The organism is Actinomadura meyerae, from assembly GCF_900188445.1.
GTDB lineage: Bacteria > Actinomycetota > Actinomycetes > Streptosporangiales > Streptosporangiaceae > Spirillospora > Spirillospora meyerae.
Map to the genome: position 1 here is coordinate 167675 of NZ_FZOR01000008.1, position 57671 is coordinate 225345.

Below are 57671 nucleotides of genomic sequence, written 5' to 3' on the forward strand. Positions count from 1 at the left end.
CGTAGCGGGCGCGGCCGGACGCGACCGCCTCGTCCAGCGCCGAGAGCGTCTCCTCCAGCGGCGTCGCCGGGTCGTAGACGTGCAGCTGCCACAGGTCGACGTGGTCGAGGTCGAGCCGGTCCAGGGAGGCGTCCAGAGCGCCGAGGAGGTGCCGGCGGGACCCGTCGTAGCGGCCGTTCGGCCGGATCGCCGCCTTCGTGGAGACCACCAGGGCGTCCCGGTCGACGGTCTCGCGCAGCAGGTGGCCGAGGATCCGCTCGGCGACGCCGCCGGTGTAGACGTCGGCGGTGTCGACCAGCGTGCCCCCGGCGTCCACGAACGCGGCGAGCTGCGCCGCGGCCTCGTCCGGGTCGGTGTCCTGCCCCCAGGTCATGGTGCCGAGGCCCAGCCGGGACACCAGCAGCCCGCTCCTCCCGAGGTGACGCTCCTTCATAGGCGGTCAATCTAGCGGTCCGCGCCCGGCGCGCGGAAAGCGAGCGGCGGGCCGCGTGGATCTTCGTCCGGGGCGAAGATCCTGGTGAGCTCTATTGCCGGGGGCCGCCGCCGGGCTAAAGTGCGCAGCCATGGCGCCACCCCCGTTCTCCATGTACTCGCCGAAGTCGCCGGACGGCGACGGCGGCCCGGACGTGGCGCCGGTGTTCGGCGCGGGGCCGGGCGACGACCCCGGCTACCTCGCCTCGCTGCGCGCCGGGACCGAGCTCGGCCGGCTGCGGGCGATGATGCTGGTGCTGCTCGCCGCGCCCGTCCTCATCCTGGCGATCATGCCGCTGATCGTGCAGGACGGGCACGGGGACGCCCCGCCGTGGCTGTACGCGCCGCTCGCCGCCGCCGCGCTGGTGGCCCTCGCCGCGGGTCCGCTCGCGCCGCGCCCGATCCCGCCGGGCGCCGCGCCCCCCGACCCGGCCGCGGCGGCCCGCGCGGCGCTGATGATGTTCCGGCAGGCGATCCTGCTGCGGTTCGCGCTGGCCGAGGGCGTCATCCTGATCGGCCTGCCGCTGGCGATGGTGGGGCACAGCGAGGCGGTCTTCCTCGCCGGGTTCGCCGTCGGATACCCGCTGCTGGTGTGGCTTGCGCTGCCCACGCGCGGCGGTGTGGAGCGGATGCGCCGCCGGCTGGAGGCGGGCGGCGCCGAGTCGCACCTGTGGGCGGTGCTGCTGGCCGCCCCGCCGCGGCCCGGCGACGCGTCCTAGCCGCACCGCTCAGCCGGTCGTGACGGTCAGGTCCGGGTCGGTGACGATCGCGCTCGCGGGCACCGACGCCGCCCGGACGATCCGCGGCGTCCGCGAGGACTGGTGGTCGCGGATGCGGATCCGCTTCCCGCCCGCCACGTACACCTCGGGCGTCCCGGCCGGGGTCGAGCCGGTCTGCGAGCCGTCGCCGTCGGAGAACACGCAGCCGTCGAACAGCACGTCGCCGCCCCCGGTGATCGTGACGATCCCGCGGTGCTTGGACGGGTCCCGCAGGGCGCCGGGCTTGGCCATGCCGTTGAAGAAGAACAGGTCGCGCAGCCGGATGAACTTGCCGCCGGTGATGACGAGCTGCGAGCCGTAGGTGGGGTTCCCGGCCTGGGCCTCCAGGCGCGCGCCGGACACGACCAGGCCGCGGCCGCCGTCGATCCGCATGGGCGTCACGTGGTGCTTGCCGGTCACGTACACCGGCCCGACGCCGGACTTGCTGAGGTGCGGCAGCCACAGGTGGTAGCGCTCACCGGCCGGGTGGTTGGGGGAGTCGAGCAGCATCCCGTCGGGCCAGTAGTTGTTGTCGCTGCCCCACAGCTTGAACTCGGTGTCGTAGCAGTTGTTGACGTCCCAGTAGCCGGAGAACGTCACGGCGGTGTGCGCGCCCCAGATGACGTGCTTGAACAGGCTGAAGCCGAGGTTGTGCAGGTGGCTCGCCCACAGCACCGTCTGGGTGTTGGTCTTGTCCACGAAGAAGCTGGACTCGGCGTTGCCCTCGAAGGACAGGTCGCGGATCGAGATGCCCTTCAGCTGGGAGCCGGACATGTCCAGCCATCCCGACCCCGGCGTGCTGATCTTGACCTTGCCGTTGTAGCGGAACTCGCTGCCGCTGGCGGGCGGCCCGGCGAGGGCGAACCCGTTGTACATCTTCCGGGTCCGCGCGAACGAGTACTGGCGGTGCTGGGCGAGCAGGATCACGGGCTTGTGGGTTTGCGCGCCCGCGTACGACAGCGCGCGGGTGAGGCGCTCGTCGTCGGTGGCGCCCGCGAAGTCCTCCAGCGGGACGGGACCGGCCACGGTGGGTGGCTCCTCTCCTCGGCGAAGTCGTGCCAGGTCAGGAGCATGATGCCCACGGGGCGCCCGCCCGGGTGGCGAAGCCACGGCAAACCAGCGGTTCGGCCAGGGAGTTGTCCACCGAACATGCACCAGGAGGTGCGTGTTCGGGGGTGACCGGAGGTCGCGCCCGAGATCAAGTCGGCGACGGGAACGTTGGCGCCTCTGCCGATTGGGCTACCCCGTCCTTACGGCCGGGAGCGGGACTCGAACCCGCACTGGACCCCATCCTCAGTGGAAGTAACCGTTGCCTGCGCACCGGGCGCGGACACCAGCAGACCATCTCCGCGTGCCCGCGCTCAACCGGATTTCGCCGATCACCCGCCGCCGGGCCGGCCGGGCGGCCTACAGCCAGCCGCTCTTGCGCAGGCGCCGGAACAGCAGCACGCACGCGCCGGGCTGACCTCACGAAACGGTTCCCCAGGACTTCCCGGCCGATCCCGGATAGTTCCCGTGCCCCTGTGCCCTCGATGTGCCCGGCCGGGAAACGTTCGGGAACACTGGGGGATCGTGGACATCGAGCACCTCGACAACGACGCCGCCCGGGACCGGCTCGGGGAGATCGAAGCGTTGTACGCCGAGGTATTTCCGGACTATGACCTCGGCGACTACCGGACCCGCATGGACCGGCTGCTCTCCTCATCCGGCTTCGAGGCCGTGACGGCGCACCGGGACGGCGCACTGGCCGGATTCGCCTACGGGGCGCCGCTGACCGGCTCGTCGTGGTGGGACGGCCTCGAACCCGCTCCCCCCGCCGGGTTCACCGCAGAGACCGGGCGGCGCACGTTCGCCGTCATCGACCTCGCCGTACGGTCCTCATATCGCCGCCAAGGACTCGCGCGCCGCCTGATGGACGCACTGCTCACCGGACGCCCCGAGGAACGCGCCACGCTCGCCACAGCGCCGCACGAGCACGACGTCCAGGCGATGTACCGGAGATGGGGGTGGCGGCACGCCGGACGGACCCCCGGCGGCGAGGGCGAGACCGAACCCTGGTTCGACCTCTACGTGATCGCTCTCGGCCCGGAGGACCCCGCGGCGAGCAACTCCCGGTAGGCGGCGACGACGGGCTCGGCACGCTGGCGGGGCGGGACCGCGTCGGCGACCGTGCGGGCCAGGCTCGTCACCATCACCGTCCGATGCTCGGCGGGCTGGGCCTCGTAGACGGCGTGTGCGTGCCGCACACCCTCGGTCGTGTCGCCGGCGCGCACATGCCCGGCGGCGCGCAGCAGGCCGAGCTGGGCGCGGACCCGGGGATCGTCGGCGGGTAGGACCTCCACCCCTCGGGCGACGGCGGCGTCGAGCCGACCGCGGTCGCCGGTGTGCGCGTGCACCCACGCCTCGGTGTAGCGCAGCCGGTCCTCCGCCCAGCCGTCAACCGACCGCACCTCCCCGGTCACCGAGGCCGGGAGCCGCCGGAAGATCTCACCGCACGCCTGCAACTCGACCGTGGCCGCGTCGTGCGCCCCCTCCAGCGCGAGCAGCTGCGCGCGGACGGTGCGGACGTGCAACAACCCGCGGGACGCCGCACCGGACGGGCTTCCGGAACCGGCGCCGGCCGCCTGGTCGGCCTTGCGCAGCAGGACCGCTGGGGGCCGGCCCTCGTACAGGCCGTGCACGAGCTGCTCGCCGCGGATCCACAAGGCCAGGTCGAGGTCGCGGGAGGCGTCGGCGGCGTGCTGCGCGGTGATCCACCATTCGCGCGCCAGGCGGGGCTGCTGAAGGTTGCACAGCGTCTTGGCCATGAGCGCGGCCAGCCCGCCGGTCACCCGGCACCATGACGGGCGCAGCTCCCCGGAGTGGCGGCCGGTGATCCGCTGGACTGTCACCAGGTCCGCGGCCAGATCGCGCAACAGCATGTGCGGGGGGACAAGCAGGTAGGTGTAGCCGTACTCGGCGACCGTCTCCTCCCAATCGTCGAGGTGGGACGACTCGTCCCGGCCGATCGCACGGTCGACTCCGTCGCGGATGTGCTCGATGGCCTCGACGGCTGGGGACGATGCGGCTCCGAGTGCGGCCAGGGCCTGCAGGAGGCGGCGTCGCTGCATATCGTCGTCCTCGTCCAGATCCCCGGCATGTGCCCTTCTGGAATCAACGCTACCGGCGTGACCAGGGACTTCTGCTGTTGTCCGGACCAGGGCCACCAGGCGGCCATCGCCGCCGAGGATCTCGTCCAGGCACGCCGCCGTCTCCTGTGAGGGGCGCTTGCGGCCGTGGCAGAGCTTGGAGATGTGCCCGGGATCGCAGGGCACCTGTCTGGCCAGGGCTCGGACGCCCATTCCGCGCTCGGTCATGAGCTGGCGGAGTAACTCGCCGAACGTCGTCGTGCTGGGGGGCATCGCTTCCCACCGTTTCGCCCCGGTGTGGACCGCTAGAGGGTGTTGGCCAGGCCGGGTGGCCAACGGACAACGCCTTCCACGCTAGCGCCCGCTGCGGTCAGGTGGGGGCGTAAGCGTGTCGCAGGACACAAGAACGGCCCTGGCCGGCGGGCGAACGCCGGTGGTCCCGGGGCCTGACCGGAAGCGAGTCCGGCTATGAGAACGCTACAAGACACGGTGGTCGACATGGCACCGATCAGCGGCCCGCTGCCCATCCCAAGGGGATCGTGCACTGGCCCGGTGAGCGCGGCCGTGAAGGTCGGCGAATACGACCTCACCGACTACGGCGGCCTCTGGTTTCTGACCAGGGACGGCCGCCTCATCTCCACGCTCATCGACATGAGCGGCGGGACGTGGCGGGCCCGGACGCCCGAGGGGCGCGCCCGGACCATCGAGGTCCCCGCAGGCGTCGAGCACCCGCCCCGGTACGTCGCCGAGCAGAGCACCTAGACCGGGGCGGCGCCGCCGGTAGAGGACCGCCCCAAGACTCCCGCCCGCGCCGCCCCCTCCAGACACCGCCGCCCGGGCCGAAGGCGCGCACCCGGGCAACGGGTTCCATCACGCGGCGCGCTGTGGAGGACAACATGACCATCACCTTGGAGCGGGCGGCCACGGCTGCCACGGACCCGCGCGAGCTGATCCCCGCCTGGGCATTCGACTTGCTCGCGGACGACTTCCGCAAGAAGCACCACACCTCGCACGCCTACACCGACCGCGTGGTCGGGCAGATGCTGGTCTTCCTGAAGGCCGCCGGGCAGATCCGGCGGGAGGCTCGCCGTGACCCCAGCGCGTACGTCAGGATCGTCCCCACCAGGCCGGTCGATGAGGCGTGGCACGAGGCGCTCCAGCGTACCGAGGTGTACCTTCCGATGAGTCTGGCGTTCGCGGACTCGATGATCCACCACCGGCCCGTGATGGACGACGACATCCGCTCCGGCGCCGCCCTGGCCCGCACCATCCCGTACCTGAAGGCCACCGGCCTGTACGTCGACTCCGAGTTCTGGGACGACGAGTCCGGGTCCTCCTGCTGCCCGCCGGAGTGCAACGACATGGGCGGCAAGGCCGCGATGGGCAGCTGGGACGGGCTGGTGCCGGACGGGCCGCTCACCCTCCAGTTCTGACAAGGGGACTCATGCGTAGCGAATGGACCGACCTGCCGCCCGAGGTGCTCGGTGCGATCAAGGCGCACACCGGCCCGATCCGCGAGGTGGAGCCCGCGCCGGCGGGTAATCACGCCGATATCGCCTCCAGCGTGCACGCCGCGGGCGGGCGGCTGTTCGTCAAGGCCGCCCGCAAGGTCTTTCCGGACAAGGACGGCGCGGAGGTCCGGTCGCTGCGCAATGAGGCCCGGATCAACCCGCACGTGACCGAGTTCGCTCCCCGGCTCCACTGGATGGTGGACGCCGAGGGGTGGGTCGTCCTCGGGTTCGAGCACGTGGACGGCCGGCACGCCGACTTCGCGCCAGGGTCGCCCGACCTGGAGGTCCTCGCCAAGACGGTGACCGCGCTGCAGGCCACTCCGTGCCCCGACGTCGTGCGGATGAGGGTCGAGCGTCGCTGGGAGACGGTCACCGAGGACGTCTCGCCGATGGCCGGGACGGCACTGCTGCACACCGACGTCAACGCTGAGAACCTGCTCATCACCCGCGATGGCCGGGCGGTCCTCGTCGACTGGGCGTTCGCCTCACGTGGTGCCTCGTGGGTCGAGTTGGGTCTGCTACTGCCGTGGCTGCTCAAGGCAGGGCATACCCCGGCGGAGGCGGCGGACTGGGTGGCGGGCTTCCCGTCCTGGAGTGAAGCCGACCCGGCCGATATCGACCTGTTCTCGGCCGTGTTCGCCGAGCGGTGGCGTCGCCACGCCGAGCGCAACCCGGCCGAGTGGGTCCTGCTGCACGCGGACCTCACCCGCCGGTGGGCGGAGTTCCGCGCAGGAGGGTGATGAGTCCACCTTTTGAGTCTGGTCTTCGCCCCGACGTTGCCGACCGCGGACGTCGCGCGGTGGACGACTTCATGGAGGCGGCCGCCCGCCCGAGTGCCCCGAAGGTGCCCTCGGAGGCGGAGGCGTGATCGCCCGCGGCCGTTCCCGGGCGGGCCGGCTACAGCCAGCCGCTCTTGCGCAGGCGCCGGAACAGCAGCACGCACGCGACCGCCATGATCGCGATGACCAGCGGGTATCCGAAGGTCCAGTGCAGTTCGGGCATGTGGTCGAAGTTCATCCCGTAGATCCCGGCGATCGCGGTCGGCACCGCGATGATCGCCGCCCACGCGGAGATCTTGCGCATGTCCTCGTTCTGCTGCTTGCCGAGCAGCGCCAGATGGGCGTTCAGCACGCTGTTGAGCAGCTCGTTGTGCGCGTCGACCTGCCCGTCCACCCGCAGCAGGTGGTCCAGGACGTCGCGGAAGTACTCGCGGGTCGAGGCGCACTCGGAGACGCGGCCCTTGACGATCTCCTGCATCACCGGGACGAGCGGGTCCTCGGCGCCGCGGAACTCCAGCACCTCCCGCTTGAGGGAGTAGATGTCGGCGGTGACGTCGCGGGCGCCGGGGTCGAACACGGCCCGCTCCAGCCCGATGATGTCGACCTCCACCTCGTGGGCCACGAGCCCGTACCGGTCGACGACCTCGTCGCACACCGCGTACAGGACGGCCGCCGCGCCGTGGGCGATCAGCTCCGGGTCCTCCTCCAGCCGCTTGCGGACGGGCCCGAGCGGGTTCCCGGCGCCGTGCCGGACGGTGACGACGAAGTCGCGGCCGAGGAAGACCATGATCTCGCCGACCTCGATGTCGGAGGTCTCGTCGAGGTAGGACAGCGTCTTCAGCACCACGAACAGGGTGTCGCCGTAGCGCTCGAGCTTGGGCCGCTGGTGCGCCGACACCGCGTCCTCGGCGGCCAGCGGGTGCAGGTCCAGCTCGTCGCGGACCAGCTCGAACTCCTCCTCGTCGGGTTCGAACAGGCCGATCCACAGGAAGCACTCGCCGTCCTCGCGGGCGAGGTCGAACGCGTCGCTGATGTCGCCCTCGATGTCCCGGCGCCCGCCGGCCGTGTAGATGGCCTTGTCCACGATCACGCCACGCATTCTCGCGCATCCGCGCCGCATGCCGGTCGAATGCCGCGCATCTTCTAGAGTGGCCGCTGTGACGACCCTTCTCCTGGTACGGCATGGCCTGACCGCGATGACCGGTCCGGTGCTCGCCGGCTGGACGCCCGGGGTGGGCCTCGACGAGCGCGGCCGCGCCCAGGCCGCCGCGCTGGCCGCCCGGCTCGCGTCCCTCCCGATCGCCGCCGTCGTGTCCAGCCCGCTGCAGCGGTGCGCCGAGACGGCGCGGGCGCTGGCCGCCGGGCACGCCCCGCCCATCGAGAAGGTCGAGACCGACGACCGGTTCGGCGAGGTCCGCTACGGCGACTGGACGGGCCGCCCCCTCAAGGAGCTCGCCGAGGAGCCGCTGTGGCGGGTCGTGCAGGCCCACCCGAGCGCCGCCCGGTTCCCCGGCGAGGACGGCGAGTCCCTGGCCGCCGCGCAGCACCGCGCCGTCACCGCCGTCCGCGACTGGAACGAGCGCGTCGCCGCCGAGCACGGTCCCGGCGCCCTGTACGCGGTGTGCAGCCACGGCGACATCATCAAGGCGGTCGTCGCCGACGCGCTCGGCCTGCACCTGGACCAGTTCCAGCGCATCCAGGCCGACCCGGCGTCCCTCACCGTGATCCGCTACACCGAGACGCGCCCGTTCGTCGTCCGGGTCAACGACACCGGCGGCGACGTCGCCGCGCTGGTTCCGGAACCGGCGGCGGAAGGTTCCGGGAAAGACGGACTCGGGCCGGGGGACGCACCCGTCGGCGGCGGCGCGTAGGGTCGGTGTCATGCCCGTCATCTCCTACGACCCTCCGGAGCGCTTCGTCGCCGGCGCCGTCGGGCGCCCCGGCGACCGCGCCTTCTACCTGCAGGCCCGCTCCGGCCGCCGGGTCACCAGCGTCGGGCTGGAGAAGTTCCAGGTGACGCTGCTGGCCGAGCGCCTGGAGGAGCTGCTGGACGAGGTGCTGCGGCGCAGCGGCGGCGACGCGCCGGTGCCGGCCGTCACCCCGGCCGAGCTCCGCGACGACGGCCCCCTCGACCAGCCGGTGGAGGAGGAGTTCCGGGTCGGCACGATGGCCCTCGCCTGGGACCCCGAGGACGAGCAGGTCGTGATCGAGGCGCAGGAGGTCACCGAGTCCGAGGAGGAGCCCGAGGTCGGCGAGGACGACCCGGCGATCGCGGTGCTGCGGGTGCGGATCAGCGCCGCGCAGGCCCGCGCGTTCGCCGAGCGCGCGCTGCAGGTCGTCGCCGCCGGGCGGCCCCCGTGCCCGCTGTGCGGCCTGCCGCTGGACGGCGAGGGCCACGTGTGCCCGCGCCAGAACGGCTACATGGGCTGAGATGGGCCCCTCATCGTGCTGGATCATGGACGACGCGGCCGGGAGAATGAACGCATGACGCAGTCCTCCCGGGACCGGGCGCCCGCCGGCCGCGCCGAGCGCGGCGCCGGCGGGGACGTGCCCGCGCGCCCGGTCTCCCCGCGCGACACCGGCGCCGCCGAGCGGCTGCTGTCGGCCGGGCGCCTCGGCGTGGAGGGCCGCCTCGTCCAGGCGTCCAACGCCACCCTGTACTGCTCCATCGAGGACGGCGGCACCGCGGCCAACTGCGTCTACAAGCCCGTCGCGGGGGAGCGCCCGCTGTGGGACTTCCCCGACGGCACCCTCGCCGAGCGGGAGGTCGCCGCCTACGAGGTGTCCAAGGTCATGGGGTGGGGCACCGTGCCGCCGACCGTGCACCGCGACGGCCCCTACGGCCCCGGCATGGTGCAGCTGTGGGTCGAGCCCGACCCCGACGTCGACCTGGTCGCGCTGTCGCGCTCCGACGACGAGGCGATCCGCCGCATGGCGGTGTTCGACGCCGTCGTCAACAACGCCGACCGCAAGATCGGGCACCTGCTGCCGCCGGGCGACGGCCACGTCTACGGCTGCGACCACGGCGTGTGCTTCTCCACCGAGTACAAGCTCCGCACCGTGCTGTGGCAGTGGCGCGGCAAGCCGCTGACCCCCGAGGCGCTGGAGGCCCTCGGCCGGGTCGAGGCGGGCCTGCGCGGCGGCGCCCTCGGCGACCGCCTCCGCGAGCTGCTCACCGCCGAGGAGGTCGACGCCACCCGGCGCCGCGTCGAGCTGATGCTCAAGCACCGCATCCACCCCTACCCGCCCGAGGACTGGCCCGCCATCCCCTGGCCGCCGCTCTAGCCTCCGGCCGCCGCTGCGGCCCCCCGCCCGCCGGGCGAAACCGGCGGGATGCTCCAATTGAGGCATGTGTACGGCGATCATCAGCGTCGATCCGTCGTCCCCGGTGCCCGTCCTCGTGGTCGGGGTGCGGGACGAGTTCGTCGCGCGGGAGTGGACCGGTCCGGGACGCCACTGGCCGGACCGGCCGCGGCTGGTCGGCGGGCGCGACCTGCGCGCGGGCGGGACGTGGCTGGCGGTCGACCCGGAGGCGCCGCGGGTCGCGGTCGTGCTGAACGGCCGCGGCCGGATGGCGCCCGAGTCCGCCCGGGCCTCGCGCGGGGAGCTGCCGCTGCGGGTCGCGGCCGACGGCAAGCTCGGCGACCCCGGCCTCACCGCCTACGACCCGTTCCACCTCGTCGGCGCGGAGCCGGACCGGGTGCGGCTGTGGAGCTGGGACGGGGAGTCCCTCACCGAGCGCGGCCTCGGCCCCGGCCTGCACATGATCGTCAACAGCGGGCTGGAGGGCGAGGGGCAGCTGGAGGGGGAGACCGAGGACGCCTACATGGCGGCGCGGCTCGCCCACTTCCGCCCCCGGCTGGCCGCGGCCGCGCGGCCCGAGCCCGGCCCGGACGGCCCCGTCGAGCGGGCCTGGGGCGCCTGGCTGCCGCTGCTGAACGGCGACGGGCTGCCGCGCGCCGACCACCGGGCCCTGCTGCCGCTGCTCGACCTCGGCGAGGGGCGCGTGTGGGGGACCACCTCGGTCAGCCTCACCGCGCTCGGCGCGAGTGGCGTCCGCTACGACTTCTCCGCCGCCCCCGGCGACGGTGAGGCCTGGACGCGGGTCCTGTAGAACCGGGCGCCGCCTCCCGCCTCCCGTCGCCGTGCGGGCGCGTCCCGGGCCGGGCTGTGTGAACGCCTGCGGACGCGTGACACTGGGTGCTAAATTGACTACTTAATGCGATCTTCGTCGGGGGTGGCACGGGGAAGGGCGCGCGGCGCCCGCGGCCGGGTCACGCACTCATGACCGGCTACGCCGACCTCGGCACCAGGAGGCCGCCGCCCGGCACCGCCGCGGCGCCCCCCGCGCCGGAGCCGGTGCGCGGGCGCAGCCCGTCCCGGCTCGCCTGGGACCGGTTCCGCCGCGACCGCGCCGCCCTCGCCGCCCTCGCCGTGCTGCTGGCCGTCATGGCGTTCGCGGCGCTGGCGCCGCTGTGGGCGCACCTGACCGGCCACCCCTGCGACGCGACGTTCCCCGGCACCGGCCTGGACGCGGGCGGGCGGCCGCGCGGCCCCGGCGCCCGCTTCCCGCTCGGCGCCGACCAGCTCGGCCGCGACGTCCTCGTCCGCGCCGCCTACGGCGCGCGGGTCTCGCTGGCCGCCGGGATCGGCGCGGCGGTGCTCGCCTCCGCCGCCGGCACCCTCGCCGGCGTCCTCGCCGGGTTCGCCGGCGGCGCGCTGGACGCGCTGCTGGCCCGGCTGATGGACATGATCCTCGCCCTGCCCTACCTGCTCGTCGCGATCATGCTGGCGAGCACCTTCCAGATCTCCTCGCCCGGCGCGAGCCTCGCCATGACGGTCCTGGTCATCGCGTTCTTCTCGTTCGCCGCCTACGGCCGCACCATCCGCGGGCAGGTGCTGTCGCTGAAGGAGCGGCAGTTCATCGAGGCGGCCCGCGCGCTCGGCGCCTCCAGCGCCCGGATCATGGCCGGCGACGTGCTGCCGAACCTGGCCGCGCAGATCACCGTGCTGACCTCGCTGCTGCTCCCGTCGGCGATCGTGTCGGAGGCGACGCTGTCGTTCCTCGGGGTCGGGGTGCGGCCGCCGATGCCGAGCTGGGGGTCGATGCTCGCCGAGGGCGGCGAGGTGTTCCGCACCGCCTGGTGGCTGCTCGCCGTCCCCGGCGGCCTGCTGCTGGCGACCACGCTGGCGTTCACGCTGCTCGGCGACGGCGTCCGCAACGCCCTCGACCCGCGCGGCGACCGCGCCGCCGCCGGGAGGTGACGCGCCCGTGCCCCGGTTCGCCGTCCGCCGCCTGCTGTACGCGGCCGTGGTGCTGTGGCTGGTGTCGACGCTGACGTTCGTGATGCTGCACGTCTCGCCCGTCCCGGTGGAGCGCGTCATCGGCGGCCCCCGCGCGACCGCCGAGACGCTCGCGCAGATCCGCGCCAACCTCGGCCTCGACCGGCCCCTCCTCGTCCAGTACTGGGAGTTCCTCGCGCGGCTGCCGCGCGGCGACCTCGGCGACTCCTACGTCAACGGCATGCCGGTCACCGCGCTGATCGGCGAGCGCCTCCCGACGACGCTGTGCCTGGTGGCGGGCGCGGCGGTGCTGTGGTTCGCCGGCGGCGTCGCCACCGGCGTGTCCGGCGCCGCGCGGGCCCGCGGCCCGTGGGACCGGGCCGTCACCGTGTTCGTCGTGGCGGGCCTGTCCACCCCGCCCTTCGTCATGGCGCTGGCGCTGCTGTACCTGTGCACGGCGGGGCTCGGCGCGGCCGGCGTCCACGTGTTCGAGGCCGGCCCGCCGCTGCAGGAGCACTTCCTGCGCCGGATGGTGCTGCCGTGGTTCGCGCTGGCGTTCCTGATGATGGCCGCCTACTCGCGCCTCACCCGCGGCGCGATGCTGGACGTCCTCGGCGAGGACTACGTCCGCACGGCGCGCGCCAAGGGCCTGCCGGAGGGCCGCGTCGTCCGGCGGCACGCGCTGCGGGCGGCGCTTACCCCGGTCGCCACCCAGCTCGGTATCGACCTCGGCGCCCTGACCGGCTCCACGATCGTCATCGAGAAGGTGTTCGGGCTGCAGGGCGTGGGGCAGCTGGTCTACCAGTCCATCGCGGCCGGCGACACCCCGGTGATCATCGGGGTGACGCTGCTGGTGACGTTCGCGGTGACCGTCGCGAACCTCGTGGTGGACGTCGGGTACGCGTTCCTCGACCCGCGGGTCCGCCTCGCCTGACGGCGCTTGCGGGCGCCGGGGGACACTTCACATGATCTCGGAGTAAGGGCGCTAGCTGGGCATGGATAAGCTTTCGGTATGCGATCGTGGCCCGCCTCCGAAGTCCCCAGCCTGCCCGCCGCGGGCCTGCCCGCCGCCGACCGTCCGCTGAGCCTCCACGACACCGGCACGGGCGCGGCGCGCCCCACCGTGCCCGGCGACACGGCCCGGATGTACGTGTGCGGCATCACCCCCTACGACGCCACGCACCTCGGCCACGCCAACACCTACCTGGCCTTCGACCTCGTGAACCGCGTGTGGCGCGACCTCGGCCACCGCGTCCACTACGTGCAGAACAGCACCGACGTCGACGACCCGCTCCTGGAACGTGCCCAGCAGACCGGCGAGGACTGGCGCGCCCTCGCCGACCGGGAGATCCAGCTGTTCCGCGAGGACATGACCGCGCTGCGGATCCTGCCGCCCGACCAGTACATCGGCGCGGTCGAGGCGATCCCCCTCGTGGTGGAGATGATCGAGAAGCTGCGGGGCCGCGACGCCGCCTACGAGGTCGACGGCGACGTCTACTTCCCGGTCGCCGCCGACCCGTCCTTCGGCGAGGTCAGCCGGCTGGAGCGCGCCGCCATGGCGGAGCTGTTCGCCGAGCGCGGCGGCGACCCGGACCGCCCCGGCAAGCGCGACCCCCTCGACCCCCTGCTGTGGATGGCGCGCCGCCCCGGCGAGCCCGGCTGGGCGTCGCCGTTCGGCGAGGGCCGCCCCGGCTGGCACGTGGAGTGCTCGGCGATCTCCGTGGAGTACCTCGGCATGGCCTTCGACGTCGAGGGCGGCGGCTCGGACCTGGCGTTCCCGCACCACGAGATGAGCGCCGCGCACGCCCAGGTCGCCACCGGCGAGCGCCCCCACGCCCGCGCCTACGTCCACGCCGGCATGGTCGGCCTGGACGGCGAGAAGATGTCGAAGTCGCGCGGCAACCTCGTGTTCGTGTCGAAGCTGCGGGAGTCCGGCGCCGACCCGATGGCGATCCGGCTGGCGCTGCTGGCCCACCACTACCGGGCCGACTGGGAGTGGACCGGCGCCGCGCTGGAGGAGGCCGCCGCCCGCCTCGGCCGGTGGCGCGCGGCCGCCGCCCGCCCGTCCGGCCCGCCCGCCGCGCCGCTCGCGGCCACCGTGCGCGGCCACCTGGCCGACGACCTGGACGCGCCCGCCGCGCTCGCCGCGATCGACGCCTGGGCCGCCGCCGACGGCACCGACGAGCAGGCCCCGGCCCAGGTCAGGGCGATCACCGACGCCCTGCTCGGCGTCGCCCTGTGATGCCCCGGGCGGCTCACCGCGGCACGTAGCACTCCCAGTCGCCGGGGTCGGCGGCGTCGCCGCGCAGCCGCGCCTCGGCGTCCGGGCGGTACTGCGACGCGCACACCGCCGTCATCGAGATCTTGGTGTCGACGCCGATGTCGCCGCCGCGCGGGACGCAGTACCACTCGTGGACGCGGAACTCGGCGTCGCGCTCGCGGGCGCCGCAGTAGCGGGCGGGGGAGGGGCTGCCGAGGACGACGGGCGCGGGCGGCGGGGCGCTGGACGTCGGCGGCCGCTCGCCGCCCCCGCCCTGGCCCGGCCGCGTGCCCTGCCCCGGACCGGGCCGGGCCGGTGCGGTGGCGGGCGTCGATCCGCCGGGCCGCGGCCGCGTCGGCCCGGACGCCGCCGGGCCGTGCGAGGACCGGCTCGCCGTCGGCGCGGTCGCCGTCACGTGTCCCCGGCCGGTGGAGCCCGCGGCGCCGGGCCCGCCGCCCGGCCGGTCCAGCAGCGCGTACCCGCCGGCTCCGGCGGCGGCCGCGACGACGGCGGCCGCCGCGCCCGCGACCGCCCCGTAGCCCAGCCGCCGCCTCCGCGAGCGCTTCCCGCGCCGCCCGCCGGAACCGCCGCCGTCGGGCTCGGTGGCCGCGGGCGGCAGCGTGTCGCCCCCGTCCCCGCCCTCCGGCGCGGGCATGGCGGGCGGGTCGCCCGCGCCGTCCGCGGCCGCCCGCGCGGCGGCGGCCGCCGCGGCGGTGACGTCGAAGGCGTCGTCGTGGCCGACGAGCCGCAGCAGCAACTGCGCCGCCGTCGGCCGCAGCGCCGGGTCCTTCGCCAGCGCCGCCGCGACCAGCGCCCCGAGCTCGCCGTCCAGGCCGCCGAGGTCGGGCTCGTGGTGCAGGACCCGGTACATGACCGCGGGGATCGAGTCGGACCCGAACGGCGGCCGCCCGGTCGCGGCGAACGTCATCGTCGCGCCCCAGCCGAACACGTCCGCCGCGGCGCCGACGCCCCCGCCCCCGCCGGACACCTGCTCGGGCGCCATGTACGCGGGGGTGCCGACGGCGCGGCTGCTGACCGCGCTGGCCGCGTCCAGCATCCGCGACAGCCCGAAGTCGATCACGCGGGGGCCGTCCGGGCCGAGCAGCACGTTGTGCGGCTTGAGGTCGCGGTGCACGACGCCCGCGCGGTGGATGGCCGTCAGCGCGCTCGCGGTGCTGACGGCGAGCCGGTCCAGCGCCCCGCCGGCCAGCGGCCCGTCCCGTGCCACGGCGCGGTTGAGCGGCTCCCCGGGGACGTACTCGCTGACCAGGTACGGGGTGTCCCCGGCGACCTCGGCGTCCAGGAGCTGGGCGGTGCAGAACCGGGCGACCTGCTTGGCGGCCTCCGCTTCGCGGACGAACCGGGCCCGCGCGGTGGCGTCGTCGTCGAACTGGACCTGCAGGAGCTTGACCGCCACGTGGTCCCCGCCGGGGCCCTCCCCGAGGTACACCGTGCCCTGCGCGCCGGACCCGAGCCGCCCGAGGAGCTCGTAGCGGCCGAGGCGGGTCGGGTCGTGCGGACGCAGCGGCTGGGCCTCCGGCAAAACCTGCGCTCCCTCCGGTCCGGTCGGTGATGGCCGCCCATCACAGCAGGCCCGCCAGCTTATAGAGGACGAGCGAGCCGGCGACGGCCACGTTCAAGCTGCTGCCATGTCCCACCATAGGGATCTCCACGGCCAGGTCGAGCAGGCCGACCGCCTCCGCGGGGATGCCGGTCTGCTCGTGGCCGAGCACGGCGACCGTCCGGACGCGGGCGGCGGGAAGGTCGGCGAGCCGGACCGCCTCGTCCGCCAGCTCGACCCCGACGACCCGGGACCCGGCCTCGCGCTGCCGCTCCAGCCAGCGCGCCGGATCGTTCACCCAGTGGACGCACGCGGGCCGCCGCAGCGTGTTGCCGCGGGCGAGGGCCTCCGGCACCCAGGAGAACCGGGGGACGGCCAGGCACGCGCCGACCGCGTCGCAGGTGCGCAGCAGCGTCCCGAGGTTGGCGCCGTGCAGCGGCCACAGCGGCGCGGCGATGAGATGGTCCCAGCAGGGGTGGGCGCGGCGGCGGCGCTGGCGGCGCAGCTCGCGCGGGGCGCGGACCCGGATCGCCGGGCCGGCGGCGCGGCCGCTCACGGGCGCGGGGCGGGACCGCCCTCCGGGTAGCAGAAGGTCATGACCGGAGAAATCATGATCGGCGCACTTGGCGGCGTGCGCGGGCCATCGCCGACGACGGGTTCGCGATCAAGTCTAACCCGCCGCCCGCCGCCCGCCGCCCGCCGTCGCGCCCGAGTGCCGTTCGCTTCCCGCCGCGGCGTGCCGCCGCCCGCTAGCCGGGACCGCGGCCCGGGTCGCGGCGGCGCAGGTAGCGCTCGAACTCGCGGGCGATCGCGTCGCCGCTCGCCTCCGGCAGCTCGGTGGCGTCCTTCTGCTCCTCCAGCGTCCGGACGTACTCGGCGACCTCGGAGTCCTCCTCGGCGAGCTCGTTGACGCCGTGCTCCCAGGCGCGCGCCTCCTCGGGCAGCTCGCCCAGCGGGACGGTGACGTCCAGCAGGTCCTCGACGCGGCGCAGCAGCGCGAGCGTGGCCTTCGGCGACGGCGGCTGCGCGACGTAGTGGGGGACCGCCGCCCACAGCGACACGGTGTCGAGGTCGGCCTTGGCGCAGGCGTCCTGCAGCACCCCGAGGATGCCGGTCGGCCCCTCGTAGCGGGCCGGCTCCAGGTGCAGGCTGCCGACCAGCCCGGCCTCCGACGCGGCCCCGGTCACCGGGACCGGGCGGGTGTGCGGCGCGTCGGCCAGCAGCGCGCCCAGCAGGACGACGTTGCGGATCCGCAGCTCGAGCATCAGCCCGACCAGCTCGCGGCAGAACGACCGCCACCGCATGTTCGGCTCGATGCCGTGCAGCAGGACGACGTCCTTGCCGTTCGGCAGCCGCGCCCACGACACCCTGGTGGTCGGCCAGGTGATCCCGCGGGTCTCCCCGTCGGTCATCTCCACGATCGGGCGGGTGACCTGGAAGTCGTAGTAGTCGTCGGGATCGAGCTCGGCGATGGGCACCGCTTCCCAGGTCGACTCCAGATGCGCGATCACCCCGCTGGCGGCCTCACCGGCGTCGTTCCACCCCTCAAAGGCGGCCACGAGCACCGGATCGACGAGTTCCGGCACGCTTTCGAGCTCGACCACGCGCTGCCTCCTTCCGACGCCCAGGTACAGCGTCACCGACGGGGGCCGTCATTCCCGGGGTCGGGGGCCCCGCTCATGATCGGTGGCTGTCAGCCTACGTCCTGACAGTGACCTACCCCACCCCCCGAGGGCCAGACCCCCGCCGTGTACGCCCGCGGCGGAACTCCCGGGCGCCGCCCGGGACGGCGGCGCGGGCGCGCGGCGGGGGCCGGCGGAGGGGTCACTTGCCGTCGGTGGTGTGCACGATCAGCACGTCGCAGGGCGCCCGGTGCGACAGGTTCGCCGGGACGGACCCGAGGATCCGCCCGGCCAGGCTGTTCAGCCCCCGGTTCCCGATCACGACCAGCTCGGCGCCGCGCTCCTTGGCGAGCTTGGAGATCACGTCGACGGCGTCGCCCTCCACCGCGACCTGGTCGATGTCGCGCGCCCCGGCCGCGACGGCGCGCTCGCGCGCCGCCCGCAGCGCGTCGTCGGCGGGCGTCGAGCCCTGCACCTTGTACGCCAGGTCCCCGAGCCGGTCGGCGGCGCTGGCGCGCTCCCGCTCGGGCATGGGGCTGTAGGCGGAGGCCAGCAGCAGGGTGGCGCCGGTGGCGGCGGCCAGCTGCGCGGCACGGTCCACCGCGCGGAACGAGGAGTCCGAGCCGTCGGTGCCGACGAGGATGATGCGGTACGCGCTCATGCCGTTCCTTACCCGTTGGTAGTCACTGCAGGCACGGTATCGGGCCGGTGACCCATCCGTCACCGTCTCTTTGCACACCTCGTCCAAGAGCGGCCGCCGGGGCGCCCGGCGGGCACCCGAGATCACGCCGTTATGGTGGGGTTATATGAGAACCCCCGAATCGCATCCCCCGCATCCGGGGGCGGCGCGCGCGAGCGCCGGAGCCCGTGGCGGCCTGCAGGCCGTGATGTTCGACATGGACGGCCTCCTCATCGACTCCGAGCGCGTCTGGCTCGAGGTCGAGACGGAGGTCATGGCGTGGCTCGGCGGCGAGTGGAGCCCCGCCCACCAGGAGCGGCTCGTCGGCGGCTCCATCGCCATCGCCGTCGACTACATGCTGGAGCTCACCGGCGCCTCCGCCGACCCCGAAGAGATCGCCCGGCGGATGCTGGACGGCATGGCCGAGCGCCTCACCGCCTGCGTCCCGATGATGCCGGGCGCCAAGGAGCTGCTCGCCGCGGTCCGCGCGGCGGGCGTCCCGGCGGCCCTGGTGTCCTCCAGCCACCGGCGGCTGATCGAGCCGGTCCTGGACGCGATCGGCCGCGAGCACTTCGCGCTGAGCGTCGCCGGAGACGAGGTCGCCCGCACCAAGCCCGACCCCGAGCCGTACCTGACCGCCGCCGCGCGCCTGGGCGCCGACCCCGCCCGCTGCGTCGTCCTGGAGGACTCCCCGAACGGGGTCGCGGCGGGGGAGGCGGCGGGCTGCGCCGTGGTCGCGGTCCCGGGCGTCCTGCCGATCCCGCCCGCACCGGCTCGCACCGTGGTCGCCTCGCTGCGCGAGGTCGACGTGGACCTCCTGCGCGCCCTGGCGGCCTGACGGCCGTCGCCCGCCTGGTACCCGGCCTGATACTGCGCCCGATACCCGGGTGCTGCCTCCGGGGGAGGTGGTGGGCGGGGGTGTGCTCCGGCCCGAGGAGGAGGCGGGTCCGCCCCGGAACCGTCCGCCGGGAGGAGCGGTTCCGCCGTCCCGCGTGTGACGATGGAAGAGAGGACCACCGTTCGGAAGAGGGGCCGGCATGAGCGACGCAGCCATTTTCGCGATCAGCCTCGGGGTGACGCTGGTCGGTCTGGTGATCAGCTGGGGCGCGTACCGCCGCCGCGGCGCGGGCACCGGCCTGCGCGGCGCGGCGCTGTCCCTGGTGCCGCTGGCGGCGGCGACGACGGGGGTGACGGAGTTCTTCGTCGACCTGGCGTTCAGCCCGGTGAAGTGGGCGGGCGTCGGGGTGGCGGGCCTGGCCGTCCTGCTCTACCTGACCTCGGGCGCGATGCTGAGCCGCCGCGCGGGCGGCGAGGACGCGGGCGGCGCCGGGGCGGGTCGCTCCGCCGGGGACGGCGGGCGCAAGGCCGCCGGGCGCACCAAGTCCAAGGGAGCCGTGGAGGGGCCCGCGCAGGGCGGCGGCGGCGACCCGGAGATGGCGGAGATCGAGCGCATCCTGCGCGACCGCGGCATCTCCTGACCCGGCCGATCTCCCGACCCGCATGATCTCCTGACCCTGCCGGGCCGGCCCCGGCGGCCGGGCGCGCGACGCGCCCGGCGTACCGGCGGGCCGGGGCGCCCGAGCCGCACCTCCGTGCGGCCGGGAGGCGCCCCGGCCCGCCGGTTTCCTGTGTCCCGTGTTGCTCCAGTGGGCTGACCTGCGGAGAATCGGTCTCAGATCGGACTCGGTACGGTAAAGCTTGGCGGTCTAGACCGCTGTCGAGTTGCCTGTCCGGGTGGAGTTGAACGTACTATTCGGGCGATTTGTCCGGAGTGGCGTGCGGACGCGTGTGCCCCAGATGACGACGAGATCACAAGTCAGATACGGGTACTGGCGAAGCCCGCTTCACGGATGGACAGTCGTGCCCGAAGGACTACGTTTCCCTTCAGCAAACGCGGCGTAACGGGCACGGGGGCAGCGGATGATCTCCGCGGCGTCCGGCCGGACGCCGGCGGCATGGCCGAACCAGTGGCCGAACGGTAGGAGGTATGGAGCGTGGCCGCACCCATTGAGGTGACCGGGTCCGACACCGAGGCGCAGCCGGAATCGGTCCTCGTCGGTGTCGACAGCAAGAAGATCCAGGGACGCTCCCTCGGTCAGATCGCCTGGATGAGGCTCAAGCGCGACAAGGTCGCGCTGACCGGCGCCGTCGTGGTCATCCTGCTGATCCTGGTCGCGATCTTCGGCCCGTACTTCGTCCAGAACCCCCTGGCCTACCACCAGAACCTGATCGACCCGACCTACAACCGGCCGAAGACCGGCTTCTGGCACTCGGGCATCAGCGGCGACCACTGGCTCGGCGTCGAGCCCGGCACCGGCCGCGACATGCTGGCGCGCATCGTGCACGGCGCCCGGATCTCGCTGCTGGTCTCCTTCCTCGCCACGTTGCTGTCGGTGCTCATCGGCACGGTCATGGGCATCATCGCCGGCTACTTCGGCGGCTGGGTCGACTACCTCATCAGCCGCGCCATGGACGCCTTCCTGGCCTTCCCACTGCTGCTGTTCGCGATCGCGCTGGTCGGCGTCATGTCCGACGGGGCCTTCGGGCTGACGGGCAACGGACTGCGCGTCTCGGTGCTGATCGTGGTCATCGGGTTCTTCAACTGGCCCTACATCGGCCGCATCATCCGGGGGCAGACCCTGTCGCTGCGCGAGCGCGAGTTCGTGGACGCCGCCCGCAGCATGGGCGCCCGGAACTCGTACGTGCTCTTCAAGGAAATCCTGCCGAACCTGGTCGCGCCGATCCTGGTCTACTCGACCCTGCTGATCCCGACCAACATCCTGTTCGAGGCGGCGCTGTCGTTCCTCGGCGTCGGCGTCATCCCGCCGACCCCGTCGTGGGGCGGAATGCTCACCCTGGCGGTGCCGATCTACTCCTCGGACCCGATGTACATGATCATCCCCGGTATGGCGATCTTCATTACCGTCCTCGCCTTCAACCTGTTCGGTGACGGGCTGCGGGACGCTCTCGACCCTCGGGCCAAGTGACCCGGGTCCAACGGACCCGTCTATCTGAAGGGGTGCGCCTGCACATGAACAAAATGAGACCAATCGCGGTCTTCGCGGCCGGGGTGGTCGCGGCCGCGGGGCTCGCCGCCTGCGGCGGCGGCGACTCGGGCGGCGGCTCGGGCAGCGGCCCGGGCTACAACGCCGGCGTCAACGACGTCGTCAACAAGTCGGACAAGAAGGGCGGCACCCTCAAGCTCGCCGAGTCCGACGACTTCGACTCGCCGGACCCGGGCAACACGTACTACGCCTACTCGCAGAACCTCGCCCGCCTCTACGGGCGCGGCCTGACGACGTTCAAGCCCGCCGCCGGGCAGGAGAGCCTGCAGGTCGTCCCGGACCTCGCCACCGACCTGGGCACGTCCAGCGACGGCGGCAAGACCTGGACGTACAAGCTGCGGACCGGCGTCAAGTACGACGACGGCACCGCGGTCACCTCCAAGGACGTGAAGTACGCGGTCGAGCGCAGCAACTTCTCCAAGGAGCTGCAGCTCGGTCCGAAGTACTTCAAGCAGTACCTCGTGGACAACAAGCCCGCCTACAAGGGCCCCTACGATGACAAGTCCGACGAGGGCCTGAAGTCGATCGAGACCCCCGACGACCAGACGATCGTGTTCCACCTCAAGGAGCCGTTCGCCGAGTTCGACTACCTGGTCGCCATGTCGCAGACGATGCCCGTGCCGAAGGCCAAGGACACCGGCCTGAAGTACGAGAACGCCATCGTCTCGTCCGGCCCGTACAAGGTCGACAACTACACGCGCGGCAAGTCCATGACGCTGTCGCGCAACCCGAACTGGAACCAGAGCACGGACCCGATCCGCAAGGCCCTGCCTGACAAGATCGAGATCCAGCTCAAGCAGAACGCCGACGACATCGACCAGCGCCTGCTCGCGGGCTCGCTGGACATGGACATGGCCGGCGTCGGCGTCCAGTCGGGCACCCAGCCGAAGGTGCTGGCCGACGAGCAGAAGCCGTACGTGGACAACCCCGTCCAGGGCTTCCTGCGGTTCATGTCGCTGAACGTGCACGTCAAGCCGCTGGACAACGTCCACTGCCGGATCGCCGTGCAGTACGCGACCGACAAGGTCGCCGCGCAGACCGCCTACGGAGGCCCGCTGGCCGGCGGTGACGTCGCCACCACGGTGCTGCCCCCCTCGGTCGACGGCTACACCAAGTTCGACCTGTACCCGCAGAAGCAGGCCGCGGGCGGCAACGGCCTCGACGACGCCACGCTGAACAAGGCCAAGGAGGAGCTGAAGGCCTGCGGCCAGCCCAACGGCTTCAGCACCAAGATCTCGGCCCGGTCCGACCGGCCGAAGGAAGTCGCCATGGCCCAGGCGATCCAGCAGAGCCTGGCCAAGGTCGGCATCAAGGTCGACCTGGTGCAGTTCCCGGCCGGTGACTACTTCAACAAGTACGTCGGCGTGCCGAAGTACGTGCACGAGCACGGTGTCGGCATGATGATCATGGCGTGGGCGGCCGACTGGCCGACCGGCTACGGATTCCTCGCCCAGATCACCCACGGTGACGCCATCAAGCCGTCCGGCGGCAACAACCTGGCCGAGCTGGACGACCCCAAGGTCAACGACGGCCTCGACGCGGCCATCGCCAACCAGGACAAGGCCGCCCGCACGAAGGCGTACGGCGAGATCGACAAGCTGATCATGGGGACCGCCACCGAGGTGCCGCTGATCTACGCCAAGGCGCTGATGTACCGGCCCAAGCGCGTCACCAACGCCGGTATCACCTACGCCTACGGCGGCATGTACGACTACCTGAACATGGGCGTGGAGTAACACTCCAACTCGTCCGTGAGTCCATCTGAAGGCAGGTGAAGGCGAAAGCCCCCCGGCCGTGACCGAGCCCACAGGCCCGGTCACGGCCGGCGGGTGGGGCCGCGCAGTGTGTTCCCATACCTCATCAGGCGCCTCATCGGTGCCGTGCTCATGTTGCTGCTGGTCAGCCTGGTGACCTTCGGCATCTTCTTCTGGCTGCCCAAGCTGGCCGGTCAGACCACCGACCAGATCGCGGCCGGGTACGTCGGCAAGGCCCCCACGGCCGAGGCCATCCAGGACACCAAGGAGCGGCTCGGCCTCGACAAGCCGGTCGTGGTGCAGTACGGCGAGTACCTGAAGGCCATCGTCGTCGGCAAGGACTACAAGGCCGGCCCGGTGACCGACCACTGCCCGGCGCCCTGCCTCGGCTACTCCTACCGGAGCAGCCAGCCGGTGCTGGAGACCCTGCTCGACCGGGCGCCCGCGACGGCGTCCCTGGCGTTCGGCGCCGCGGTCGTCTGGCTCATCGGCGGCATCACCACCGGTGTGGTGTCGGCGCTGCGCCGGGGCTCGCTGTGGGACCGGACCGCGATGATCATCGCGTTGAGCGGCGTGTCGCTGCCCATCTACTTCACCGGCCTGGTCTCCCTCGCGCTGTTCTCCTACACCTTCAAGATCTTCCCGGGCGGGGGCAGCTACCTCCCGCTCACCACCAATCCGGTGACGTGGTTCCAGTCGCTGGTGCTGCCATGGGTGACGCTCGCGTTCCTTTACGCGGCGATGTACGCACGGCTCACCAGAGCAGGCATGCTGGAGACGATGAACGAGGACTACATCCGCACCGCCCGCGCCAAGGGCCTGCCGGAGAAGACCGTCGTCACCAAGCACGCCCTGCGCGCCTCGCTGACGCCGATCCTCACGATCTTCGGCCTCGACCTCGGCCTGCTGCTCGGCGGCGCCGTGCTCACCGAGAACACCTTCGGCATCCCCGGGCTGGGCCAGCTCGCGATCACCTCGATCAACGGCGGCGACCTGCCCATGGTGCTCGGCATCACGCTGATCACCGCGACCTCGATCGTGGTGATCAACCTGATCGTCGACATGCTGTACGCCGTCGTCGACCCGAGAGTGAGGCTGAGCTGATGACCGGCACCGCGCCCGCCGCGGACACCGCGGCCACCGGCGAGGCTCCCACCGCGTTCCTCGACGTCCGCGACCTGAAGATCCACTTCCCGACCGACGACGGCCTGGTGAAGTCGGTGGACGGCCTGTCGTTCCAGCTGGAGCGCGGCCGCACCCTCGGCATCGTCGGCGAGTCCGGCTCGGGCAAGAGCGTCACCAGCCTCGGCATCCTCGGCCTGCACAACAAGCGCAACGCCGACGTGTCCGGGGAGATCTGGCTGAACGGCAAGGAGCTCGTCGGCGCCTCGCAGGCCGAGGTGCGCCGCCTCCGCGGCCGCGACATGGCGATGATCTTCCAGGATCCGCTGTCGGCGATGCACCCGTTCTACACCGTCGGCGCGCAGATCATCGAGGCGTACCGGGTCCACAACGACGTGTCGAAGCAGGTCGCGCGCAAGCACGCGATCGACATGCTCGGCCGCGTCGGCATCCCCAAGCCGGACAAGCGGGTCGACGACTACCCGCACCAGTTCTCCGGCGGCATGCGGCAGCGCGCGATGATCGCGATGGCGCTGTCCTGCGACCCGGAGCTGCTGATCGCCGACGAGCCGACGACGGCGCTGGACGTGACCGTCCAGGCGCAGATCCTGGACCTGATCCGCGACCTGCAGCAGGAGTTCAACTCCGCCGTCATCATGATCACCCACGATCTCGGGGTGGTCGCCGAGCTGTCGGACGACATCCTGGTGATGTACGCCGGCCGCGCCGTGGAGTACGCCTCGGTCGACGACGCCTTCCACCGGCCGCTGCACCCCTACACCTGGGGGCTGCTCGGCTCGATGCCGCGCCTGGACCGGGAGCGCAGCGAGCGGCTCATGCCGATCAAGGGGTCGCCGCCGAGCCTGATCAACGTCCCGTCCGGGTGCGCGTTCCATCCGCGCTGCCCCTACAAGGACCTCAACGGCGACAAGAGCACGACCGTGCGGCCCGAACTGGTCGAGGTCGAGCCCGGCCACAAGGCGGCGTGCCATCTCCCGCTGGAGAAGAAGCGCGAGATCTGGAACGACGAGATCCGGCCGAAGCTGTGACGAGCACGGGTGGGAACGAGACTGTGAGCACATCGAAGACACCGGGCGGCGAGACCCCGGCCGCGTCCGCCGAGCCCGCGGCGGCCCGCCCCGCACAGGGCGAGCCGCTGCTGGAGGTGGACAACCTCGGCAAGCACTTCCCCGTCACCGCGGGGCTGCTGCGCCGGCAGGTCGCGGCGGTGAAGGCCGTCGACGGCGTGTCGTTCTCGGTCCGCAAGGGCGAGACCCTCGGGCTGGTGGGGGAGTCCGGCTGCGGCAAGTCCACCACCGGCCGCATGATCATGCGGCTGCTGGACCCCAGCTTCGGGACGATCAGGTTCGAGGGGCAGGACATCACCCGGATGTCGCAGAGCCGGCTCCGGCCGCTCCGCCGCGACCTCCAGATGATCTTCCAGGACCCGTACTCGTCGCTGAACCCGCGCAAGACCGTCGGCGCGATCGTCGGGGCCCCGTTCCGGCTGCAGAACATCGAGGCCAAGCAGGGCGTCAAGAAGGCCGTCCAGGAGATCCTGGAGCTCGTCGGCCTCAACCCCGAGCACTACAACCGGTACCCGCACGAGTTCTCCGGCGGGCAGCGGCAGCGCATCGGGATCGCCCGGACCCTGGCCCTGAAGCCGAAGCTGATCGTCGCGGACGAGCCGGTGTCGGCGCTGGACGTGTCGGTGCAGGCGCAGGTCGTCAACCTGCTGGAGGACCTGCAGGACGAGCTCGACCTCACCTACGTGGTGATCGCGCACGACCTGTCGGTCGTCCGGCACATCTCCGACCGCGTCGCCGTCATGTACCTCGGCAAGATCGTCGAGGTGGCGGACCGCGCGGACCTGTACCAGCGGCCCATGCACCCCTACACCAACGCGCTGCTGTCGGCGGTCCCGATCCCGGACCCGAGCGAGCGCGAGGGCCGGGAGCGGATCCGGCTGCAGGGCGACGTGCCGAGCCCGCTCGACCCGCCGCCCGCGTGCCGGTTCCACACCCGGTGCTGGAAGGCGCAGGACATCTGCAAGCAGGTCGAGCCGCCGCTGGTGGAGCTCAGCCCCGGCCACCAGGCCGCCTGCCACTTCCCGGAGAACACCACGGTCAGCGCGACCGACGCGGTCGCCAAGGCCGCGGTGGCCCCCGGCGGCGCCCCGGCCGAGACCGAGCCCGCCACCGACTGACCCGGGCCGCTCCGGCGCCCGGCGCGCCCGCCGGGCAACCGGCGACAGGCACGACGGAAAGGACCCGCCCCCTCCGCTCGGAGGGGGCGGGTCCTTTCCGTTTCCCGGCCGCCGGCTACTACTCGGTGGAGATGGCCTTGAGGACGTCCATGCGCCCCGCCCGCCACGCGGGCCACAGCGCCGCCAGCACGCCGATCAGCGCCGCGACCACCAGGTACACCCCCAGCGTCGCGTACGGGACGGCGAGGACCTCCAGGCCCTGGTCGATCAGCGCCCGCTGCGCCGCCGCGCCGAACGCCACCCCGATGGCCATGCCGAGCAGCGCCCCGAACACCGCGATCATGATGGACTCCAGCCGGATCATGCGGCGCAGCTGCCGCCGGGAGATCCCGATCGCGCGCAGCAGCCCGATCTCCCGGGTCCGCTCGATCACCGACAGCGCCAGGGTGTTGATCACCCCCACCGCCGCGATGATCACCGACATGACCAGCAGGATGGTCAGGCCCGTCACGAGCCCGTCGATCTGCTTGCGGGCGTTGTCCTTCAGCTCCGCCTGGTCGGAGACCTCCAGGTTCGGGTACGCCTGGACGGCCCGGTCCAGCGCCGCCATCGTCGCCGCGTCCGTGCGCTCCGCGTCCACCACCATGACCGACACCGTGGGCCGCGCGGTGTGCCGCAGGTGCGCCTGCTCGGCCACCACCCGCGGGCCGATCAGGTTGCTCTTGGTGTACACGCCGGTCAGCGTCAGCCGCTCGGTCGCGCCGTCGGCGAACCGCATCGGCACCGCCGTCCCGACCTTCCAGCCGCGGTCCTTCGCGGTGTCCTCGTCCACCATGATCGACGACGGGCCGCCGGACGCCGTGCCCGACACCATCTTCAGCCGCGCGGCCTTCGCCACGCCCGCCAGGTCGCCGGCCATGTAGTACACGTCCTTGCCCTCGATCTGGGCGCGGGCGTCATAGGTCGGCGTGACCGCCACCACCCCGGGCGTCTGCTCGATCTTGCGGCGCGCCTCGGCGTTCACCCCGCCGGGGCCCTGCGACTGCACCAGGTAGTCCGCGCCGAACTGGGCGTCCACCTGCTCGTCGATCGACGCCCGCATCGTCGCGCCGAGCACGTTCACCGTGGTGATCAGCCCGAGGCCGATCATCAGCGCGGCGGCCGTCGCCGCGGTGCGGCGCGGGTTGCGCAGTGCGTTCTGCCGCGCCAGCCGCCCGGGGGAGCCCATCAGCCGCGCGGCCGGGGCGCCGAGCACCCGCAGCACCGGCACGCTGATCACCGGCGCGAGCATCGTGATGCCGACGAACACCGCGAGGGCGCCCACGCCGACCAGCGCGATCGGGGTGCCGCCCCCGCCGGCCAGCCCCACCGCGATCAGGCCCGCCCCGGCCAGGGTCAGCAGCGACCCGAGCGCCACCCGGATCCGCAGCGACCGCTGCGGCAGCGCCACGTCGTCGCGCATCGCCGCGACCGGCGGGATCTTCGCGGCGCGCCGCGCCGGGAAGTACGCCGACACCACCGTCACCACGATCCCCACCGCGTACGACCAGATCACCGGCGTCACGGTGAACGTCAGGCCGCCCTGCCCGGCGTCGCCCATCTGCGACTGCAGCAGCGACGCCAGCCCCGCCCCGGCCGCCAGGCCGAGCGTCGACCCGACCACGCCGACCGCGACGGCCTCGCCGATCACCGCCCGCGTCACCTGCCCGCGCGCCGCGCCGACCGCGCGCAGCAGCGCCAGCTCACGGGTCCGCTGCGCGACGAGCATCGAGAACGTGTTGAAGATGATGAACGCCCCGACGAAGATCGAGATCAGCGCGAACACCAGCAGGAACGTCCGGAAGAACCCCATCATCTGCGCGACGTCGCTCTTGGACTCCTCGCGCAGCTGCTCGCCGGTGACGGCCTCCAGGTTCTGCGGCAGCACCTTCGCGACCCGGTCCCGCAGCTCCGCCTGCGACGGCCCGGACGACCCCATCTGGACGTCGGAGAAGTATCCGGGCTTCAGCATCAGCTTCTGCGCCGTCGGCGTGTCGAACGCCGTGACGGTCGCGCCCATCAGGTTCCCGGTGTCGATCAGCCCGACGACCTTCATCCGAGCGGGCGGGCCCGCGGTGAGGACCCGCGTGGTGTCCCCGACGGCGAGCTTGCCCTTCTTCGCGGTCGCCGCGTCGATGATCACCTCGTGCGGCCCGCGCGGCGCGCGGCCCGCCGACAGGTCGTAGGTCCCGTCGCCGCCCGTCCAGTTCACGCCGAGCTGCGGCGGCCCGTTCTGCGGCGTCCCGACGATCTTGCCGTCCTTGCCGACGACCGCCGCGTACCCGTTGACGTTGCCCTGGGGGTCCTTGACGCCCTCGACGCCCTCCAGCGCCTTCAGCACGCTCGCCGGGACCGGCTGCGCCGCGACGCCGTCGGTGTCGCCGCCGACGACCTTCTTGGCCCGCACGTCCACGGCCACGTTCGTGCCGATCCGGCTGAACAGGTCGTCGAACTGCTTGTTCATGCTGTCGGTGAAGATCAGCGTGCCGGCGACGAACGCCACGCCGAGGATCACCGCGACCGCCGTCAGCACCAATCTGATCTTGTGCGCCGCGAGGTTGCGCAGCGTGACCCTGCCCATCATCGCGCCGAGACCTCCGCGCCCGCCGCCGGCGCCGCGCCGTCGAAGCCCTTCATCCGCTCCAGGACGCGCTCCGCCGTCGGCTCGGCCATCGTGTCGACGATCTGCCCGTCCGACAGGAACAGCACCTGGTCGGCGTACGCCGCCGCCGACGGGTCGTGCGTGACCATCACGATCGTCTGGCCCATGCGCCGCACCGAGTCGCGCAGGAAGCCGAGCACCTCCGCGCCCGACCGCGAGTCGAGGTTGCCCGTCGGCTCGTCCGCGAAGATGATCTCCGGGCGGGACGCCAGCGCGCGGGCGCACGCCACCCGCTGCTGCTGCCCGCCCGACAGCTCCGACGGGCGGTGCTTCAGCCGCGGCCGCAGCCCCACCGTGTCGATGACCAGGTCCAGCCACTCGCGGTCGGCCTTGCGGCCCGCGATGTCCATCGGCAGCGTGATGTTCTCCAGCGCCGTCAGCGTCGGCACGAGGTTGAACGCCTGGAAGATGAAACCGACCTTGTCGCGGCGCAGCCGCGTCAGCTGCTTGTCCTTCAGCGCGGTCAGCTCGGTGCCGCCGATGAAGACCTGCCCGGAGTCGACCGAGTCCAGCCCCGCCATGCAGTGCATCAGCGTGGACTTGCCCGACCCCGACGGGCCCATGATCGCGGTGAAGCGGCCGCGGGGGATGCCGACCGTGACCCCGTCGAGCGCGACGACCTGGGCGTCGCCGCGCCCGTACACCTTCGCGATCTGCTGGGTCCGTGCGGCGAAGTCGCCCGCCCCGGGCGCGGAACCCGCGCCGGCGGTCGAAGGGGCGGTGTTCGTCACTGGAGACTCCCGTGTGTAGTGGACTGAACGGTTCCGGACCGCGCACCGAGCCCCCGGGCGATCCGACACCCAGAACACTAGAAGTCCACCCAACCCGAAGGATGCACCCCAGGAACGGACTTGCCGGTCCACCCCTGGCAGGAGGCACCCTCCACCCGTCGTCCTCCGGGAGTAGTCTCCGCGGGGCCCGGCGTCAGGGACGTCTCAGGGACCGACCCTGAGACACCGGCCGGGGACCACCGCCCCGACCGGCCGCGACGGCCGCGCCCGCACCCCGGAGGGCGCCGCTCAGCTCTGCCCCGGCCTGCTCAGACCCGTCTCGTACGCGTACACGACCGCCTGCACCCGGTCCCGCAGCCCCAGCTTCGCCAGGACGTTCCCGACATGCGTCTTCACGGTCGTCTCGCTCACCACCAGCTCCGCCGCGATCTCCGCGTTCGACTGCCCCCGCGCCACGTGCGACAGCACCTCCCGCTCCCGCTCGGTCAGCGTGTCCAGCCCCGGCGGCGGCGACTGGTCCCGCACCGCCGGCAGCCGCGTCGCGAACTTGTCCAGCAGCCGCCGCGTCACCGACGGCGCCACGATCGCGTCGCCCGCCGCCACGATCCGGATCGCCTGCACCAGGTCCTCCGGCGGCGAGTCCTTCAGCAGGAACCCCGACGCCCCCGCCCGCACCGCCTCGATCACGTACTCGTCCAGGTCGAACGTCGTCAGGATCAGCACCTTCGGATCGTGCGACGCCGCGCCCTCCCGGATGATCCGCCGGGTCGCCTCGATGCCGTCCACGCCCGGCATCCGGATGTCCATCAGCACCACGTCCGGCAGCAGCGACCGCGTCATCTCCACCGCCGCCGCGCCGTCCCCGGCCTCGCCGACCACCGCGATGTCGGCCTCCGCCTCCAGGATCAGCCGGAACCCCGTCCGCAGCAGCGGCTGGTCGTCCACGAGCAGCACCCGCACCGCGCTCATCGCGGCACCCCCGCCGGCCGCGCCGCCCCGGCCGGACGCGCCCGGCCGCCCCGCCACCCGCACGGTCGCTCCATCGTTCCCGCTCCTCGCCTCACGACGCTCCTGCCTACCCTCCCGCCCACCGGCGGCCGACCGGCCGGCCGGGAGCACACGCCCTTAGCGGGACTCACGCCTCCAGGGGGAAGCGGGCCCGCACACCGAACCCGCCGCCGACCCGCGGCCCGATCCTCAACTCGCCACCGTACAGCGCCACACGCTCGTACATGCCGACCAGACCGTGCCCCGGATTGTCGCCGTTGTCCGCCATGATCGTCGCCGTGCCGCGCCCGTCGTCCTCGACCTCCACCGTCAGGTCGGCATCGCCGTAGTACAGCCGCACCCACGCCCGCGCCTGCGGGCCCGCGTGCTTCAGCGTGTTCGTCAGCGCCTCCTGGATCAGCCGGAACGCCGCCACGTCCACCCCCGGCGACGGCGACCGCGCCTCACCCTCGATCCACAGCTGCACCGACAGCCCCGTCTCCCGCACATGGTCCAGCAGCTCCCCGAGATCGCCCAGGCCCGGCTGCGGCGCCAGCTCCCGGCCCGCCTGCTCGGCGTCCCGGTCCGTGCGCAGCACCCCCACGATCCGCCGCATCTCGCTCAGCGCCGTCCGCCCGACCTCCTCGATCGTGGACATCGCCTCCCGCGCGCTCCCCGGATCCCGGTCGATGATCCGCCGCGCCGCCCCCGCCTGCACCGTCATCACGCTCACATGGTGCGCCACCACGTCGTGCAGCTCCCGCGCGATCCGCGACCGCTCCTCGATCCGCGCCGCCCGCGCGTCGGTGCCCCGCGCCCGCTCCAGCCGCGCCGCCCGGTCCTCCAGCTCGGTGAAGTACGCGCGCCGCAGCCGCAGGCTCCGCCCCAGCATCCACACGCCGATCACCAGCGCCGAATCGGTGATGACCACCACCGGCTCCAGCGACACCGGCAGCACCAGCAGGTACACCAGGAAGTACACGAACCCGGCCACCCCGCCCAGCGCGCTCTGCGCCAGCCCCCGGTGCGCCGCGACGCCGTACACCGCGATCAGGAACGCCACCACTTCCGGCACGCTCGGCGGATACCGCAGCACCGCCCCGACCATCCCGCCGCCGACGATGAACAGCAGCACCGGCAGCGGATGCCTCCGCCGCCACGCCAGCGCCGCCACCACCGCGGCCACCAGCAGCGCGTTCCACACGTCCGGCGTCCGGAAGCCCGCGAACTCCTCACCCCGCGGAAGCTCCTCCAGCCACAGCTGCGGCAGCCCCACCAGCAGCAGCCCGACCGCCAGCAGAGCGTCGGCCGCCATCGGACGCGCCTGCAGCCAGGCACGAGCGGCATGAAGACCACGGATGCGGGGTGACACGACACTCACCCTAGGAGGTCACGGCAGATCCCCGACCCTCCTGCACGCGGATCCGCGGTCATCCCCAAGGATGAGCCCGCCCCGCCCTCGCGGACAAGCGCCTCACCGCCCTCAGGACATGCGGCCCCGGCTTCACGGGCGCGTGCCCCCGCAGGCCCGCAGGCCCGCAGGCCCGCTACAGGTCGACGTGCTCGCGCACCGGGCCGTCGGACGCCTCGAGATCGGCCGGCGACGAGCGCCGCACCGGCACCTCCGGCAGCGGCGGGGGAGTGCCCCCGAACTCCGGGCACCGCTCCTTGTGGTCGCACCAGTCGCACAACCGGCCCGCCCGCGGCCGCCACTCGCCCGTGTCCATCGCCCGCCGGATCGCCGCCCACAGCGCCTCCACCTTGCGCTGGGTCGCCCGCAGGTCCGCCTCGTCCGGCTCGTACCGCAGGATCTCACCGTTCCCGAGGTACATCAGCTGCAGCAACCGGGGGACCCGCCCCCGCAGCCGCCACAGCACCAGCGCGTAGAACTTCATCTGGAACAGCGCCCGCGCCTCGAAGTCGGCCCGCGGCGCCGTCCCCGTCTTGTAGTCCACGATCCGCACGTCGCCGCTCGGCGCCACGTCCACCCGGTCGATGTACCCCCGCAGCTTCAGCCCCGAGTCCAGCACCGTCTCCACGAACAGCTCCCGCTCCGCCGGCTCCAGCCGGCGCGGATCCTCCAGCGAGAAGTACCGCTCCACCATCCGCCGCGCCTGGCCCAGCCACTCCGCGCGCTCGGCGTCCCCGGCGTCCCCGTCCGCGAACAGCCCCGCCAGCTCCGGCTCCTCCGCCAGCAGCCGCTCCCACTCCGGCGCCAGCATCTCCAGCGCCGCCTCCGGCGTCCGCCCGCCCGTCGGCAGGTCGAACAGCCGCTCCAGCACCGCGTGCACCAGCGTCCCGCGCACCGCCGCCGCGCTCGGCCGCTCCGGGATCCGATCGATCACCCGGAACCGGTACAGCAGTGGACACGTCATGAAATCGCCCGCCCGGGACGGGGACAACGACCCCACCACCGCGACGCCCCCCGCCCCGACACCGCCTGCTCCGGCGCCCCCCGCACCGCCGTCCCGCGCCGACGGAACGGACGCCTCACTACCCGCATCGGTCGTCGTCATGGCACAGCAGACTAGGCGACACCCCCGACGAAAATCCCGCACCCCGCCGCACCCCACCCCACCCGCCGCCACCGCCCCCCGGCACCGGCACCGGCGGCCCCGCACGCCCCCCGGGGGCCGTAGCATCGAAGACGTGACGAACAGCGCGCCCCCGACCCAGGGCAGGAAACCCGCCGGAGGCCCCGGCCACGACGACGACGGCCGCACCCCGCGCCCCGGCCTCTCCATGGGCCGCGTGTTCGGCGTCCCCGTCTACGTCTCACCCAGCTGGTTCCTCGTCGCCGTCCTCGTCACCGTCATGTTCGAAGGCCAAGTCCACGGCGTCGCCGACCGCCCCCTCAGCTACCTCGTCGCCTTCACCTACGCCGTCCTGCTCTACGGCTCGGTCTTCGTCCACGAACTCAGCCACGCCGTCACCGCCCGCATCTTCGGGCTCCCCGTCCGCTCCGTCACCCTCCACGTCCTCGGCGGCGAGACCTCCATCGAACGCGAGGCCCCCACCCCCGGCCGCGAATTCCTCATCGCCTTCGCCGGCCCCCTCACCAACCTCGTCCTCGCCGGCCTCGGCCTCCTCGCCCACGCCACCCTCGCCCTCCCCGACGTCGCCCTCCTGCTCCTCGAAGCCCTCACCTTCGCCAACCTCCTCGTCGGCGTCTTCAACCTCCTGCCCGGCCTGCCCCTCGACGGCGGCCGCCTCGTCCGCGCCGCCGTCTGGAAGGCCACCGGACGCGCCCGCAGCGGCGCCATCATCGCCGGCTGGGTCGGCCGCGCCGTCGCCATCGGCTGCCTCGTCGCCGGCGCCTACCTCGCCACCTACACCACCACCGCCTCCGACGGCGGCATCGGCTGGCTCGCCCTCCTGTGGTCCGCCCTCATCGCCTCCTTCATCTGGGTCGGCGCCACCCAGGCCATCCGCGCCGAGCGCGTCCGCGACCGCATCCCCCTGCTGTCGGCCCGCCGCCTCGCCCGCCGCGCCACCCTCGTCACCGCCGACACCCCCCTCGCCGAGGCCGTCCGCCGCGCCCACGCCGACCACGCCGGCGCCATCGTCATCGCCGACCACGACGGCCGCCCCCTCGGCCTCGTCAGCGAGAAGGCCGTCACCGCCACCCCCGAGCACCGCCGCCCCTGGATCACCGCGGGCGAGCTCTCCCGCGGCGTCCACGACGACCTCACCCTCCCCGCCGACCTCGCCGGCGACGACCTCCTCGACGCCCTCCGCCGCGCCCCCGCCTCCGAATACCTCCTCGTCGAACCCGACGGCCGCCTCTACGGCGTCCTCGCCGTCAGCGACGTCGACCACGCCTTCACCGGCATCTGAGCCACCCCGAACCCGCGTCACCCGCGCCGCACCGGGCACCCCGCAGAGCGCGCCCGGCCCGGCCCCTCGCGCGGCCCGACCTGCCCGCACACGCCGCTAGCCTTGACGACCATGAGCGAACCCCAGCCCAACGGAACCGCCCCCGCCACCGGCCGCATCCCCCACGGCCCCTTCCGCCCCGGCGACCAGGTTCAGCTCACCGACCCCAAGGGCCGCATCAACACCATCACCCTCCAGCCCGGCAAGCTCTACCACTCCCACAAGGGCTCCATCCCCCACGACGACATCATCGGCACCCCCGAAGGAAGCGTCTTCCGCTCCACCGGCGGCATCGAATACCTCGCCTTCCGCCCCCTCCTCGCCGACTACACCCTCCGCATGCCCCGCGGCGCCGCCGTCGTCTACCCCAAGGACGCCGCCCAGATCATCGCCATGGCCGACATCTTCCCCGGCGCCCGCGTCATCGAGGCCGGCGCCGGATCCGGCGCCCTCACCTGCTCCCTCCTGCGCGCCGTCGGCGAACACGGCCTCGTCTCCTCCTACGAGCGCCGCCCCGACTTCGCCGACATCGCCCGCGCCAACGTCGAGAAGTTCTTCGGCGGCCCCCACCCCGCCTGGCGCCTCACCGTCGGCGCCCTCGAGCACGCCCTCGCCGAAACCGACGCCGACCGCGTCGTCCTCGACATGCTCGCCCCCTGGGAGACCCTCGACGCCGTCGCCAAGGCCCTCATCCCCGGCGGCCTCGTCTGCGCCTACATCGCCACCACCACCCAGATGTCCCGCGTCGTCGAGGACCTCCGCGCCCAAGGCAGTTTCGCCGAGCCCTACGCCTTCGAGACCATGCTCCGCTCCTGGCACGTCGACGGGCTCGCCGTCCGCCCCGACCACCGCATGGTCGGCCACACGGGCTTCCTCGTCACCGCCCGCCGCCTCGCCGACGGCGTCACCCCGCCCGCCCGCCGGCGCCGCCCCGCCAAGGGCGCCCACCCCGCCCCCGGCGGCGACGCCCCCCGCGGCGACACGCCCGGCGCCGAACCCGACGACGCGCCCGGGCGCCCCACCGAGTCCTAGATCACACCCCCGCCGCCCGCCCCGCCGCACCGCACCCCGCCCGCACCCCGCGCGACCCCCGTCACGCCCCGCGCACCACCACAGAACTCGGCAAACCCCCCGTCACGACACGCCCGACCCCCTGAACGCCCAGGTCCACACCCCGTAACCCCACGCCCCGCACCACCCCCACAGCACCCCTCCCAACCCTCCCGGAAGACACCCGCACGACACGAACACCGAATGGGCAGGTTACGGAAGCCCTCCAGATAGGTAGGGTCTCAGTAGGTCGTCGGCTCTCTTCGTGAGGAGGTGACGGGGCGTGGCCGCTCGTGACGATGCTGGGGCGCGCAGGGCGCAGCACGAAAAGGAGGTCAGGGACCTCCAAACGCAGATCTCCTTCCTGGAGGAGGAGATCTCCGTGCTGCGCCGCAAGCTCGCGGAATCCCCGCGCCAAGTACGTGTGCTGGAAGAACGCCTCCATGAGGCACAGGCAAACCTGGCCGCCGTAACCGGCCAGAACGAGCGACTCGTAGCGACCCTCAAAGAGGCTCGCGAACAGATCGTGGCGCTCAAGGAGGAGGTCGACAGGCTCGCACAACCACCGTCCGGATTCGGTGTCTTCCTCGAAGCCCGCGACGACGGGACCGTCGACATCTTCACCGGCGGGCGCAAGCTCCGCGTGAACGTCAGCCCCGCCGTCGAGATCGACGAACTCCAGCGCGGCCAAGAGGTCATGCTGAACGAGGCCCTCAACGTTGTCGAAGCCCTCGACTTCGAAGAGCAGGGCGAAGTCGTCATGCTCAAGGAGCTCTTCGATGACGGCGAACGCGCCCTCGTCATCGCGCACGCCGACGAGGAACGCGTCGTCAAGCTCGCCGAGCCGCTCCGCGGAGTCCCGCTCCGCGCCGGCGACTCGCTCATGCTCGAATCAAGGTCCGGCTACGCCTACGAGAAGATCCACAAGGCCGAGGTCGAAGAACTCGTCCTCGAAGAGGTCCCCGACATCTCCTACAACGAGATCGGCGGCCTCGGCTCCCAGATCGAACTGATCCGGGACGCCGTGGAACTTCCCTACCTGCACGCCGACCTGTTCCGGGAGCACCAGCTCCGCCCGCCCAAGGGCGTCCTCCTCTACGGACCGCCCGGCTGCGGGAAGACCCTCATCGCCAAAGCCGTCGCCAACTCCCTCGCCAAGCAGGTCGCGGAGAAGACCGGCCAGGAGGGCAAGAGCTTCTTCCTCAACATCAAGGGCCCCGAGCTGCTCAACAAGTACGTCGGCGAGACCGAGCGGCACATCCGCCTCGTCTTCCAGCGGGCCCGCGAGAAGGCGTCCGCCGGGACCCCCGTCATCGTCTTCTTCGACGAGATGGACTCCATCTTCCGCACCCGCGGCTCCGGAGTCTCCTCCGACGTCGAGAACACCATCGTCCCGCAGCTGCTCAGCGAGATCGACGGCGTCGAAGGCCTGGAGAACGTCATCGTCATCGGCGCGTCCAACCGCGAGGACATGATCGACCCCGCGATCCTGCGCCCCGGCCGGCTCGACGTCAAGATCAAGATCGAGCGGCCGGACGCCGAGGCCGCCAAGGACATCTTCTCCAAGTACATCCTCGGCGGACTCCCGCTCCACCCCGACGACCTCAAGGAGCACGGCGGCTCCCCCGAGGCCACCGTCGACGCCATGATCCAGCGGACCGTCGAGCGCATGTACGCCGAGACCGAGGAGAACCGCTTCCTGGAGGTCACCTACGCCAACGGCGACAAGGAAGTCCTCTACTTCAAGGACTTCAACTCCGGCGCGATGATCCAGAACATCGTCGACCGGGCCAAGAAGATGGCCATCAAGCAGTTCCTCGACACCGGCCAGAAGGGCCTGCGCGTCTCCCACCTCCTCGCCGCCTGCGTCGACGAGTTCAGCGAGAACGAGGACCTGCCCAACACCACCAACCCCGACGACTGGGCCCGCATCTCCGGCAAGAAGGGGGAGCGGATCGTCTACATCCGCACCCTCGTCTCCGGGACCAAGGGCGCCGAGGCCGGCCGGTCCATCGACACCGTCGCCAACACCGGCCAGTACCTGTAACGCCCCGCACCATGACGTCAACCGCGCGGCGGCTCCCCGGAAGGGGGGCCGCCGCGCCCGCGTCCAGGCCCGCACACGGCATGCGGCCCGCCCCGGGCACCCGCCCCGCCCGCCGCCACGCCGCAACCCCCGCCACACCCCGGTCCCGTGGCTCCACCCCCGCCGCCCCGATAGGCTCGACGATATGACTGTTCGGCGGGTGATGGGCATCGAGACCGAGTACGGCATCTCCGTACCGGGGCAGCCAGGGGCCAACGCGATGGTGACCTCCTCCCAGGTCGTCAACGCCTACCTCGCGGCATCGGCCGCGCGGGCCCGCAGGGCGCGCTGGGACTTCGAGGAAGAGAACCCGCTCCGCGACGCCCGCGGCTTCGACCTCGCCCGCGAGGTCGCCGACCCCACCCAGCTCACCGACGAGGACCTCGGCCTCGCCAACGTCATCCTCACCAACGGCGCCCGGCTCTACGTCGACCACGCCCACCCCGAGTACTCCGCGCCCGAATGCACCAACCCCCGCGACGCCGTCCTCTGGGACAAGGCCGGCGAACGCGTCATGGCCGACGCCGCGCAGCGCGCCGCCCTCGTCCCCGGCACCCACCCCATCCAGCTCTACAAGAACAACACCGACAACAAGGGCGCCTCCTACGGCTGCCATGAGAACTACCTCATGCGCCGCGAGACCCCCTTCGCCGACATCGTCCGGCACCTCACCCCCTTCTTCGTCTCCCGCCAGGTCGTCTGCGGCGCCGGCCGCGTCGGCATCGGCGTCGACGGCCGCGGCGACGGCTTCCAGATCAGCCAGCGCGCCGACTTCTTCGAAGTCGAGGTCGGCCTGGAGACCACCCTCAAGCGGCCCATCATCAACACACGCGACGAGCCCCACGCCGACCCCGAGAAGTACCGGCGCCTCCACGTCATCATCGGCGACGCCAACATGGCCGAGCTGTCCACCTACCTCAAGCTCGGCACCACCTCCCTCGTCCTCGCGATGATCGAGGACGGCTTCCTCACCGTCGACCTGTCCGTCGACATGCCCGTCGCCGCGCTCCGCGCCGTCTCCCACGACCCGTCCTGCAAGCACCTGCTCACCCTCCGCGACGGCCGCAAGATGACCGCCGTCCAGCTCCAGATGGAGTACCTCGAGCAGTCCCGCAAGTACGTCGAGGACCGCTTCGGCGCCGACGTGGACGAGATGACCAAGGACGTCCTCGACCGCTGGGAGTCCGTCCTGCACCGCCTCGGCGAGGACCCCATGCAGCTGTCCCGCGAGCTCGACTGGGTCGCCAAGCTCTCCCTGCTGGAGGGCTACCGCAGCCGGGACGGCCTCGACTGGTCCCACCCGCGCCTGCAGCTCGTCGACCTGCAGTACACCGACATCCGGCCCGACAAGGGCCTCTACAACCGCCTCGTGGACCGCGGCCGCATCGACCGGCTCGTCACCGAGGACGAGGTCCAGGCCGCCGTGGAGGACCCGCCCGAGGACACCAGGGCCTACTTCCGCGGCCGCTGCCTGCGCCAGTACGCCGAGTCCGTCGCCGCCGCGTCCTGGGACTCCGTCATCTTCGACGTCCCCGGCCGGGAGTCGCTCCAGCGCGTCCCGACCCTGGAGCCCCTGCGCGGCACCAAGCAGCACGTGGGCGCCCTCCTGGACCGCTGCCGCACCGCCGCCGACCTGGTGGCCACCCTGACCGGCCAGAGCTGACCGGACGCACCGGAGCCGGGCGGCGCGAGAGCGCGCTGCCCGGCCGCACCGCATCCCATTGGATAGTGTGACTATCGAGTTCTATCGCCCCGCTGACCTGCACTGACGGGTGAGGTCTCGGTTTCGTGACCGCTTTGCCCGTTTCGCTGCGCGGCGGACCGGCGATAACCCGAGCATGCCCCCGGCCCGCGGGGAACCGGGACGGCGAAACGGACGTTTCAAGATCCGCTAGCCGTCGGGGATCCCGGCTAGGGTCGGAGGCACCGGCAGAGCGGAGGTACGGAATGGCCACGAAGGACACCGGCGGTCAGAAGCAGACCACCCGGCGCACGGAAGAGGTCGAGGAGACCGAGGCCACGACCACCGAGGACGTGCAAGAGCGCCAGGAGAAGCTCACGGACGACGTGGACTCGATTCTGGACGAAATAGACGAAGTATTGGAAGAGAACGCAGAAGACTTCGTACGCGCCTATATACAAAAGGGCGGCGAATGATCCCGGTATGTCCGATTTGGGTGCCCCGCTAATCGGGCAACGTATCTGGACATTCTGCTCCTAATCTCAAAGCGCTTCGAATGCATGGGCGAGACGGCTAAAGTCTCGCCCATGCGTTCGAAAAAGTGCCTCGACTGCGGCGAGATCAAGCCCGCGACCGAGTTCTGGAAGCTCAGGTCCTCCAAAGACGGTCTTGCTTACTACTGCAAGGTGTGCTTCGGGCTTCGCAACAGTCGTTCATATCGGAAGAAGCAGGCAAGTCTGGGCAAAGATACGAGGGCCTACCGGAGACGCTCGGATATCCCGGAGGGCATGAAGTATTGCCCGCGATGCAAAAGGATCAAGCCCCGGGACGAGTTCGGGAAGAACCGGGCACTACACGACGGACTGGCTGCCTACTGCCGTCCGTGTCACGGCAAGGCGATGCTGGAGAACCGGCAGCGCAACCACGGAAGCAGCCGAAACTACCTGCTCAAGCTGCGTTACGGCATCACCGAGGAGCAGGTCGCGCGGATGATCGCAGAGCAGGGCGGAGTCTGCGCCATCTGCCTGCGGGCCGAGGCGAAGCACGTCGACCACAGCCATCTGACCGGCCTCGTCCGCCGCATCCTCTGCTTCAAGTGCAACGGCGGGCTCGGGCAGTTCCGTGACGACCCCGACCGCATGCGGCTCGCGGCCAACTACCTCGAGCTGCGGGGGCCACATGCCCGGCGGTTGCGCATCGAGATCGGCGCTCCGGTCTTCGGCGGCCCCGACCGCGTGCGCTGGGACCCGTTCTGGCGCACGCGGAGGAGCGCCGCGGGGTCGTCGCGCCACTACCATCTGCGCCAGAAGTACGGCATCAACGACGATGACACGAAGTGGCTCCTCAAGGTGCAGGTGGGGTACTGCGCCGTGTGCTCCGACCATCCCGCCGAGCATGTCGACCACGATCACAGGAGCGGCGCCGTGCGCGGGCTGACGTGTGTGGGCTGCAACACGGGTATGGGCCAGCTGCGGGACGACCCGATCGCCCTGCGCCGCGCGGCGGACTACGTGACCGGCCGGCTCGTGCGGACGGTGCGCGCGGACGGCGGCGGGACGCGGCTGTCGCTCACGGTCCCGGACGTCGACCCGGCGGCGGTGCCGAGGGGCGGCTGGAAGGCGTACTGGGAGGAGGACGGCCGGTTCCGGAAGGAGACTCTGCCGTTCGACGAGGAGCTCGACATGCCGACGTGGGACGAGGCCAGGCAGGATCTGGTGCTGCCCGACTGAGGCGGTCGGAGCGCCGAGTCGCCGTGGTCGGGCGGTCACCCGCGAGTATGTCGGCTGCTCGGTGGGTCTGGGCGGCTCCCGGCCAGGGCGGCTCCCGGCCAGGGCGGCCGTCGCGCGCCGGGGGTTCGCCGTGGGCTGACGCGGGTGGGGATCGCGTGGCATGCGCGCGGGCGACCTTGAACAGTAGGGTCATAGACGTCCGTGCCGGTGGGGTTGCCGACCGCCGGTGCCATGGTGAAGGGAAGGGAGTCGCGTGGCGTCCCACGATTCGCACTTCGGGCGTCTGCCCGGGTTGTTCGCGAACCCGGATACGTCGTCGTTCACCGAGTTCCTGGGGGCGTACTCCCCGCAGTCGCTGCCCGGTGGGCGGACGCCCCCGGTGACGCGGGCGGGCGACGACGTCCCGCACGGGACGACGATCGTCGCGGTGAGCTTCCCCGGCGGGGTGGTGATGGCGGGGGACCGGCGGGCGACCGCGGGCAACGTCATCGCGCAGCGCGACATCGAGAAGGTGTTCCGGGCCGACGAGTTCTCCGCGATCGCGATCGCGGGGACGGCCGGCATCGGGATCGAGATGGTGCGGCTGTTCCAGGTGGAGCTGGAGCACTACGAGAAGCGCGAGGGCCGGACGCTGTCGGTGGAGGGCAAGGCGAACCGGCTGGCGACGATGGTGCGGCAGAACCTCGCGATGGCGATGCAGGGCCTGGCGGTGGTGCCGCTGTTCGCGGGCTACGACGAGGAGCGGGACGAGGGCCGGATCTTCTCCTACGACCCGGCGGGGGGCCGGTACGAGGAGCGGGACTTCCACTCGATCGGCTCGGGGTCGGTGTTCGCGCGCGGCGCGCTGAAGAAGCTGTACCGGGCGGACCTGTCGGCGGAGGACGCGGCGCTGGTGTGCGTGCAGTCGCTGTACGACGCGGCGGACGACGACTCGGCGACGGGCGGGCCCGATCTGACGCGCCGGATCTTCCCGGTGGTGGCGTCGGTGACGTCGGACGGGTATCGCCGGCTGGGCGAGGACGAGGTGGGCGCGCTGGCGCAGGCCGTCGTCGACGGACGTTACGACTCGCCGGGCGGTCCGACCGCCCCGCTGCGATAGAAGGGATCCTGACCGGTGTCCATGCCGTTCTATGTGTCGCCCGAACAGCAGATGAAGGACAAGGCGGACTATGCGCGCAAGGGTATCTCGCGCGGCCGCAGTGTCGTGGTGCTGCAGTACGACGACGGCATCCTGTTCGTGGCGGACAATCCGTCGCGGGCGCTGCACAAGATCAGTGAGATTTACGACCGGATCGCGTTCGCGGCGGTGGGGAAGTACAACGAGTTCGAGAACCTGCGGCTGGGCGGGGTGCGGTACGCCGACATCAACGGGTACCAGTACGACCGCCGGGACGTGACGGCGCGGGGGCTGGCGAACGTGTACGCCCAGTCGCTGGGGACGATCTTCACGGAGACGAACAAGCCGTACGAGGTGGAGCTCGTCGTCGCGGAGGTGGGCGAGGACGCGGAGACCGACCAGATCTACCGGTTGACGTTCGACGGTTCGGTGGCGGACGAGCACGGCTATGTCGCGATGGGCGGGCAGGCGGACGCGGTGGCGCAGTCGCTGAAGGACGGCTACCGCGAGGGCTCGTCGCTGGGGGACGCGCTGCGGACGGCGGTGCGGGCGCTGGAGGCGCAGGATTCGGACCGGCATCTGGAGGCGACGTCGCTGGAGGTCGCGGTGCTGGACCGGAACCGGGAGCACCGGCTGTTCAAGCGGCTGACGGCGGCGCGGATCGCGGAGCTGCTGTCGGCGGCGGAGGAGGGGGCCGGCGGGTCGGGGGCCGCGTCGGGTGGTGCGGAGGCGGGCGGTTCCGCGGGGTCGTCTCCGGCGTCGGGGGCGGACGAGGACTGAGGCCGCGCGGGCCTGTCGCCGTCCCTGCGGGGGCGGGGCGGGCTGTGCGGTCCGGGCCCGTCGTGGCGGTGCGGTGGTGTCCGCTTCGCCGCGGCGGGCTCTGCTGTTGCGGGGCCGCGGGAAACGGTGGGGTCGAGAGACTGCCAAGTGGACGCCGGGCCGCATAGGGTCTTGGTGTGGACAGGCGCATCTTCGGGCTTGAGAACGAGTACGGCGTCACTTGTACCTTCCGGGGGCAGCGCCGGCTGTCGCCGGACGAGGTGGCGCGCTATCTGTTCCGGAGGGTGGTGTCGTGGGGTCGTAGCAGCAATGTGTTCCTGCGCAATGGGGCGCGGCTGTACCTGGACGTGGGGAGTCATCCGGAGTACGCGACGCCGGAGTGCGATTCGGTCGTCGACCTGGTGACGCATGACAAGGCGGGTGAGCGGATCCTGGAGGGTCTGCTGGTGGACGCCGAGCGGCGGCTCCGCGAGGAGGGGATCGCCGGCGACATCTACCTGTTCAAGAACAACACGGATTCGGCGGGGAACTCGTACGGCTGCCACGAGAACTACCTGGTGGGGCGGCACGGGGAGTTCGGCCGGCTGGCCGATGTGCTGATCCCGTACCTGGTGACGCGGCAGATCATCTGCGGTGCGGGGAAGGTGCTGCAGACGCCGCGGGGCGCGGTGTACTGCGTGTCGCAGCGGGCGGAGCACATCTGGGAGGGCGTGTCGTCGGCGACGACGCGGTCGCGTCCGATCATCAACACGCGGGACGAGCCGCACGCGGACGCGGAGCGGTTCCGGCGGCTGCACGTCATCGTCGGCGACTCGAACATGAGCGAGACGACGATGCTGCTGAAGGTCGGGGCGACCGACCTGGTGCTGCGGATGATCGAGGCGGGCGTGGTGATGCGCGACCTGACGCTGGAGAACCCGATCCGGGCGATCCGGGAGGTCAGCCATGACATGACGGGCCGGCGGAAGGTGCGGCTGGCGAACGGCCGGGAGGCGAGTTCGCTGGAGATCCAGAAGGAGTACTTCGGCAAGGCGCGGGACTTCGTGGACGCGCGGGGCGGGGACGCGACGGCGAAGCGGGTGCTGGAGCTGTGGGAGCGGACGCTGCGCGCGGTGGAGACCGGTGATCTGGATCTGGTGTCGCGGGAGATCGACTGGGTGACGAAGTACAAGCTGATCGAGCGGTACCGCCGCAAGTACGATCTGCCGCTGTCGTCGCCGCGGGTGGCGCAGCTGGATCTGACGTACCACGACGTGCACCGCGACCGGGGCCTGTACTACCTGCTGGAGAAGCGGGGCTCGGTGGACCGGGTGACGCGTGATCTGGACATCTTCGAGGCGAAGTCGGTTCCGCCGCAGACGACGCGTGCGCGGTTGCGGGGCGAGTTCATCCGGAAGGCGCAGGAGAAGCGGCGCGACTTCACGGTGGACTGGGTGCATCTGAAGCTGAACGACCAGGCGCAGCGGACGGTGCTGTGCAAGGACCCGTTCCGTTCGGTGGACGAGCGGGTGGACAAGCTGATCGCGGGGATGTAGCGGCCTCCGGGCGGCCTCCGGTGCGACACGCGCGCCGGGGGCTACCGGTGGGTCACCAGGGCGGTAGGGTGAGCGCGCAGTAGCGGTTCGTCGCCCCTCGGAGGACCCCCGTATGCTCCGCCGTTCCCGGTTGCTGTCCGTGGTCGTCGTGCTCGCCGCGCCGTTGGCGCTGTCGGCGGGATGCTGGTGGGGCGGCGACGGTGTGGGTGTGACGGTGCGGGGCGATTTCGGCAGGTTGCCGGAGGTGAAGTTCCCGAAGGGCGAGCCGGGCGATTCGTTCGCGGTGGAGACGCTGGCGGAGGGTAAGGGCGCGGCGGCCCGCAAGGGTGATCTGGTGGTGGCCGATTATGTGGGCTACCGGTGGAGCAAGGCGGGGCGGAAGCTGCTGGCGAGCAGTTACGCGAAGGGGCAGCCTGCGGCGTTCCCGACGGGCCGGCTGGTGCCGGGGCTGACGAAGGCGTTCGAGGGTGCGCGTGCGGGGTCGCGGGTGGTGGCGCGGATTCCGCCGGAGGACGGTTTCGGGGCGGACGGGGATCCGAAGCACCAGGTGGGTGCGGGTGACACGCTGGTGTACGTCCTGGACGTGCGGGCGGTGTATCCAAAGTCGGCGGGGCCGCACGGGGCGAAGCAGGCGCCGCTGAGCGAGCCGGGGCTGCCGAAGGTGGCGGATGCGCCGGCGGGGCGGGCGCCGGTGGTGACGATGCCGCGGTCGGCGGCGCCGAAGGCGCTGCAGGTGCGGACGCTGGTGCGGGGGGACGGCCCGGCGGTGCGCAAGGGGCAGCTGGCGGTGCTGCAGTACGGCGGGTACTTCTGGCGGGACGGGCGGGTGTTCAATTCGTCGTGGTCGTCGGGGCATCCGCTGGCGGCGGTGCTCGGGACCGGTCAGGTGATGAAGGGCTGGGACCGCGGCCTGGTGGGGCAGCGGGTGGGGAGCCGGCTGCTGCTGGTGGTGCCGCCGTCGCTGGGGTACGGGGCGAAGGGGCTGGCGCAGTTCGGGATCAAGGGTTCGGACACGCTGGTGTTCGTGGTGGACCTCCTCGGCGCGCACTGATCATCACGCCGCGCTGGCCATCACGCCGCGCTGACCGGGACCTCGCGCCGGGACCTCGCGTCGGCGTGCCGCCGTGTCCGCCGCACGCGGCGGTTCTATGGGAAGTCCTCGTTGTTCTTAGTATGGCGGGGTGGAGGACATCGAGGCGATCGCGCTGCTGCAGGATCCGGTGCGGCGGCGGCTGTACGAGTTCGTGGCGGCGCAGGGGCGCGAGGTGGGGCGCAACGAGGCTGCGGAGGCGGCGGGGGTCGCGCGGACGCTGGCGGCGTTCCATCTGGACAAGCTGGTGGACGCGGGGCTGCTGGAGGCGGGCAGCCGGCGGCTGACGGGGCGGTCGGGGCCGGGTGCGGGGCGTCCGGCGAAGGTGTACCGGCGGTCGGCGGTGGAGCGGGGCGTGTCGGTGCCGCCGCGTGACTACGGGACGGCCGCGGGGGTGCTGGCGGAGGCGGCCGAGTCGGCGGGTCTGGACATGGAGGTGCAGGACGCGGCGCGTCGCCGGGGGCGGGCGCTGCGGGCCGGGTGGGGCGGGGCCGCCGGGGGGCTGGCGGGGGTGCTGGCGGAGCGGGGCTATGAGCCGGTCGCGGATGAGGGCGGTGCGGTGCTGCGGATGCGCAACTGCCCGTTCCACGCGGTGGCGGAGCTGTTCCCGCCGCTGGTGTGCGGGATGAATCTGGCGCTGCTGGAGGGGCTGGTGGAGGGGTCGGGGGTGCGGGTGCGGATGGATCCTCGGCCGGGCTGGTGCTGCGTGGCGGCGGACGTGTCGGCGGCGGACGTGGCGGCGGCGGACCCGCCGGCCGCGGACCCGCCTTCTAAAAACAACGAAGATTGACATAGAAGCGGGCGCCGTGGTGGGGTGGGGATCATGACTGATGACGCCGCGTACCATCTCGCCCAGTTCAACGTCGGCACCCTCCTGGAGCCCCTCGACGCGCCGGGCATGGCCGGCTTCGTCGCGCTGCTCGATCCGGTGAACGCGCTGGCCGACGCCGCGCCGGGGTTCGTGTGGCGGCTGGTGGAGGAGGGGGAGCCGGACGCCACCGGGCTGCGCCCCGCCGGAGCCGACGTGATCGTGAACTACTCGGTGTGGGAGTCGATGGAGGCGCTGTGGGACTTCGTGTACCGCAGCGCGCACCTGGAGACGCTGCGGCGCCGCCGCGAGTGGTTCCGGCGGCACGTGGAGGCGCACCTGGTGATGTGGTGGGTTCCGGCGGGCCGGATCCCGACCGTGGAGGAGGGGCTGGAGCGCCTGGCGCTGCTGCGCGCCCACGGCCCGTCGCCGCGCGCGTTCACGTTCAACGCGTCCTACACCGCGGCCGAGGCCGCCGCCGCGGAGGAAGCGGCGGCGGAAGAGGCCGCGGCGGCGACCGCCGCGGCCTCGTAGCCGGCCGGGGCGCCGCTAGCCGAGCAGGGCGGCGGTGTGGCGGCCGGCGGCGGCCGCGGTGAGGAAGTAGGGGAGGTCCTCGTCGAGGCGGCGGCCCATGGTGGACAGCCGGACGCCCCAGTCCTTCTCGGCGGCCCTGAGGGTCTCGTGGAGCCCGTCCACGGGGACGGGGACGAGCCGGTGCCGGTCGCCGAGGGGCGCGGCCTCGGCGGCGACGCGGGCGCCGAAGGGGCCGCCGAGTTCGGGCACGGGGATGTCGGCGGCGGCGAGGGCGACGCGGCCGTAGGCGGTGAGGGAGTGGTGGGAGACGCCGATGTGGCGCTCCCGCCGGTCGCCCTCGCTGACGCGCAGGGAGCCGACGGGCCGGCCGCCGAGGACGGACGCCGCGTTGACGGCCTCTCCGGCGGAGACGCCGGAGAACCCCCATTTGGTCCCGGTGCCGAGGTTGCCGGGGCCCTGGGCGAGGACGACGACGTCGGCGTCCAGGACGAGCCGGGCGGCGAGGAGCCCGGTGTGGACGGTGACGGCTTCGAGGTCGCCGCCGAACGCCTGCCCGGCGGTCACGGTGGCGGCGAGCGCCCCGGCGTCCTTGAGCTGGGCGATGGACATGGAGAACCAGGACGGCAGCGCGCCGCCGTCCGGCATGACGTAGACGGCGCGGGTGCCGGGGCGGGCGGCGTGCAGCGCGGCCAGGACGGGCGGCAGTGCGGAGTGCAGGTCGGCGACGATGACGGGCATGCCGCCGAGGGAGTCGGCGTCGCGGAGCAGCTCGTGGTGGGGGGAGTCCTGCTCGTCGGTGCCGAGGACGGTGGCCTGGAGCGGGGTGTAGCGGGCCTTGACCAGGTGCCCGGGGCCGGACGGGTCGGGCGGGAGCCGGTCGGGGACGGCGACGACCATGGCGTAGCCGCCGGTGCCGAGTCCCATCGCCAAGGCCGTAGTGTTGAGCAGGACGGTATCGCCCGGTTCGGGCCGCCCCACCAGGGCGGGATAGGCCAGGGCCCGGTGCGTGCCGTCGCCCCCGATCGAGACGTTCAGCTCGACCGCCCCCGGCCATTCGCGGCGGATGTCCTCAACTGTGCCTTTGCGCCATCGGATCACACCGGGAAACGGTAGCGTCCTGCGGGACGGCTCGCGGGGACGTCCGGCCCACCCGGCGGGGGCGGGCCGCGCGGGGACACGAGGGAACGAGGTGGTGGCGGAGTGTCGCGGCGCAAGACCGAGCGCCTGCTGAATCTGGTGGTCTGCCTGCTCGCGACCCGGCGCTATCTGACGGCCGAGCAGATCCGCCGGGCCGTGCCCGGCTACCCGGACTCCGACGAGGCGTTCAAGCGGATGTTCGAGCGGGACAAGGAGGAGCTGCGCGAGCTCGGCGTCCCGCTGGAGGTCGGCAGCGACCTGCAGGGCGGCGGCGGTGAGGAGATCGGGTACCGGATCCCGCCGCAGGCCTACGAGCTGCCCGACATCCACCTCACACCGGACGAGGCGGCGGTGCTGGGCCTCGCGGCGCGGGTGTGGCAGCGGGCGAGCATGGCCGAGGCGGCGTCGGGGGCGCTGCTGAAGCTGCGCGCGGCGGGGGTGGAGACCGACGCGGCGCCGGCGGTGGGGATCGAGCCGCGGGTGAACACCCACGAGCCGTCGTTCGCGGCGCTGTGGGAGGCGGTGCGGGACGGCCGGCCGGTGGCGTTCGACTACCAGGGCATCGGGCGGACGTCGGTGGTGCGGCGGCACCTGGAGCCGTGGGGCGTGGTGTCCCGCCGGGGCCGCTGGTACGTGGTCGGGTTCGACCGCGACCGCGACGAGCAGCGGGTGTTCCGGCTGAGCCGCATCGTGGGCGAGGTCGCGGCCGACGGCCCGGCGGGGTCGGTCTCGGTTCCCGAGGGCGTGGACGTGCGGCGCATCGCGTTCGACTGGGGCGACCCGGTGAGCGAGCCGCGGCCGGCGGTGGTGCGGCTGCGGCGGGGCGCGGCGCAGGGGCCGCGGCGGTGGGCGCGCGACGTGCGCCCGGTGGAGGACGCGGCGTGGGACGGCGAGTGGGACGAGGCGGTGCTGACGTTCCGCGACGTGGACCGGTTCGCGCCGTACCTGGCGCGGTTCGCCGACGACGTCGTGGTGCTGGACCCGCCCGACCTGCGGGAGGCGGTGATCCAGCATCTGAAGTCGGTGCTGGCGGGCGCGGGCGGCCGCCCGGCTCCGGAGGGGGAGGTGCGATGAGCGGGAGGGCTTCGGCGACGACGTCCACCGACCGGCTGGGGCGGCTGCTGGCCCTGGTCCCGTACGTGGTCAACCGGGACTCGGTGCTGCTCGGCGAGGCGGCGGCGGCGTTCGGGGTGACCGAGAAGCAGCTGATCGACGACCTGAACCTGCTGTGGTGCGTGGAGCTGCGGGCGCCGGACCCGTACTGCCCGATCGACCTGTCCTACGAGGGCGGGGAGATCACGGTGGCGGAGGCGGAGTCGATCGCGCGGCCGCTGCGGCTGAAGACCGACGAGGCGTCGGCGCTGCTGGTGGCGCTGCGGATGCTGGCGGGCATCCCGGACCTGGACGACCGGGACGCGCTGAGCCGGGTGATCGCGAAGCTGGAGAGCGCGGCGGGGGAGGCCGCGGCGGCCTCCAGCCAGGTCGCGGTGGAGGTGGACGCCTACGGCGGCACCGCGGATCCGGCGCGCACCGCGGTGGGGGTGCTGCGGGACGCGATCGCGCGCGGCCGCCGCGTGCACCTGACGTACTACGTGCCGGCGCGGGACGAGAACACCGAGCGGGACGTCGACCCGATGCGGCTGCTGGTGGTGGAGGGCAACACCTACCTGGAGGGGTGGTGCCGGCGGGCGGAGGCGGTGCGGCTGTTCAAGCTGGACCGCATCGCCGGGCTGGCGGTGCTGGACGTGCCCGCCGAGGTGCCGGACGAGGCGGAGCCGATCGACGTGGACGCCGGGCTGTTCCGGCCGTCGCCGCAGGACGCGGCGGTGACGCTGGAGCTGACGCCGCGGGGCCGGTGGGTGGCGGACTACTACCCGTGCGAGAGCGTGGAGGAGCTGGGGGAGGGGCGGCTGCGGGTCGTCCTGCGGACCCCGGACGCGCGCTGGGTGCGGGGGCTGGCGCTGCGGCTCGGCGACCAGGGCCGGGTGGTGGCGCCCGAGGCCGTCGCCGCCGGGGTGCGGGAGGACGCCGCGCGGGCCCTGTCCCGCTACGGGCTCGCCTGAGCCCCGCGCGCCGGGCCGCGCCCTCGCCCGGCCCCGCCACGGGCGCGCCCGGCGATCGGGTAGCCTCGCCGGGTGATGTGGGTCGCGGTGTCGGTGTCGCTGGGCTTCGCCGGTCTGGCCGTGCTCGCCTGGTGCGCGTTCAAGGTGTGGCTCGGCGTGCGGCGTTTCGGTCGTGAACTGGAGCGCACGAGGCGGCGGCTGGAACCCAAACGGTCGGCGCTGCGCGATGAACTCTCCCGCCTCGACGAATCCCGGTCGTCACAAACGTCCGGCGAGGGCGTACGATCTGCGTGAGTGCCGTCTGCTGAAGAGGATTGCCATGCCGAACATCGGGACTCCCGAACTGCTCATCATCCTGCTGGTCGTCGTGCTGATCTTCGGTTCGGCGAAGCTGCCGCAGCTCGCGAGGTCGCTGGGCAAGTCGGCGCGGATCCTGAAGGCGGAGACCAAGGGCCTGCGCGAGGACGACGACGCCCCCGCCGAGCAGCCGGCGCAGCCGGCCCAGGCCGCGTCGCAGGGTGAGGCGGACGCGCGCGAGCGGGCGGCTCGGCTGCGCGAGGAGGCCGCCCGGCTGGAGCGCGAGGCCGCGGCCGCCGAGACCGGGCAGCGCCCGCGCGGCGCGATCGCCTCGGGTGAGCCGATCCAGGGCGTGCCGGTGTCGGACCCCGACCGGCTCCGCCAGGGCTGACGGCCGCCGCGACGATCCGCTCCGCCCCCGAGCGTCCTGAATGCCCGCGATGAAGCTGAACAGGCGTGAAGCCCCCGACGGCCGCATGCCGCTCATGGACCACCTCCGTGAGCTGCGCAACCGGTTGATCAAGGCGATCCTGGCCTTCGTGGTCGGCGCGATCGCCGGCTGGCTGCTGTTCGACCCGGTCTGGGACTTCCTCAAGCAGCCGTACTGCTCGCTGCCGCAGTCCCACGTGGTCGACAAGGACCAGTGCTCCCTGTTCGTCAACGGGATCTTCTCCTCGTTCTTCCTGAAGCTGAAGATCTCCTGCATCATCGGCGCGGTGGTGTCCGCGCCCGTGTGGCTGTACCAGATGTGGGCGTTCATCGCGCCGGGGCTGTACCAGCGCGAGCGCCGCTGGACGTACGTGTTCCTGGCCGCGGCGGTCCCGCTGTTCTTCGTCGGCACCGGCCTGGCGTACCTGACGGTCGACAAGGGCCTGGCGATCTTCCTGGGTTTCGTCGCCGACGACGTCAAACCGCTGATCACCGTGGACAGCTACCTCGGCTACGTGCTGACGATGCTGCTGGTGTTCGGGCTGACGTTCGAGCTCCCGCTGTTCGTGGTGGTGCTGAACCTGGCGGGGGTGCTGAGCTCGTCGCGGATCCGCCGGTCGCAGCGGCTCATCCTGTTCGGGATCTTCGTGTTCGCGGCGGTCGCGACGCCGAGCGCGGACCCGTTCACGATGCTGGCGCTGGCGCTGCCGACGGTGCTGCTGTTCGAGGTCGCCGCGCTGCTGGCGTTCCTGAACGACCGCCGCCGCGCCAACCGGCCCGACCCGTACGCGGGCCTGGCCGACGACGAGGCGTCCCCGCTGGACCTCGAGGCGATCGACGCCGAACTGGAGAAGGGCGAGCGGGCCCGCTGATTGGGTATCGGGCCGGTCGAAACCGTAGGCTCGAAGTATGACCACCCCCGACACGACGTCGGCCGAGCAGTCCCCGGCCCAGCGCTACGCGGCCTACCGCAGGCGCACCGCGGGGCAGGGCCCCGCCCTGCTGGACTTCCGCACCCTGTACGACTTCGAGCTGGACCGGTTCCAGCTGGAGGCGTGCCAGGCGCTGGAGGACGGCAGCGGCGTCCTGGTCGCCGCGCCCACCGGTTCGGGCAAGACCGTGGTGGGGGAGTTCGCCGTCCACCTGGCGCTGACCGGCGGCACCAAGTGCTTCTACACCACGCCGATCAAGGCGCTGTCGAACCAGAAGTACGCCGACCTCGTCCGCCGGTACGGGCCGGAGAAGGTGGGGCTGCTGACCGGCGATAACAGCGTGAACGGCGAGGCGCCGATCGTCGTGATGACGACCGAGGTGCTGCGGAACATGCTGTACGCGGGGTCGCAGACCCTGGCGGGGCTGGCGTTCGTGGTGATGGACGAGGTGCACTACCTCGCCGACCGGTTCCGCGGCGCCGTCTGGGAAGAGGTCATCATCCACGTGCCGGACTCGGTGCGGATCGTGGCGCTGTCGGCGACGGTGTCCAACGCCGAGGAGTTCGGCGAGTGGCTGCACGAGGTCCGCGGCGACACCGCCGTGATCGTGGACGAGCACCGGCCCGTCCCGCTGTTCCAGCACATGCTCGTCGGCACCCGCCTGTACGACCTGTTCGTCGACACCGGCAAGGGCGGGGACCGGCAGGCCCGGCTGAACCCGCAGCTGACCCGGATGGCGGTGGAGGAGGTCCGCCGCGCGAAGGTCAACCAGGGCCGCCGCACCGGGCGGCGGCGGGCGCCGCGCCCGCAGCGGTTCCGGCCGCCGGCCCGCCCGGACGTGATCGAGCGGCTGGAGCGCGCCGGGCTGCTCCCGGCGATCACCTTCATCTTCTCCCGCGCGGGCTGCGACGCCGCGGTGCTGCAGTGCCTGCACGCGGGGATCCGGCTGACCTCCAAGGAGGAGGCGGAGGAGATCCGCGCGCACGCCGAGCTGCGCACCGCCGACATCGCCCCGGAGGACCTGCGGATCCTCGGGTTCGGCGACTTCCTGGCCGCGCTGGAGCGCGGCGTCGCCGCCCACCACGCCGGGATGCTGCCGACGTTCAAGGAGATCGTCGAGGAGCTGTTCACCCGCGGGCTGATCAAGGCGGTGTTCGCGACGGAGACGCTGGCGCTCGGCATCAACATGCCGGCCCGCACCGTGGTGATCGAGAAGCTCGACAAGTGGAACGGCGAGGCGCACGTCGACCTGACGCCCGGCGAGTACACGCAGCTGACGGGCCGGGCCGGGCGGCGCGGCATCGACGTGGAGGGCCACGCCGTGGTGGTGTGGGGCCCGAACGTGGAGCCGGCGTCGGTCGCGGGCCTCGCCGGCACCCGCACCTACCCGCTGAACTCCAGCTTCCGGCCGTCCTACAACATGGCGGTGAACCTGGTCGGCGCGGTCGGGATCGAGCGGGCCCGGACGCTGCTGGAGGAGTCGTTCGCGCAGTTCCAGGCCGACCGGGCCGTGGTCGGGCTGGCCCGGCAGGTCCGCAAGAACGAGGAGGCGCTGGAGGGGTACGCGGAGGCCGCCCAGTGCCACCTGGGCGACTTCATGGAGTACGCGGCGATGCGGCGGCGGCTGTCGGACCGGGAGGCGGAGCTGTCGCGGGAGCGGTCGTCGGCGCGGCGCGCCGAGGCGGCGAAGTCGCTGGAGCGGCTGCGGCCCGGCGACGTGATCCTGGTGCCGTCGGGGCGGCGGTCGGGCCTCGCCGTCGTCCTGGACCCGGGGGTGGGGCGCCGCTCGGACGGCCCGGCCCCGCTGGTGCTGACGGTGAACCGGTCGGTGCAGCGGCTGTCGGTGCAGGACTTCCCCCGCGCGGTGGAGCCCGTCGACCGGATCCGCGTCCCGAAGTCGTTCAGCCCCCGCAACCCGCAGGACCGCCGCGACCTGGCGTCGACGCTGCGCAACCGGGTGCCCGACGACGTGCGGGAGCGCAAGCGGACCCGGGGCGACTCGGCCGCGGCCGAGGACGCCGAGGTGACCCGTTTGCGCGCCGAGCTGCGCCGCCACCCCGTGCACGGCTGCGACCAGCGCGAGGACCACGCCCGCTGGGCGGAGCGGTACCACCGGCTGGACCGGGAGACCGAGCAGCTGCGGCGCCGGGTGGAGGGCCGCTCCCAGGTGATCGCGCGGACGTTCGACCGGGTGTGCGCGGTGCTGCAGCAGCTCGGGTACCTCGACGGCGACGCCGTCACCGACGCGGGCCGCCGCCTCGGCCGGATCTACAACGAGCTCGACCTGCTGACCGCCGAGTCCCTGCGCGAGGGCCTGTGGGACAAGCTCGGCCACGCCGAGCTGGCGGCGTGCGTGTCGGCGCTGGTGTACGAGTCGCGGCAGCCCGACGACGCGGCGCCGCCGCGCACGCCGGGCGGCGCCGCGCAGGAGGCCCTCGCGGCGATGGTGCGGCTGTGGGGGGAGCTGGACGCGGTCGAGCGCGACAACCGGGTGTCGTTCCTGCGGGAGCCCGACCTGGGGTTCGCGTGGACGGCGTACCGGTGGGCCAAGGGCGACGACCTGGACGAGGTGCTGCTGGAGAGCGACCTGACCGCGGGCGACTTCGTCCGCGCGGTCAAGCAGCTGCTGGACCTGCTCGGCCAGATCGTCGACGCGGCGCCGGAGAACAGCCACCTGCGCAAGACGGCGCGGCGGGCGATGGACGCGATGCGCCGCGGCGTCGTGGCGTACTCGTCCGTAGCCTGACAGGCCGCCCGGTTCCCGGCCCGCGGGGTCAGGGGCGGCCGTCGCGGCGGCGGGCGCGGCGGGCCGAGAGGGTGCGGTTCACGCGGTGGGCGGCCAGGCGGACCAGGAGCGGCTGCGGCGGGCGCCGCACCACGCCCGGCGTGACCCGGTGCACGGCGGAGGCGGTGCCGAGCAGCAGCGCGGCGGCGCGGCGCCGGCCCGGCGTCCACGGCAGCCCGTACTGCTCGCGCAGCGGCTCGGGCAGCATCGCCGCGGTGACGAGCCGGAACACCGCCAGGGCGGGGAACAGGGCGCGCAGCCTGCGGGGCCACAGCACGGCGGCGGCGACCTCGCGGGCGGTGTCGGTGACCTCCAGCGAGGCGAGCGTGGCGGCCGTGTACGCGCGGAACGCGGCGAGGTCGGCGGGCTGGGCGTCCAGCGGGCAGCCGAGGACCTCGGCGACGATGCGGGCCTGCCGGTAGTACTCCTCGGGCAGGCCGTCGTCGCGGGGCCGCATGAGGGTCTCGTGGACGTACAGGGCCGAGTCGATGAGGGTGGCGTTGACCCACAGCTGCAGGCCGGGGTCGTTGCCGGAGTAGCCCTCGCCGCGGACGGCGCCGTGGATGCCGCGGACCTTCGCGGCGATCCGGCCGACCTGCTCGGGCGTCCCGAACGTGGTGATCAGCAGGAAGTCCAGGGTGCCGAACAGGCGGGCGAGGGGCCGGTCGGCGAAGTCGCTGTGCTCGGCGACGCCGGCGGCCACGGCCGGGTGGGCGAGCTGCATGAGCAGGGCCCGGCCGGCGGCGAGGCCCACCAGGGGCTCGGCGGCGAGCGCGCGGAGCGTGTCGCGGTCGGCGAGCCGCTCGGCCAGCAGGTCGGGCGCGGGGATCGGGGGTGTGGCGGGCAAGCGTGCCTCCCGAGCGGTCGGGTCGTGCCCGCCATCCTCCCGCACCTATTGACGACCGGTCAATAAGCCCGGGGCGGCGCGAGCCGCAGCCGCGGGGGGACCCTACCCAGGTCGGAGGCGGTTCCGCACTCCGGAGGATCCGCCCGCCGCGCCGGACGCGCTAATGTGACGGTGATCACCAAGACCGCCGCCGAACCGACCGGGACGTGTGAATGATCGAGGCGGAGAACCTCACCAAACGCTACGGCGACAAGACCGCCGTGGACGACCTGTCCTTCACGGTCGTCCCCGGCCGGGTGACCGGCTTCCTCGGCCCGAACGGGGCGGGCAAGTCGACCACGATGCGGCTGCTGCTCGGCCTGGACCGGCCCGACCGCGGCGACGCCCGCATCCACGGCCGCCACTACCGCGACCTGCACGCGCCCCTGCGCGTGGTCGGCGCGCTGCTGGAGGCGCGGGCCGTGCACACCGGCCGCAGCGCCTACAACCACCTGCTGTGCCTGGCGCAGACGCAGGGCATCGGCCGCAGGCGCGTCGACGAGGTCATCGACCTGGTCGGGCTGGCCGGGCCCGCCCGCAAGCGCGCCGGCGGGTTCTCCCTCGGCATGGGGCAGCGGCTCGGCATCGCCGCCGCGCTGCTCGGCGACCCGTCCGTGCTGATCCTGGACGAGCCCGTCAACGGCCTGGACCCCGAGGGCATCGTGTGGATCCGCACGCTGATGCAGCGGCTCGCCGCCGAGGGCCGGACGGTGTTCGTCTCCAGCCACCTGATGAACGAGATGGCCGTCACCGCCGAGCACCTCATCGTCATCGGCCGCGGCCGGCTGATCGCCGACTGCTCCACCGAGGAGTTCATCGAGCGCAGCACCCACAAGGCGGTGGTCGTGCGCAGCCCCGACGCCGAGCGGCTCGCCGCCGTCGTCTCCGCCGAGGGCGGCAAGGCCGAGCCGGGCGGCGAGGGCCTGCTCACCGTCACCCACATGGAGGCGCCCCGCGTGGGCGAGCTCGCCGCCGCCGAGGGGATCGTCCTGCACGAGCTGACCCCGACCCGGGGCTCCCTGGAGGCGGCGTTCATGGAACTGACCCGCGACAGCGTCGAGTACGGCGCGGGCGAGGGCGCCCCCGGCGCCCTCCCGGGCGCCGCGGCCGCGCCCGAGGCCGTCCCGGGCGCAGAGGGAGAGCAGCGATGACCCCGCCCGCCACCGCCACCGCCGCCGCGCCCCAGGCCGGCCAGCCCGAGTACGCCCGGCCCGGCTTCGGGCGGCTGCTGCTCGCCGAGTGGACGAAGATCCGCACCGTCCGGTCCACGCTGTGGTCGCTGATCCTGCTGGTCGTCCTCGACCTCGGCTTCACCGCGCTGCTGGTCGGCCTCACCGTCGCGCAGTGGGACAACACCACCCCGTCCGACCGGGCGCAGATCGCCGCCGACCCGGTCAGCTTCATCCTCGGCAGCGGGTTCTTCCTCAGCCAGCTGGCGATCTGCGTGCTCGGCGTGCTGGTGATCGCCTCCGAGTACTCCACCGGCATGATCCGCGCCAGCCTGCTCGCGGTGCCGCGGCGGCTGCCGATGCTGTGGGCCAAGGCGACCGTGTTCGCGGCGGTCGTGCTCGTCCTCGGCATCGCGGTGTCGTTCGGGTCGTTCTTCATCGGCGCGGCGATCAGCGGCGACAAGATCGAGGTGTCCCTCGGCGACGACGGCGTGCTGCGCGCCGTCATCGGCGGCGGCCTGTACCTGGCGATGCTCGGCCTGTTCGCGCTCGCCGTCGGCGCGATCGTGCGGCACACCGCCGGCGGGATCACCGGCGTCATCGGGTTCGTGCTGGTGCTGGCGCCGCTGGCGATGCTGCTGCCCGGCACCGTCGGCGACCACATCCACGCCTACCTGCCCTCGGAGGCGGGCTCGCTGATCGCCAAGGCGCACCAGGGCCCCGACGACATCCTGTCCCCGTGGCAGGGGTACGGCGTCTTCGCCGCCTGGACGGCCGCGCTCCTCGCCGTCGCCGCGTACCTGCTCAAGCGCCGGGACGCCTGACCGGGTCCCGCGCCGCGCCGCTCCCGCCGGCCGCACGCACCTTCCGGGTGCGGGCGGCCGGCGGCTTTTCGCATGCCCCCGGCCCGTTCTCGCGCGCCCCCGACCTGGACTGTTGCACGGTGCAACGATCAGGTCTACCGTGTTGGTCAGTTGCTTAAAGCGAGTGACCAAGGAGTGGGGGCGATGGCGGACGGCGGAACGCCGACCCGGATCCGGCTGCTGGAGGCGGCCGTCGCGGTGATGG

The 57671-nt window shown here is 72.8% G+C and carries 55 protein-coding genes (2 of these 55 running past the window's edge); 40 read left to right on the top strand and 15 right to left on the bottom strand.

Features of this window, described 5'->3' with window-relative positions; all coding sequences use genetic code 11:
- Positions 1-433 carry the 5' end (the start) of an aldo/keto reductase gene (locus CHF16_RS11510; RefSeq protein ID WP_089325953.1) on the bottom strand. It extends 521 nt beyond the left edge of the window, so 433 of the gene's 954 nt are visible here — the first part of the coding sequence; its start codon is at positions 431-433; the stop codon falls past the left edge of the window.
- Positions 434-563: 130 nt separating this feature from the next.
- On the opposite strand from CHF16_RS11510, the gene CHF16_RS11515 reads away from it, so the two are divergent.
- A complete protein-coding gene (locus tag CHF16_RS11515) occupies positions 564-1190 on the top strand; it encodes a hypothetical protein (protein ID WP_143227946.1) in 627 nt (208 codons plus the stop codon).
- Positions 1191-1199: 9 nt separating this feature from the next.
- Here CHF16_RS11515 and CHF16_RS11520 read toward each other — a convergent pair whose 3' ends face one another.
- Positions 1200-2255 carry a hypothetical protein gene (locus CHF16_RS11520; RefSeq protein ID WP_089325955.1) on the bottom strand — a complete coding sequence of 352 codons (1056 nt, stop codon included), beginning with the start codon at positions 2253-2255 and terminating at the stop codon, positions 1200-1202.
- Positions 2256-2801: 546 nt separating this feature from the next.
- On the opposite strand from CHF16_RS11520, the gene CHF16_RS11525 reads away from it, so the two are divergent.
- The gene (locus CHF16_RS11525) at positions 2802-3347 is read left to right on the top strand and encodes a GNAT family N-acetyltransferase (RefSeq protein ID WP_089325956.1); all 546 of its coding nucleotides are present in this window, start codon (positions 2802-2804) and stop codon (positions 3345-3347) included.
- Here CHF16_RS11525 and CHF16_RS11530 read toward each other — a convergent pair.
- Positions 3296-4630, bottom strand: coding sequence for a helix-turn-helix domain-containing protein (locus CHF16_RS11530; protein WP_089325957.1), 1335 nt, complete (start codon positions 4628-4630; stop codon positions 3296-3298). The two genes, CHF16_RS11525 and CHF16_RS11530, sit on opposite strands and share 52 nt — an antisense overlap.
- A gap of 279 nt (positions 4631-4909) precedes the next feature.
- Between CHF16_RS11530 and CHF16_RS11535 the strand changes: the two genes are divergently transcribed.
- The 3 genes from CHF16_RS11535 (at position 4910) to CHF16_RS11545 (ending at position 6608) form a co-directional block, all read left to right on the top strand.
- Entirely contained in the window at positions 4910-5119 is a 210-nt protein-coding gene (locus CHF16_RS11535) for a hypothetical protein (protein WP_089325958.1), read from the top strand.
- Positions 5120-5253: 134 nt separating this feature from the next.
- Complete coding sequence (locus CHF16_RS11540; protein ID WP_089325959.1) at positions 5254-5790, top strand: hypothetical protein; 537 nt, start codon at positions 5254-5256, stop codon at positions 5788-5790.
- Between the two features lie 11 nt (positions 5791-5801).
- Positions 5802-6608: a phosphotransferase gene (locus CHF16_RS11545; RefSeq protein ID WP_089325960.1), complete on the top strand. Its 807-nt coding sequence runs from the start codon at positions 5802-5804 to the stop codon at positions 6606-6608.
- Positions 6609-6765: 157 nt separating this feature from the next.
- On the opposite strand, the gene corA is transcribed toward CHF16_RS11545, so the two are convergent.
- Positions 6766-7737 (bottom strand): magnesium/cobalt transporter CorA, encoded by a 972-nt coding sequence (gene corA, locus CHF16_RS11550; RefSeq protein WP_089325961.1) that lies wholly within the window; start codon positions 7735-7737, stop codon positions 6766-6768.
- A 67-nt stretch (positions 7738-7804) separates the two neighbouring features.
- Between corA and CHF16_RS11555 the strand changes: the two genes are divergently transcribed.
- From CHF16_RS11555 to mshC, 7 genes are all read left to right on the top strand, one after another.
- Positions 7805-8518 carry an MSMEG_4193 family putative phosphomutase gene (locus tag CHF16_RS11555; RefSeq protein ID WP_089325962.1) on the top strand — a complete coding sequence of 238 codons (714 nt, stop codon included), beginning with the start codon at positions 7805-7807 and terminating at the stop codon, positions 8516-8518.
- A gap of 10 nt (positions 8519-8528) precedes the next feature.
- Positions 8529-9077 (top strand): DUF3090 domain-containing protein, encoded by a 549-nt coding sequence (locus tag CHF16_RS11560; RefSeq protein ID WP_089325963.1) that lies wholly within the window; start codon positions 8529-8531, stop codon positions 9075-9077.
- 54 nt (positions 9078-9131) lie between these two features.
- Positions 9132-9932 (top strand): SCO1664 family protein, encoded by an 801-nt coding sequence (locus CHF16_RS11565; RefSeq protein WP_089325964.1) that lies wholly within the window; start codon positions 9132-9134, stop codon positions 9930-9932.
- Between the two features lie 64 nt (positions 9933-9996).
- Complete coding sequence (locus CHF16_RS11570) at positions 9997-10761, top strand: NRDE family protein (RefSeq protein WP_089325965.1); 765 nt, start codon at positions 9997-9999, stop codon at positions 10759-10761.
- Positions 10762-10931: 170 nt separating this feature from the next.
- Positions 10932-11912, top strand: a complete 981-nt coding sequence (locus CHF16_RS11575; protein WP_089325966.1) for an ABC transporter permease — start codon at positions 10932-10934, stop codon at positions 11910-11912.
- A gap of 7 nt (positions 11913-11919) precedes the next feature.
- Entirely contained in the window at positions 11920-12864 is a 945-nt protein-coding gene (locus CHF16_RS11580) for an ABC transporter permease (RefSeq protein WP_089325967.1), read from the top strand.
- 78 nt (positions 12865-12942) lie between these two features.
- Entirely contained in the window at positions 12943-14172 is a 1230-nt protein-coding gene (gene mshC / locus CHF16_RS11585) for a cysteine--1-D-myo-inosityl 2-amino-2-deoxy-alpha-D-glucopyranoside ligase (RefSeq protein ID WP_089325968.1), read from the top strand.
- Positions 14173-14185: 13 nt separating this feature from the next.
- On the opposite strand, the gene CHF16_RS11590 is transcribed toward mshC, so the two are convergent.
- From CHF16_RS11590 to CHF16_RS11605, 4 genes are all read right to left on the bottom strand, one after another.
- On the bottom strand, positions 14186-15733 hold the full coding sequence (locus CHF16_RS11590; protein WP_143227947.1) for a serine/threonine-protein kinase: 1548 nt from the start codon (positions 15731-15733) through the stop codon (positions 14186-14188).
- Between the two features lie 40 nt (positions 15734-15773).
- On the bottom strand, positions 15774-16307 hold the full coding sequence (locus CHF16_RS11595; RefSeq protein ID WP_089325970.1) for a TrmH family RNA methyltransferase: 534 nt from the start codon (positions 16305-16307) through the stop codon (positions 15774-15776).
- A 193-nt stretch (positions 16308-16500) separates the two neighbouring features.
- Positions 16501-17355 carry a PAC2 family protein gene (locus CHF16_RS11600; protein ID WP_089325971.1) on the bottom strand — a complete coding sequence of 285 codons (855 nt, stop codon included), beginning with the start codon at positions 17353-17355 and terminating at the stop codon, positions 16501-16503.
- Between the two features lie 220 nt (positions 17356-17575).
- Positions 17576-18034 (bottom strand): universal stress protein, encoded by a 459-nt coding sequence (locus tag CHF16_RS11605; RefSeq protein ID WP_089325972.1) that lies wholly within the window; start codon positions 18032-18034, stop codon positions 17576-17578.
- A gap of 226 nt (positions 18035-18260) precedes the next feature.
- On the opposite strand from CHF16_RS11605, the gene CHF16_RS11610 reads away from it, so the two are divergent.
- From CHF16_RS11610 to CHF16_RS11640, 7 genes are all read left to right on the top strand, one after another.
- Positions 18261-18890, top strand: a complete 630-nt coding sequence (locus CHF16_RS11610; protein ID WP_245868386.1) for an HAD family hydrolase — start codon at positions 18261-18263, stop codon at positions 18888-18890.
- A gap of 199 nt (positions 18891-19089) precedes the next feature.
- Positions 19090-19530 carry a hypothetical protein gene (locus CHF16_RS11615; protein WP_089325974.1) on the top strand — a complete coding sequence of 147 codons (441 nt, stop codon included), beginning with the start codon at positions 19090-19092 and terminating at the stop codon, positions 19528-19530.
- Positions 19531-20046: 516 nt separating this feature from the next.
- The gene (locus CHF16_RS11620) at positions 20047-21039 is read left to right on the top strand and encodes an ABC transporter permease (RefSeq protein ID WP_089325975.1); all 993 of its coding nucleotides are present in this window, start codon (positions 20047-20049) and stop codon (positions 21037-21039) included.
- Between the two features lie 53 nt (positions 21040-21092).
- Complete coding sequence (locus CHF16_RS11625; RefSeq protein WP_089325976.1) at positions 21093-22853, top strand: ABC transporter substrate-binding protein; 1761 nt, start codon at positions 21093-21095, stop codon at positions 22851-22853.
- A 108-nt stretch (positions 22854-22961) separates the two neighbouring features.
- Complete coding sequence (locus tag CHF16_RS11630; RefSeq protein WP_089325977.1) at positions 22962-23975, top strand: ABC transporter permease; 1014 nt, start codon at positions 22962-22964, stop codon at positions 23973-23975.
- Positions 23975-25042: an ABC transporter ATP-binding protein gene (locus tag CHF16_RS11635; protein ID WP_089325978.1), complete on the top strand. Its 1068-nt coding sequence runs from the start codon at positions 23975-23977 to the stop codon at positions 25040-25042. The genes CHF16_RS11630 and CHF16_RS11635 overlap by 1 nt, the downstream gene beginning before the upstream one ends.
- Positions 25043-25065: 23 nt before the next feature.
- Positions 25066-26199 (top strand): ABC transporter ATP-binding protein, encoded by a 1134-nt coding sequence (locus CHF16_RS11640; protein ID WP_089325979.1) that lies wholly within the window; start codon positions 25066-25068, stop codon positions 26197-26199.
- Between the two features lie 118 nt (positions 26200-26317).
- Here CHF16_RS11640 and CHF16_RS11645 read toward each other — a convergent pair whose 3' ends face one another.
- The 5 genes from CHF16_RS11645 to CHF16_RS11665 all read right to left on the bottom strand — a co-directional run bounded on the left by CHF16_RS11645 (position 26318) and on the right by CHF16_RS11665 (position 33032).
- The gene (locus CHF16_RS11645; RefSeq protein ID WP_245868375.1) at positions 26318-28822 is read right to left on the bottom strand and encodes an ABC transporter permease; all 2505 of its coding nucleotides are present in this window, start codon (positions 28820-28822) and stop codon (positions 26318-26320) included.
- Positions 28819-29631, bottom strand: a complete 813-nt coding sequence (locus CHF16_RS11650; protein WP_089325981.1) for an ABC transporter ATP-binding protein — start codon at positions 29629-29631, stop codon at positions 28819-28821. Before CHF16_RS11650 ends, CHF16_RS11645 begins: the two co-directional genes overlap by 4 nt.
- 288 nt (positions 29632-29919) lie before the next feature.
- Entirely contained in the window at positions 29920-30600 is a 681-nt protein-coding gene (locus tag CHF16_RS11655; protein ID WP_089326022.1) for a response regulator, read from the bottom strand.
- Positions 30601-30766: 166 nt separating this feature from the next.
- Positions 30767-31999, bottom strand: coding sequence for a sensor histidine kinase (locus CHF16_RS11660; RefSeq protein ID WP_425427487.1), 1233 nt, complete (start codon positions 31997-31999; stop codon positions 30767-30769).
- Positions 32000-32165: 166 nt separating this feature from the next.
- Positions 32166-33032, bottom strand: a complete 867-nt coding sequence (locus CHF16_RS11665; protein ID WP_281259341.1) for a RecB family exonuclease — start codon at positions 33030-33032, stop codon at positions 32166-32168.
- A 235-nt stretch (positions 33033-33267) separates the two neighbouring features.
- On the opposite strand from CHF16_RS11665, the gene CHF16_RS11670 reads away from it, so the two are divergent.
- The 12 genes from CHF16_RS11670 to CHF16_RS11725 all read left to right on the top strand — a co-directional run bounded on the left by CHF16_RS11670 (position 33268) and on the right by CHF16_RS11725 (position 46905).
- Positions 33268-34455, top strand: a complete 1188-nt coding sequence (locus tag CHF16_RS11670; RefSeq protein WP_089325984.1) for a site-2 protease family protein — start codon at positions 33268-33270, stop codon at positions 34453-34455.
- Positions 34456-34566: 111 nt separating this feature from the next.
- Positions 34567-35526 (top strand): tRNA (adenine-N1)-methyltransferase, encoded by a 960-nt coding sequence (locus CHF16_RS11675; RefSeq protein ID WP_143227949.1) that lies wholly within the window; start codon positions 34567-34569, stop codon positions 35524-35526.
- 301 nt (positions 35527-35827) lie between these two features.
- Complete coding sequence (gene arc, locus CHF16_RS11680; protein WP_089325985.1) at positions 35828-37591, top strand: proteasome ATPase; 1764 nt, start codon at positions 35828-35830, stop codon at positions 37589-37591.
- A gap of 184 nt (positions 37592-37775) precedes the next feature.
- Positions 37776-39293 carry a depupylase/deamidase Dop gene (gene dop, locus CHF16_RS11685; RefSeq protein ID WP_089325986.1) on the top strand — a complete coding sequence of 506 codons (1518 nt, stop codon included), beginning with the start codon at positions 37776-37778 and terminating at the stop codon, positions 39291-39293.
- A 284-nt stretch (positions 39294-39577) separates the two neighbouring features.
- On the top strand, positions 39578-39787 hold the full coding sequence (locus CHF16_RS11690; RefSeq protein WP_089325987.1) for a ubiquitin-like protein Pup: 210 nt from the start codon (positions 39578-39580) through the stop codon (positions 39785-39787).
- Positions 39788-39898: 111 nt separating this feature from the next.
- Positions 39899-41041: an endonuclease VII domain-containing protein gene (locus tag CHF16_RS40210; protein WP_179271484.1), complete on the top strand. Its 1143-nt coding sequence runs from the start codon at positions 39899-39901 to the stop codon at positions 41039-41041.
- A gap of 253 nt (positions 41042-41294) precedes the next feature.
- On the top strand, positions 41295-42140 hold the full coding sequence (prcB, locus tag CHF16_RS11700; protein ID WP_089325989.1) for a proteasome subunit beta: 846 nt from the start codon (positions 41295-41297) through the stop codon (positions 42138-42140).
- Positions 42141-42161: 21 nt separating this feature from the next.
- Entirely contained in the window at positions 42162-42938 is a 777-nt protein-coding gene (gene prcA / locus CHF16_RS11705; RefSeq protein ID WP_089326023.1) for a proteasome subunit alpha, read from the top strand.
- 176 nt (positions 42939-43114) lie between these two features.
- Positions 43115-44473: a Pup--protein ligase gene (gene pafA, locus CHF16_RS11710; RefSeq protein ID WP_089325990.1), complete on the top strand. Its 1359-nt coding sequence runs from the start codon at positions 43115-43117 to the stop codon at positions 44471-44473.
- A 112-nt stretch (positions 44474-44585) separates the two neighbouring features.
- Positions 44586-45524, top strand: coding sequence for an FKBP-type peptidyl-prolyl cis-trans isomerase (locus CHF16_RS11715; RefSeq protein ID WP_089325991.1), 939 nt, complete (start codon positions 44586-44588; stop codon positions 45522-45524).
- A gap of 130 nt (positions 45525-45654) precedes the next feature.
- Complete coding sequence (locus CHF16_RS11720; RefSeq protein WP_245868381.1) at positions 45655-46353, top strand: helix-turn-helix transcriptional regulator; 699 nt, start codon at positions 45655-45657, stop codon at positions 46351-46353.
- 33 nt (positions 46354-46386) lie between these two features.
- Positions 46387-46905: a DUF3291 domain-containing protein gene (locus CHF16_RS11725; protein WP_089326024.1), complete on the top strand. Its 519-nt coding sequence runs from the start codon at positions 46387-46389 to the stop codon at positions 46903-46905.
- Positions 46906-46920: 15 nt separating this feature from the next.
- On the opposite strand, the gene CHF16_RS11730 is transcribed toward CHF16_RS11725, so the two are convergent.
- The gene (locus CHF16_RS11730; protein ID WP_089325992.1) at positions 46921-48003 is read right to left on the bottom strand and encodes a DUF3866 family protein; all 1083 of its coding nucleotides are present in this window, start codon (positions 48001-48003) and stop codon (positions 46921-46923) included.
- 102 nt (positions 48004-48105) lie between these two features.
- Between CHF16_RS11730 and CHF16_RS11735 the strand changes: the two genes are divergently transcribed.
- The 6 genes from CHF16_RS11735 (at position 48106) to CHF16_RS11760 (ending at position 54509) form a co-directional block, all read left to right on the top strand.
- Complete coding sequence (locus tag CHF16_RS11735) at positions 48106-49116, top strand: helix-turn-helix transcriptional regulator (protein ID WP_089325993.1); 1011 nt, start codon at positions 48106-48108, stop codon at positions 49114-49116.
- Positions 49113-50105, top strand: a complete 993-nt coding sequence (locus tag CHF16_RS11740) for a helix-turn-helix transcriptional regulator (RefSeq protein WP_089325994.1) — start codon at positions 49113-49115, stop codon at positions 50103-50105. Before CHF16_RS11735 ends, CHF16_RS11740 begins: the two co-directional genes overlap by 4 nt.
- Before the next feature lie 75 nt (positions 50106-50180).
- Entirely contained in the window at positions 50181-50399 is a 219-nt protein-coding gene (locus tag CHF16_RS11745) for a hypothetical protein (protein ID WP_089326025.1), read from the top strand.
- Between the two features lie 25 nt (positions 50400-50424).
- Positions 50425-50793 carry a Sec-independent protein translocase subunit TatA gene (gene tatA, locus CHF16_RS11750; protein ID WP_089325995.1) on the top strand — a complete coding sequence of 123 codons (369 nt, stop codon included), beginning with the start codon at positions 50425-50427 and terminating at the stop codon, positions 50791-50793.
- 49 nt (positions 50794-50842) lie between these two features.
- Positions 50843-51703 (top strand): twin-arginine translocase subunit TatC, encoded by an 861-nt coding sequence (gene tatC / locus CHF16_RS11755; RefSeq protein ID WP_089326026.1) that lies wholly within the window; start codon positions 50843-50845, stop codon positions 51701-51703.
- A 37-nt stretch (positions 51704-51740) separates the two neighbouring features.
- On the top strand, positions 51741-54509 hold the full coding sequence (locus CHF16_RS11760; RefSeq protein ID WP_089325996.1) for a DEAD/DEAH box helicase: 2769 nt from the start codon (positions 51741-51743) through the stop codon (positions 54507-54509).
- Between the two features lie 28 nt (positions 54510-54537).
- On the opposite strand, the gene CHF16_RS11765 is transcribed toward CHF16_RS11760, so the two are convergent.
- Complete coding sequence (locus CHF16_RS11765; protein ID WP_245868382.1) at positions 54538-55395, bottom strand: oxygenase MpaB family protein; 858 nt, start codon at positions 55393-55395, stop codon at positions 54538-54540.
- Positions 55396-55607: 212 nt separating this feature from the next.
- Here CHF16_RS11765 and CHF16_RS11770 point away from each other — a divergent pair, with 212 nt between their 5' ends.
- The 3 genes from CHF16_RS11770 to CHF16_RS11780 all read left to right on the top strand — a co-directional run.
- Entirely contained in the window at positions 55608-56585 is a 978-nt protein-coding gene (locus tag CHF16_RS11770) for an ABC transporter ATP-binding protein (protein WP_089325997.1), read from the top strand.
- Entirely contained in the window at positions 56582-57427 is an 846-nt protein-coding gene (locus CHF16_RS11775; RefSeq protein ID WP_089325998.1) for an ABC transporter permease, read from the top strand. The genes CHF16_RS11770 and CHF16_RS11775 overlap by 4 nt, the downstream gene beginning before the upstream one ends.
- A 183-nt stretch (positions 57428-57610) precedes the next feature.
- On the top strand, positions 57611-57671 hold the 5' portion of the coding sequence (locus CHF16_RS11780) for a TetR/AcrR family transcriptional regulator (protein WP_179271485.1). Its footprint extends 599 nt past the window's final position; only the first 61 of its 660 coding nucleotides appear in the window; its start codon is at positions 57611-57613; its stop codon lies off the right edge, out of view.

What these genes read in the sequence shown, in the direction of transcription:
- CHF16_RS11515 (WP_143227946.1), top strand. Translation starts at nt 564, where the DNA reads ATGGCGCCACCCCCGTTCTCCATGTACTCGCCGAAGTCGCCGGACGGC.
- CHF16_RS11530 (WP_089325957.1), bottom strand. Translation starts at nt 4,630, where the DNA reads ATGCCCCCCAGCACGACGACGTTCGGCGAGTTACTCCGCCAGCTCATG.
- CHF16_RS11540 (WP_089325959.1), top strand. Translation starts at nt 5,254, where the DNA reads ATGACCATCACCTTGGAGCGGGCGGCCACGGCTGCCACGGACCCGCGC.
- CHF16_RS11545 (WP_089325960.1), top strand. Translation starts at nt 5,802, where the DNA reads ATGCGTAGCGAATGGACCGACCTGCCGCCCGAGGTGCTCGGTGCGATC.
- CHF16_RS11560 (WP_089325963.1), top strand. Translation starts at nt 8,529, where the DNA reads ATGCCCGTCATCTCCTACGACCCTCCGGAGCGCTTCGTCGCCGGCGCC.
- CHF16_RS11565 (WP_089325964.1), top strand. Translation starts at nt 9,132, where the DNA reads ATGACGCAGTCCTCCCGGGACCGGGCGCCCGCCGGCCGCGCCGAGCGC.
- CHF16_RS11570 (WP_089325965.1), top strand. Translation starts at nt 9,997, where the DNA reads ATGTGTACGGCGATCATCAGCGTCGATCCGTCGTCCCCGGTGCCCGTC.
- CHF16_RS11575 (WP_089325966.1), top strand. Translation starts at nt 10,932, where the DNA reads ATGACCGGCTACGCCGACCTCGGCACCAGGAGGCCGCCGCCCGGCACC.
- mshC (WP_089325968.1), top strand. Translation starts at nt 12,943, where the DNA reads ATGCGATCGTGGCCCGCCTCCGAAGTCCCCAGCCTGCCCGCCGCGGGC.
- CHF16_RS11605 (WP_089325972.1), bottom strand. Translation starts at nt 18,034, where the DNA reads ATGAGCGCGTACCGCATCATCCTCGTCGGCACCGACGGCTCGGACTCC.
- CHF16_RS11610 (WP_245868386.1), top strand. Translation starts at nt 18,261, where the DNA reads ATGTTCGACATGGACGGCCTCCTCATCGACTCCGAGCGCGTCTGGCTC.
- CHF16_RS11615 (WP_089325974.1), top strand. Translation starts at nt 19,090, where the DNA reads ATGAGCGACGCAGCCATTTTCGCGATCAGCCTCGGGGTGACGCTGGTC.
- CHF16_RS11625 (WP_089325976.1), top strand. Translation starts at nt 21,093, where the DNA reads ATGAGACCAATCGCGGTCTTCGCGGCCGGGGTGGTCGCGGCCGCGGGG.
- CHF16_RS11635 (WP_089325978.1), top strand. Translation starts at nt 23,975, where the DNA reads ATGACCGGCACCGCGCCCGCCGCGGACACCGCGGCCACCGGCGAGGCT.
- CHF16_RS11645 (WP_245868375.1), bottom strand. Translation starts at nt 28,822, where the DNA reads ATGATGGGCAGGGTCACGCTGCGCAACCTCGCGGCGCACAAGATCAGA.
- CHF16_RS11655 (WP_089326022.1), bottom strand. Translation starts at nt 30,600, where the DNA reads ATGAGCGCGGTGCGGGTGCTGCTCGTGGACGACCAGCCGCTGCTGCGG.
- CHF16_RS11675 (WP_143227949.1), top strand. Translation starts at nt 34,567, where the DNA reads ATGAGCGAACCCCAGCCCAACGGAACCGCCCCCGCCACCGGCCGCATC.
- dop (WP_089325986.1), top strand. Translation starts at nt 37,776, where the DNA reads ATGACTGTTCGGCGGGTGATGGGCATCGAGACCGAGTACGGCATCTCC.
- CHF16_RS11690 (WP_089325987.1), top strand. Translation starts at nt 39,578, where the DNA reads ATGGCCACGAAGGACACCGGCGGTCAGAAGCAGACCACCCGGCGCACG.
- CHF16_RS40210 (WP_179271484.1), top strand. Translation starts at nt 39,899, where the DNA reads ATGCGTTCGAAAAAGTGCCTCGACTGCGGCGAGATCAAGCCCGCGACC.
- prcA (WP_089326023.1), top strand. Translation starts at nt 42,162, where the DNA reads ATGCCGTTCTATGTGTCGCCCGAACAGCAGATGAAGGACAAGGCGGAC.
- CHF16_RS11715 (WP_089325991.1), top strand. Translation starts at nt 44,586, where the DNA reads ATGCTCCGCCGTTCCCGGTTGCTGTCCGTGGTCGTCGTGCTCGCCGCG.
- CHF16_RS11725 (WP_089326024.1), top strand. Translation starts at nt 46,387, where the DNA reads ATGACTGATGACGCCGCGTACCATCTCGCCCAGTTCAACGTCGGCACC.
- CHF16_RS11740 (WP_089325994.1), top strand. Translation starts at nt 49,113, where the DNA reads ATGAGCGGGAGGGCTTCGGCGACGACGTCCACCGACCGGCTGGGGCGG.
- CHF16_RS11745 (WP_089326025.1), top strand. Translation starts at nt 50,181, where the DNA reads ATGTGGGTCGCGGTGTCGGTGTCGCTGGGCTTCGCCGGTCTGGCCGTG.
- tatA (WP_089325995.1), top strand. Translation starts at nt 50,425, where the DNA reads ATGCCGAACATCGGGACTCCCGAACTGCTCATCATCCTGCTGGTCGTC.
- tatC (WP_089326026.1), top strand. Translation starts at nt 50,843, where the DNA reads ATGAAGCTGAACAGGCGTGAAGCCCCCGACGGCCGCATGCCGCTCATG.
- CHF16_RS11760 (WP_089325996.1), top strand. Translation starts at nt 51,741, where the DNA reads ATGACCACCCCCGACACGACGTCGGCCGAGCAGTCCCCGGCCCAGCGC.
- CHF16_RS11770 (WP_089325997.1), top strand. Translation starts at nt 55,608, where the DNA reads ATGATCGAGGCGGAGAACCTCACCAAACGCTACGGCGACAAGACCGCC.
- CHF16_RS11775 (WP_089325998.1), top strand. Translation starts at nt 56,582, where the DNA reads ATGACCCCGCCCGCCACCGCCACCGCCGCCGCGCCCCAGGCCGGCCAG.